General features: G+C 72.7%; 52 protein-coding genes and 3 pseudogenes (2 of these 55 running past the window's edge). 29 read left to right on the forward strand and 26 right to left on the reverse strand.

Features of this window, described 5'->3' with window-relative positions; translation table 11 throughout:
* Positions 1-288, reverse strand: the beginning of a protein-coding gene (locus G3I78_RS15040; RefSeq protein WP_164424522.1) for an NAD(P)H-dependent oxidoreductase. Its footprint begins 306 nt before the window's first position; only the first 288 of its 594 coding nucleotides appear in the window; its start codon is at positions 286-288; its stop codon lies beyond the left edge, outside the window.
* A gap of 113 nt (positions 289-401) precedes the next feature.
* On the opposite strand from G3I78_RS15040, the gene G3I78_RS15045 reads away from it, so the two are divergent.
* Complete coding sequence (locus tag G3I78_RS15045) at positions 402-1238, forward strand: helix-turn-helix transcriptional regulator (protein WP_164424524.1); 837 nt, start codon at positions 402-404, stop codon at positions 1236-1238.
* Positions 1239-1276: 38 nt separating this feature from the next.
* On the opposite strand, the gene G3I78_RS15050 is transcribed toward G3I78_RS15045, so the two are convergent.
* From G3I78_RS15050 to G3I78_RS15060, 3 genes are read right to left on the reverse strand one after another with little or no spacing between them, the layout of a single operon-like run.
* Positions 1277-2062 carry an ABC transporter permease gene (locus G3I78_RS15050; RefSeq protein ID WP_164424526.1) on the reverse strand — a complete coding sequence of 262 codons (786 nt, stop codon included), beginning with the start codon at positions 2060-2062 and terminating at the stop codon, positions 1277-1279.
* Positions 2059-3015, reverse strand: coding sequence for an ATP-binding cassette domain-containing protein (locus tag G3I78_RS15055; protein WP_164424528.1), 957 nt, complete (start codon positions 3013-3015; stop codon positions 2059-2061). Before G3I78_RS15055 ends, G3I78_RS15050 begins: the two co-directional genes overlap by 4 nt.
* Before the next feature lie 35 nt (positions 3016-3050).
* Positions 3051-3716: a DUF4097 family beta strand repeat-containing protein gene (locus G3I78_RS15060; RefSeq protein WP_164424530.1), complete on the reverse strand. Its 666-nt coding sequence runs from the start codon at positions 3714-3716 to the stop codon at positions 3051-3053.
* A gap of 227 nt (positions 3717-3943) precedes the next feature.
* Between G3I78_RS15060 and G3I78_RS15065 the strand changes: the two genes are divergently transcribed.
* On the forward strand, positions 3944-4672 hold the full coding sequence (locus G3I78_RS15065) for a helix-turn-helix domain-containing protein (protein ID WP_164424532.1): 729 nt from the start codon (positions 3944-3946) through the stop codon (positions 4670-4672).
* A gap of 15 nt (positions 4673-4687) precedes the next feature.
* Here the strand turns inward: G3I78_RS15065 and G3I78_RS15070 are convergent, their stop codons facing one another.
* Positions 4688-6025 carry a transcriptional regulator gene (locus G3I78_RS15070; protein WP_164424534.1) on the reverse strand — a complete coding sequence of 446 codons (1338 nt, stop codon included), beginning with the start codon at positions 6023-6025 and terminating at the stop codon, positions 4688-4690.
* A gap of 187 nt (positions 6026-6212) precedes the next feature.
* Here G3I78_RS15070 and G3I78_RS15075 point away from each other — a divergent pair, with 187 nt between their 5' ends.
* Together G3I78_RS15075 and G3I78_RS15080 are read left to right on the forward strand one after the other, a co-directional pair.
* Positions 6213-6932: a DUF4232 domain-containing protein gene (locus tag G3I78_RS15075; protein WP_164424536.1), complete on the forward strand. Its 720-nt coding sequence runs from the start codon at positions 6213-6215 to the stop codon at positions 6930-6932.
* A gap of 86 nt (positions 6933-7018) precedes the next feature.
* Positions 7019-8386, forward strand: a complete 1368-nt coding sequence (locus G3I78_RS15080; protein WP_164424538.1) for a phosphatase PAP2 family protein — start codon at positions 7019-7021, stop codon at positions 8384-8386.
* Between the two features lie 43 nt (positions 8387-8429).
* Here G3I78_RS15080 and G3I78_RS15085 read toward each other — a convergent pair whose 3' ends face one another.
* The 8 genes from G3I78_RS15085 to G3I78_RS15120 all read right to left on the reverse strand — a co-directional run bounded on the left by G3I78_RS15085 (position 8430) and on the right by G3I78_RS15120 (position 16024).
* Positions 8430-9653: a beta-ketoacyl-[acyl-carrier-protein] synthase family protein gene (locus G3I78_RS15085; RefSeq protein WP_164424540.1), complete on the reverse strand. Its 1224-nt coding sequence runs from the start codon at positions 9651-9653 to the stop codon at positions 8430-8432.
* Positions 9650-9799, reverse strand: a complete 150-nt coding sequence (locus tag G3I78_RS15090; protein ID WP_164424542.1) for a hypothetical protein — start codon at positions 9797-9799, stop codon at positions 9650-9652. The genes G3I78_RS15085 and G3I78_RS15090 overlap by 4 nt, the downstream gene beginning before the upstream one ends.
* Positions 9796-10065 carry an acyl carrier protein gene (locus tag G3I78_RS15095; RefSeq protein ID WP_164424544.1) on the reverse strand — a complete coding sequence of 90 codons (270 nt, stop codon included), beginning with the start codon at positions 10063-10065 and terminating at the stop codon, positions 9796-9798. The genes G3I78_RS15090 and G3I78_RS15095 overlap by 4 nt, the downstream gene beginning before the upstream one ends.
* Positions 10038-11150 (reverse strand): beta-ketoacyl-ACP synthase III, encoded by a 1113-nt coding sequence (locus G3I78_RS15100; protein WP_343243759.1) that lies wholly within the window; start codon positions 11148-11150, stop codon positions 10038-10040. The genes G3I78_RS15095 and G3I78_RS15100 overlap by 28 nt, the downstream gene beginning before the upstream one ends.
* An 8-nt stretch (positions 11151-11158) precedes the next feature.
* Complete coding sequence (locus tag G3I78_RS15105) at positions 11159-12025, reverse strand: SDR family NAD(P)-dependent oxidoreductase (RefSeq protein ID WP_164424548.1); 867 nt, start codon at positions 12023-12025, stop codon at positions 11159-11161.
* Positions 12022-13077, reverse strand: a complete 1056-nt coding sequence (locus tag G3I78_RS15110) for a ketoacyl-ACP synthase III (protein WP_164424550.1) — start codon at positions 13075-13077, stop codon at positions 12022-12024. The genes G3I78_RS15105 and G3I78_RS15110 overlap by 4 nt, the downstream gene beginning before the upstream one ends.
* Positions 13074-14846, reverse strand: a complete 1773-nt coding sequence (locus G3I78_RS15115) for an acyl-CoA dehydrogenase (RefSeq protein WP_164424552.1) — start codon at positions 14844-14846, stop codon at positions 13074-13076. Before G3I78_RS15115 ends, G3I78_RS15110 begins: the two co-directional genes overlap by 4 nt.
* A gap of 197 nt (positions 14847-15043) precedes the next feature.
* Complete coding sequence (locus G3I78_RS15120) at positions 15044-16024, reverse strand: acyltransferase domain-containing protein (protein ID WP_164424555.1); 981 nt, start codon at positions 16022-16024, stop codon at positions 15044-15046.
* Between the two features lie 221 nt (positions 16025-16245).
* Here G3I78_RS15120 and G3I78_RS15125 point away from each other — a divergent pair, with 221 nt between their 5' ends.
* Together G3I78_RS15125 and G3I78_RS15130 are read left to right on the forward strand one after the other, a co-directional pair.
* On the forward strand, positions 16246-17598 hold the full coding sequence (locus G3I78_RS15125) for a hypothetical protein (protein WP_164424557.1): 1353 nt from the start codon (positions 16246-16248) through the stop codon (positions 17596-17598).
* A gap of 134 nt (positions 17599-17732) precedes the next feature.
* Entirely contained in the window at positions 17733-19088 is a 1356-nt protein-coding gene (locus G3I78_RS15130; protein ID WP_164424559.1) for a 4-hydroxy-3-methylbut-2-enyl diphosphate reductase, read from the forward strand.
* Positions 19089-19112: 24 nt separating this feature from the next.
* On the opposite strand, the gene G3I78_RS15135 is transcribed toward G3I78_RS15130, so the two are convergent.
* Positions 19113-20171 carry a helix-turn-helix domain-containing protein gene (locus G3I78_RS15135; RefSeq protein ID WP_164424561.1) on the reverse strand — a complete coding sequence of 353 codons (1059 nt, stop codon included), beginning with the start codon at positions 20169-20171 and terminating at the stop codon, positions 19113-19115.
* 364 nt (positions 20172-20535) lie between these two features.
* Between G3I78_RS15135 and G3I78_RS15140 the strand changes: the two genes are divergently transcribed.
* The gene (locus tag G3I78_RS15140; RefSeq protein WP_164424563.1) at positions 20536-21045 is read left to right on the forward strand and encodes a hypothetical protein; all 510 of its coding nucleotides are present in this window, start codon (positions 20536-20538) and stop codon (positions 21043-21045) included.
* A 54-nt stretch (positions 21046-21099) separates the two neighbouring features.
* A complete protein-coding gene (locus tag G3I78_RS15145; RefSeq protein ID WP_164424565.1) occupies positions 21100-22626 on the forward strand; it encodes a flotillin family protein in 1527 nt (508 codons plus the stop codon).
* A gap of 48 nt (positions 22627-22674) precedes the next feature.
* Here G3I78_RS15145 and G3I78_RS15150 read toward each other — a convergent pair whose 3' ends face one another.
* A complete protein-coding gene (locus G3I78_RS15150; RefSeq protein ID WP_164424567.1) occupies positions 22675-23439 on the reverse strand; it encodes a polysaccharide deacetylase family protein in 765 nt (254 codons plus the stop codon).
* Positions 23440-23731: 292 nt separating this feature from the next.
* Here G3I78_RS15150 and G3I78_RS15155 point away from each other — a divergent pair, with 292 nt between their 5' ends.
* Positions 23732-25792, forward strand: coding sequence for a glycoside hydrolase (locus G3I78_RS15155; protein WP_164424569.1), 2061 nt, complete (start codon positions 23732-23734; stop codon positions 25790-25792).
* 297 nt (positions 25793-26089) lie between these two features.
* On the opposite strand, the gene G3I78_RS15160 is transcribed toward G3I78_RS15155, so the two are convergent.
* Positions 26090-26752: a TetR/AcrR family transcriptional regulator gene (locus G3I78_RS15160; RefSeq protein WP_164424571.1), complete on the reverse strand. Its 663-nt coding sequence runs from the start codon at positions 26750-26752 to the stop codon at positions 26090-26092.
* A gap of 103 nt (positions 26753-26855) precedes the next feature.
* Between G3I78_RS15160 and G3I78_RS15165 the strand changes: the two genes are divergently transcribed.
* Positions 26856-27887 carry a medium chain dehydrogenase/reductase family protein gene (locus G3I78_RS15165; protein ID WP_164424573.1) on the forward strand — a complete coding sequence of 344 codons (1032 nt, stop codon included), beginning with the start codon at positions 26856-26858 and terminating at the stop codon, positions 27885-27887.
* Positions 27888-28023: 136 nt separating this feature from the next.
* The gene (locus G3I78_RS15170) at positions 28024-28821 is read left to right on the forward strand and encodes an SGNH/GDSL hydrolase family protein (protein ID WP_164424575.1); all 798 of its coding nucleotides are present in this window, start codon (positions 28024-28026) and stop codon (positions 28819-28821) included.
* A gap of 51 nt (positions 28822-28872) precedes the next feature.
* Here G3I78_RS15170 and G3I78_RS15175 read toward each other — a convergent pair whose 3' ends face one another.
* Positions 28873-32058: an alpha-L-rhamnosidase gene (locus G3I78_RS15175; protein WP_343243760.1), complete on the reverse strand. Its 3186-nt coding sequence runs from the start codon at positions 32056-32058 to the stop codon at positions 28873-28875.
* Positions 32059-32282: 224 nt separating this feature from the next.
* Between G3I78_RS15175 and G3I78_RS15180 the strand changes: the two genes are divergently transcribed.
* From G3I78_RS15180 to G3I78_RS15210, 7 genes are all read left to right on the forward strand, one after another.
* Entirely contained in the window at positions 32283-33464 is a 1182-nt protein-coding gene (locus G3I78_RS15180; RefSeq protein WP_343243761.1) for a hypothetical protein, read from the forward strand.
* A 39-nt stretch (positions 33465-33503) separates the two neighbouring features.
* Complete coding sequence (locus tag G3I78_RS15185; protein WP_164424577.1) at positions 33504-34796, forward strand: alpha/beta hydrolase-fold protein; 1293 nt, start codon at positions 33504-33506, stop codon at positions 34794-34796.
* A 1068-nt stretch (positions 34797-35864) separates the two neighbouring features.
* The gene (locus G3I78_RS15190; RefSeq protein ID WP_164424579.1) at positions 35865-37178 is read left to right on the forward strand and encodes an FAD-dependent oxidoreductase; all 1314 of its coding nucleotides are present in this window, start codon (positions 35865-35867) and stop codon (positions 37176-37178) included.
* On the forward strand, positions 37175-37906 hold the full coding sequence (locus tag G3I78_RS15195; protein ID WP_164424581.1) for a DUF1365 domain-containing protein: 732 nt from the start codon (positions 37175-37177) through the stop codon (positions 37904-37906). Before G3I78_RS15190 ends, G3I78_RS15195 begins: the two co-directional genes overlap by 4 nt.
* Positions 37903-39180 carry a class I SAM-dependent methyltransferase gene (locus G3I78_RS15200; protein WP_164424583.1) on the forward strand — a complete coding sequence of 426 codons (1278 nt, stop codon included), beginning with the start codon at positions 37903-37905 and terminating at the stop codon, positions 39178-39180. The genes G3I78_RS15195 and G3I78_RS15200 overlap by 4 nt, the downstream gene beginning before the upstream one ends.
* Positions 39177-39986 (forward strand): DUF1295 domain-containing protein, encoded by an 810-nt coding sequence (locus G3I78_RS15205; RefSeq protein ID WP_164424585.1) that lies wholly within the window; start codon positions 39177-39179, stop codon positions 39984-39986. Before G3I78_RS15200 ends, G3I78_RS15205 begins: the two co-directional genes overlap by 4 nt.
* 118 nt (positions 39987-40104) lie before the next feature.
* A complete protein-coding gene (locus G3I78_RS15210; RefSeq protein ID WP_164425272.1) occupies positions 40105-40773 on the forward strand; it encodes an alpha/beta fold hydrolase in 669 nt (222 codons plus the stop codon).
* A gap of 219 nt (positions 40774-40992) precedes the next feature.
* Here the strand turns inward: G3I78_RS15210 and G3I78_RS15215 are convergent.
* The 3 genes and pseudogenes from G3I78_RS15215 to sigK all read right to left on the reverse strand — a co-directional run.
* Positions 40993-41541 (reverse strand): annotated as a pseudogene (locus tag G3I78_RS15215) (anti-sigma factor); the annotation flags it as partial.
* A gap of 282 nt (positions 41542-41823) precedes the next feature.
* A pseudogene (locus G3I78_RS15220) lies at positions 41824-42060 on the reverse strand (zf-HC2 domain-containing protein); the annotation flags it as partial.
* A complete protein-coding gene (gene sigK / locus G3I78_RS15225) occupies positions 42057-42641 on the reverse strand; it encodes an ECF RNA polymerase sigma factor SigK (protein ID WP_164424587.1) in 585 nt (194 codons plus the stop codon). The gene sigK and the pseudogene G3I78_RS15220, both read right to left, overlap by 4 nt.
* 273 nt (positions 42642-42914) lie before the next feature.
* Between sigK and G3I78_RS15230 the strand changes: the two genes are divergently transcribed.
* The 7 genes from G3I78_RS15230 (at position 42915) to G3I78_RS15255 (ending at position 47694) form a co-directional block, all read left to right on the forward strand.
* On the forward strand, positions 42915-43238 hold the full coding sequence (locus G3I78_RS15230) for a hypothetical protein (protein ID WP_164424589.1): 324 nt from the start codon (positions 42915-42917) through the stop codon (positions 43236-43238).
* A 3-nt stretch (positions 43239-43241) separates the two neighbouring features.
* The gene (locus G3I78_RS15235; RefSeq protein ID WP_164424600.1) at positions 43242-44528 is read left to right on the forward strand and encodes a putative T7SS-secreted protein; all 1287 of its coding nucleotides are present in this window, start codon (positions 43242-43244) and stop codon (positions 44526-44528) included.
* A complete protein-coding gene (locus G3I78_RS15240; protein WP_164424603.1) occupies positions 44525-45205 on the forward strand; it encodes a hypothetical protein in 681 nt (226 codons plus the stop codon). Before G3I78_RS15235 ends, G3I78_RS15240 begins: the two co-directional genes overlap by 4 nt.
* Entirely contained in the window at positions 45202-45825 is a 624-nt protein-coding gene (locus tag G3I78_RS15245; RefSeq protein WP_164424605.1) for a hypothetical protein, read from the forward strand. Before G3I78_RS15240 ends, G3I78_RS15245 begins: the two co-directional genes overlap by 4 nt.
* 52 nt (positions 45826-45877) lie before the next feature.
* Positions 45878-46012, forward strand: coding sequence for a hypothetical protein (locus tag G3I78_RS52835; RefSeq protein ID WP_275424819.1), 135 nt, complete (start codon positions 45878-45880; stop codon positions 46010-46012).
* 69 nt (positions 46013-46081) lie between these two features.
* Positions 46082-46768, forward strand: a complete 687-nt coding sequence (locus tag G3I78_RS15250; RefSeq protein WP_343243762.1) for an RNA polymerase sigma factor — start codon at positions 46082-46084, stop codon at positions 46766-46768.
* Positions 46765-47694: a CU044_5270 family protein gene (locus tag G3I78_RS15255; protein ID WP_164424607.1), complete on the forward strand. Its 930-nt coding sequence runs from the start codon at positions 46765-46767 to the stop codon at positions 47692-47694. The genes G3I78_RS15250 and G3I78_RS15255 overlap by 4 nt, the downstream gene beginning before the upstream one ends.
* Before the next feature lie 94 nt (positions 47695-47788).
* On the opposite strand, the gene G3I78_RS15260 is transcribed toward G3I78_RS15255, so the two are convergent.
* The 4 genes from G3I78_RS15260 to G3I78_RS15275 form a co-directional block, all read right to left on the reverse strand.
* Positions 47789-48811 (reverse strand): hypothetical protein, encoded by a 1023-nt coding sequence (locus G3I78_RS15260; protein WP_164424609.1) that lies wholly within the window; start codon positions 48809-48811, stop codon positions 47789-47791.
* Positions 48812-48870: 59 nt separating this feature from the next.
* Positions 48871-49530 (reverse strand): hypothetical protein, encoded by a 660-nt coding sequence (locus tag G3I78_RS15265; protein ID WP_164424611.1) that lies wholly within the window; start codon positions 49528-49530, stop codon positions 48871-48873.
* Positions 49531-49666: 136 nt separating this feature from the next.
* Positions 49667-50413 (reverse strand): hypothetical protein, encoded by a 747-nt coding sequence (locus tag G3I78_RS15270; RefSeq protein WP_164424613.1) that lies wholly within the window; start codon positions 50411-50413, stop codon positions 49667-49669.
* Positions 50414-50441: 28 nt separating this feature from the next.
* Entirely contained in the window at positions 50442-50987 is a 546-nt protein-coding gene (locus tag G3I78_RS15275) for an RNA polymerase sigma factor (RefSeq protein ID WP_164424615.1), read from the reverse strand.
* 97 nt (positions 50988-51084) lie between these two features.
* Here G3I78_RS15275 and G3I78_RS15280 point away from each other — a divergent pair, with 97 nt between their 5' ends.
* A complete protein-coding gene (locus tag G3I78_RS15280) occupies positions 51085-51993 on the forward strand; it encodes a serine/threonine-protein kinase (RefSeq protein WP_164424617.1) in 909 nt (302 codons plus the stop codon).
* Positions 51994-52131: 138 nt separating this feature from the next.
* The gene (locus tag G3I78_RS15285) at positions 52132-52983 is read left to right on the forward strand and encodes a PhzF family phenazine biosynthesis protein (protein WP_203614999.1); all 852 of its coding nucleotides are present in this window, start codon (positions 52132-52134) and stop codon (positions 52981-52983) included.
* 20 nt (positions 52984-53003) lie between these two features.
* Here the strand turns inward: G3I78_RS15285 and G3I78_RS15290 are convergent, their stop codons facing one another.
* On the reverse strand, positions 53004-54077 hold the full coding sequence (locus G3I78_RS15290; protein ID WP_164424619.1) for an alpha/beta hydrolase: 1074 nt from the start codon (positions 54075-54077) through the stop codon (positions 53004-53006).
* 252 nt (positions 54078-54329) lie between these two features.
* On the opposite strand from G3I78_RS15290, the gene G3I78_RS15295 reads away from it, so the two are divergent.
* Positions 54330-55031, forward strand: a complete 702-nt coding sequence (locus G3I78_RS15295; RefSeq protein WP_164424621.1) for an SDR family oxidoreductase — start codon at positions 54330-54332, stop codon at positions 55029-55031.
* A gap of 17 nt (positions 55032-55048) precedes the next feature.
* Positions 55049-55459: a DUF1330 domain-containing protein gene (locus G3I78_RS15300; RefSeq protein WP_203615000.1), complete on the forward strand. Its 411-nt coding sequence runs from the start codon at positions 55049-55051 to the stop codon at positions 55457-55459.
* An 89-nt stretch (positions 55460-55548) separates the two neighbouring features.
* Here the strand turns inward: G3I78_RS15300 and G3I78_RS51190 are convergent.
* Positions 55549-55738: pseudogene (locus tag G3I78_RS51190) on the reverse strand (4Fe-4S binding protein) (its annotated part continues 215 nt past the right edge of the window); the annotation flags it as partial.

The raw sequence follows: 55738 nt of genomic DNA on the forward strand, positions 1-55738 counted from the left end.
CGGGTAGCTGTGGTTGTACTCCGGTGTGACGAGGACGAACGCGTCGGCGCTCTCCAGCGCCGAGGTGAGCGGCGCCATCCCGGCCGGCCGCGGATAGGTGTCGGTGCCCTTCGGGGACGTGCCCGGCAGGGCCAACGGCAGCTCCACGTCGGCCAGATCGACGACCTGCACCTCGAACGCGCCGTGCGCGGCGGCCTGTTCGGCGACCCACGAGGCCACGACCGGACCGAACCGACCCTCCCGGACGCTGCCGACGACGACCACCAGCTTGCTCTTGTCGTTTTCCATGCCCACCACGGTCGAGCCGCCCCGGGGCCGCAGCCAGACCGCGCTCAGGCTGGCCCCCGCAGGGCCACCCTGAGCCCTCCGTGGGCGACCGTCCCCGCCCTATGCTCGACACCATGGGGACGCCACTCGGGGACTTCGTCCGGGCCAAGCGGGACAGCATCCAGCCGCACTCGCTGGGACTGCCGGACCACGGCCGCCGCCGCTCACCGGGCCTGCGCCGCTCGGACCTCGCGACCCGGGCCGGCGTCAGCGTCGAGTACCTGACCCGGATCGAGCAGGGCCGCGACCGCAACCCCTCCATCGCGGTCGTCAACGCCCTCGCCGACGCCCTCAGCCTCGACCCCTCCGAGCGCGCCCATCTGCGCTACCTCGCGAAGATCACCGGCGGCGAGTGCACCGCGCACCTCCGGCCCGCCCCGCCGCCCCGCCGGGTGCGCCCGGACGTCCTGCGCACCCTGCGCCTCCTCGAACCCGGCATCGCCATGGTGACCAACCGGCTCGGCGACGTCCTCGCCCGCACCGCCGCGTTCGAGGCGGTCACCGGCGGCACCGGACTGCTCGACGCCGACGCCCCGAACCTCACCCGGTACGTCTTCACCGACCCGCGCGCCCGGGAGTTCTTCGCCGACTGGGACGTGGTGGCGGACGAGCAGGCCTTCGACCTCTGGCTCGGCCCGTCCATCGAGAGCTCCGAGTGGCTGGCCACGGACCTCGCCTCCGCCGCAGGCCCCGAACTCACCCGGCGCCTGAACCGGCACGTCGTCCCACAGCGCGGCCCCCTGCGCCTCCGCCACCCCTCCGGCGGCGAACTCCGCCTGCTCCGCGAGACCCTCGAACTCGCCGCCGACAGCCAGCAGTTGATCGTGTTCCTGCCCGCCGACGAGGCCACGGCGGAGGCCGTCGACCGGCTCTGCCGTCCGGCCCGGGGCGGGCTCCGGGCGATCTCGTAAGCACGAGAGGGCGGCGCACTCCGACCAGCTGCTCGGCCCTACTTCGGGTCGGTGTTGAACTTGGTGGTCGCCCAGCGGTAGCCGAGCGCGGTCAGGGCCAGGCACCAGGCGACGGCGAGCCAGCCGTTGTGGCCGATCTCAGTGCCGAGGAGGAGGCCGCGGAGGGTTTCGATGGCCGGGGTGAAGGGCTGGTACTCGGCGACCGGCTGGAACCAGCCCGGCATCGCGTCGACCGGGACGAACGCGCTGGAGACCAGCGGCAGGAAGATCAGCGGCATCGCGTTGTTGCTGGCCGCCTCGGCGTTCGGGCTGACCAGGCCCATGCCGACGGCGATCCAGGTGAGCGCGGTGGCGAACAGGACCAGCAGTCCGAAGGCCGCCAGCCACTCCAGGAGCGAGGCGCCGGTGGAACGGAAACCGATGGCCACCCCGACCGCCCCGACCAGGACCACACTCGCCACCGACTGGAGCACGCTGCCGATGACGTGCCCCACGAGCACCGAGCCGCGGTGGATGGCCATCGTGCGGAAGCGGGCCATGATGCCCTCGCTCATGTCCGTCGACACCGACACGGCCGTGCCGATGGTGGTGCTGCCGATGGTCATCAGGAGCAGGCCGGGGACGAGGTAGGCGATGTAGTCGGAACGGTCGCCCCCGCCGATGCCCGCGCTCATGGTGTCGCCGAAGACGTAGACGAACAGCAGCAACAGCATGATCGGCGTCAGCAGCAGGTTCAGGGTGAGGGAGGGGTAGCGGCGGGCGTGCAGCAGGTTGCGCCGCAGCATCGTGGACGAGTCACGGAGGGCGAGGGACAGGGAACTCATCGGACGGTCTCCTTCAGGGGGTCGGTGCTGTCGGTGTTGTCGGTCAGGGCGAAGAACACGTCGTCCAAGTCCGGGGTGTGCACGGTCAGTTCGTCGGCCTCGATACCGGCCGCGTCCAGCCAGTCCAACAGGGCCCGCAGTTCGCGCTGGCTGCCGTCGCTGGGCAGCCGCAACACCAGGGCCTCGTCGTCGCGGGACGCCTCGCCCAGCGCACCGGCCGCGGTGCGGTAGGCATCCGGGTCGGTGAAGCGCAGGCGCAGATGGCCGCCGGGGATCAGCCGCTTGAGCTGTTCGGCGGTGCCCTCGGCGGCGATCCTGCCCTGGTGCAGGACCGCGATCCGGTCGGCGAGTTCGTCGGCCTCCTCCAGGTACTGCGTGGTCAGCAGCACCGTGACCCCGCCGGTCACCAGCTCCCGGATGATCTGCCACATCGTGTGCCGCGAACGCGGGTCAAGACCGGTGGTGGGCTCGTCCAGGAAGATGATCCGCGGATCACCCACCAGGGTCATCGCGATGTCCAGGCGCCGCTTCATGCCCCCGGAGTAGGCCGAGGCGGGCTTGCCCGCCGCCGCCGTCAGATCGAACCGCTCCAGCAACTCGGCCACCACCCGCCGCCCCTGCGACCGGGGCAGGTGATGCAGGTCGGCCATCAGCAGCATGTTCTCCTCACCCGTGATCAGCCCGTCCACCGCGGAGAACTGACCCGTCACCCCGATCACCGATCGCACCGCCTGCGGGGCGATGGCCAGGTCGTGCCCGCCCACCCGGGCCTCACCCCCGTCAGCGGAGACCAGCGTGGACAGGATCTTCACCGCGGTCGTCTTGCCCGCACCGTTCGGCCCCAGCAGCGCGAACACCGAACCCGACGGGACACGGATGTCGACACCGTCCAGAACAGTCTTGTCACCGAAGGACTTGCGCAACCCGACGGCGGAGATGGCCAGTTCGGTCATGGGAGTGCTCCTGTTCCGTTTCCGGGTCCGTGGGATCAGAGGCTGCGGGCGGTGATGTCGCCGTGGGCCGTGGTGGCGTGGATGGTGAGGTCGGCGGTGCCGCTGTTCTGGAGCGAGTTGCTGACGCGGCCGTAGCCGGTGCCGGCGTCCAGGGCGGCGGAGACCCCGCGGGCGGCGGCGACGGAGATCTCGCCCTGCTCGGTGCGCAGGGTGATCTCGCCGCGTACGGCCTCGGCGATCCGGATGTCGCCCCGCTGGGTGCTGATCCGGGCGGCGCCGCTCAGCCGGCCGACCGCGATGTCGCCGTCGAGGACGGTGAGGCGGGTCTCCGCGGCCTCGTCGATCTTGACCGGGCCCTGCGCGACCTCGAAGGTGACGTCGCCGAGGCGTCCGACGCCCCGGAGTTCACCGGCGGCCGCCTTGCCCTCGACGCGGGAGCCGGCCGGCAGCTGGACCGTCACCTCGACGGAACCGGAGGGGCCGAAGTACTGGTTCTTCGCGGCCGGGGCCGCGATCCGCAGGACGCCGTTGTCGTAGCCGACCTCGATCTGCTCGGCCGCCTTCACGTCACGGCTCCTGGCGGAGTCCGAGGGAAGGACGTCGACGGTGGTGTCGGCGCGGTCGGCGGCGATGAACCGGATGTGCCCGGCCGGGATGTCGACGACGGCGGCGACGGGGGCGGGGGTGTCGAACTTCCGCATGATGCTCTCCTGTGTGCTCGTTGACGTTTCCGATATTGGAAAAGCTACGTTGCGTTCATGGATTGGGCAACATGCATGTTGCACTTGAAGAGAATCAGTGCAGCTAGATGCAGGTATTTCATTGCAATGGTTTGGGATTTAACGCAACGTCAGCCATCATTGCGTTGCAATGGATGGAGAATGAACGCTATTCTGGCGACGTCAGAGACGTACGAAGGGAGACCGCGGTGCCGGGAGGCAGGCTCAGTCAGCAGGAACGTCAGCAGATCGCGCTGGGACTGGCCGACGGCCTCGCCTACGCGGAGATCGCCAGGCGCCTGGACCGTCCCACCTCGACGGTCACCCGCGAGGTGATGCGCAACGGCGGCCCCACCGCCTACCGCGCCGACCTCGCCCACCGCGCCACCGAGCACCGGGCCCACCGGCGCCGGCAGTCCGTGCCCCGGGGAGCGGAGGCGCCCCCGCAGGCCGACGGACGCGACGCCGAGGCCGTACGCGAGTACGAGGAGGCGTGGACCACCCTGCTCATGCAGCAGGGGCTGCCCAAGATGATGTCCCGGGTGCTGACCTGCCTGTACACCACGGACGCGGGCAGCCTCACCGCGTCCGAACTCGTCCAGCGGCTCCAGGTCAGCCCGGCGTCCGTGTCCAAGGCGATCACGTTCCTCGCGGGACAGGGGCTCATCCGGCGGGAGCGGGACGAGCGGCGCCGGGAGCGCTATGTCGTCGACAACGACGTCTGGTACCAGGGCATGATCGCCAGCGCCCGCTCCACCGCCCAGCTCGCCGAGACCGCGCGCCAGGGCGTCGGCGTCCTCGGCCCCGACACCCCGGCCGCCGTCCGCCTGGAGAACATCGCCCGCTTCGTCGACTTCGTGGCCGAGAGCATGATCCGCGCGGCGGAACAGGCCCGCGAGGTGCTCTACACCGACGGGCCCCAGAGCATGGACGGCTGACCGGCGGGTGGCCGCTCAGCCCACCCGGTCGATCCACTCGTTGCCGCCCAGCGGGTAGTCGTACCCCGGGCGGCCGACGTCGGCACTGGTGCGGAACGGCGTACCCGCGTTGTCGATGTGGACGGTGCCCCGGCGGCCGCCGCTCGACCAGTTCAGCGTGAGGTCCCAGCGGACGTCGTGGGCCGTGGTGTGGGCGTCGACGTAGAAGACCTCGGGGTCGGACTCGCTGACCTTGTACGGGAAGCCGCGCTGGCCGTTCTTCACGGTGACCGTGGGGCTGCCGCTGTCCAGGGCGACGTCGAACGACTTGGTGCCCACGCCCCCGCCGCAGCCGACGCCCATCGAGTAGTCGTTCCAGGCCAGCGGCGCGGCCTTGGAGAGGACGCGGACATGCAGGGATTCCAGTACGACGGTCTCGGCGCCGGTGCCCTGGACGGTGAGCGCGACGCGCTGCTCGCCGGAGGAGACCGCGCCGTACGCGGCGGCCCAGCGCGGGGCGTTCTCCTCGGTCGCGGGCGGGCCGACCTGCTCGGGTTCGCTGTCGACGAGGAAGTGCTGGCTGCACGGGTCCTCGTAGACGTAGGGGCGGGTGCCGACGGTGAGCGGGACGCCGGTGCCGACGGGCCGGTCCGCGCTCTGTCCACCGCCCCCTGCCGTCCCGGAACCGGCCGTCCGGGCGGGGGAGGCGGAGGCCGGCGCGGACGTCTCGTGCCCGCTCCGGGCCGGGGACGGGGTGGTGGACGACGTGCCGGTGGCGCCGGTGTCCGCGGTGCCGGTGGGCCCCACGTCCAAGGTGCCGGTGATGGGCTCCGTGGTGTCCCCGGCCGCCACCGGATGCAGCGCGAACGCCACGGCCCCCAGCGTGGTGGCCACCGCGACGGCGACGATCAGCGCGGTACGGCGCCGGTGGAGCCAGGAGTTCCGGGCCGCCGGGACGGTCGCGGCGGCCGTCTCGACGAGAGGCGGCTCGTCGTCACCCGGTGCGTCACCGAGGCCGTCGGTCGGCTGTACGACGCTCCCCGCGCCGCTTCCGTCCCGCGCGGGACCGTCCGCATCCGCCCCCGGGGGCGCCGGTGCCTGTTCCGTCCTGCGTCCCCGTGCCGCGTCCGCCAGAATCCAGCGGCGGTGCAGTTCCACCAGCTCCTGCGGGGTCGCCCGGCAGACCCGGGCGAGGCGCTCCACCGGGGCGTACTCGACCGGTACCGCGGTGCCGTTGCAGTAGCGGTGCAGCGTGGACGTACTCATGTGCAGGCGCTTGGCGAGCACCCCGTAGCTGAGTCCCGAGCGGTCCTTGAGTTCCCGCAGCCGGCGCGCGAACGCCTCCGTCTCCTCGGCCTCCATCGCCCCTGACACCTGTTCCCCTTCACCCCCGTGTCCCATTCGCGCGTTCCAGGGGAACCGTGTTCGCCCTGGTCACCGCACGTTTCGGCGTTCCAGCGTCCCCAACTGCCCGCCAGGCGTGGCGGTCGGGACGGATCGCCTCACAAGCTTCGGTCATCCAATCAGCACGGCCACCCGAACACCGAAGGGGCACAGCCACATGTCCAGCTTCCGCACCGCCCGCACCCGTCTCGCCGGCACCGCCGCGACCGCCGTACTCGCCGCGCTCTCGCTGACCGCGTGCAGCGACGGGACGGGCACCCACGACGAGGGGGCGGCGCTCACCGGTTCTGTGTCGGGGTCCACCTCGGGCTCCGCCTCGGGGTCCCCCTCCGGTTCCACCGGCTCCGGCGCCGCCGCGGACAGTGCCGGCTCCGAGGCAGCGGTCACCTCCAAGGCGCCCGCCACTGCCAAAGCGCCCGCCACCTCCAAGGTGCCCGCCTCCTCCGCCAAGCCGGTCACCTGTGAGGGGTCCAACACCAGGACCGTCGCCGCCCCGCTGAACCGCCCGGTCAACCACATGCTGCTGACCGTGACCAACACGGGCAGCAGGACCTGCTTCCTGTACGGCTACCCGAGCGTCCGGTTCACCGACGCCCAGTCCGAGCCGCCGGTCATCGAGGACTCGCAGCCGCAGGCGGTCGTCACGCTCCAGCCGGGCGAGTCGGGGTACGCCTCGGTGAACCTGTCCGCCACCGACGGCAGCGGCTCGAACGGCTACACCGCGGACTCCCTGACCGTCTATTTCTACGGCCGCTCCATGAGCGGGAGCGTCGGCGCCGCCGCCCGTCCGTCGCTGCCCGCGAAGGGCGTCTACATCGACGACTCGATCAAGGTCACCTACTGGCAGCAGTCGATGGACGACGCCGTCAGCTGGTGAGGGAACCCTGTCAGTACTCTTTTCATCTTTCCTCCCTGGGAAGAAGCTTTGAACGGCATATGGAGAACTGACGGAAATTGCGACAGATGAGACCCCAGGCGAGACTCTGGGCCGTGGCGGGCGTCGTGGGGCTCGGATTCCTCGTCGCCCTGGAGATCGCCGCGCGCCGCTACGGCCTGCCCGGCCCGATCACCACCCAGACGCGCGAGCTGTGGTGCCCGCCCAAGTCGGGCCTCCTGCTCTACGCCGGCATGGCGCTGATGACGATGGTCCTCACCTGGCGGCAGCGCTTCGTCGCGTTCGGTTCGGCGATAGCCGTCGACGTGGCCTTCTTCGTGGTCCGGACGGCCTGTGGCGTGACGGTGACGGAGGGCCAGCCCTTCGGCAACGGCGCGCTGTGGGTGCTGCTGGCCCACGGGGTCGTCGCCGTCACCCGGCGTACCGGCCGGGAACGCGTCCTGCTGCTGAAGGGCGTGGGCCTCGGCCTGCTGCTGGTGGCGGGCCGCAAGACCGGTGACACCTGGCTGGTCATCACCTCGAAGACCCGGCCGACCGTGCTCGACCAGTACGTGGCGACCGCCGACCACGCGCTCGGCAACCCGTCCTGGGCGATGGGACGGCTCGTCACGGCCACCGGGCCGTTCGGCTTCAACTTCCTGGACTTCGTGTACGGCCAGCTCGCGGTCGCCGCGGTCGTCGTCGTGCTGTGGCAGCTGCGGCACGTGGCGGCCGAGCGCCGGTTCCCGCGCCACCACCTGGTGCGCAGCTTCCTGGTCATCGGCCTCCTCGGGCCCGCGGTCTACATGATCTACCCGGTGGTCGGACCGGTCTTCGCCTACGGCACCGGGACCGAGCACTGGGCCTCGATCGCCCTGTGGGCACCGCAGGGCCCGCCCAGCGCGCAGTGGGCGGTGGCCGACCTGTGGCCGCGGACCGTACCGGCGATCCAGGCCCCGCGGCCCATGGGCTTCGACGCGTTCACCCCGCGCAACTGCATGCCCAGCCTGCACACGGCATGGGCGACGGCGATCTTCATCCACTCCCGCAAGGGCCCGCGCCCGCTGCGGATCGCGGGCGCGGCCTGGCTGGTCGCCACGCTCTGCGCCACGCTGGGCTTCGGCTACCACTACGGCGTCGACCTCATCGCCGGTGTGGTGTTCACGCTCACCGTCGAGGCGGCCCTGCGCACCCTGGACCGCGACTGGGACCGCACCGGCCTCAGGCTCACCGCCTACGGCGCGGCCGTCTTCGCCGTACTCCTGACGTCGTACCGCTGGCTGCCGTTGCAGATGGCCGAGCACCGCTGGCTGGCCGGCCCGCTCCTCCTGCTGGCCATGGGCTCGATGATCTACGCCTATGTGCGGACCGTGCGGCGATGGGAGGCGGAGACCGTCGCGGAGGCCGGGCTGCCGCGGCCGCGGCTCGAACCGGTGGAGGCCGAGCGGGCCTGCTGAGGGCCTGCCCGGCCGCCATCCGCCCGCCGCCCGCCCGGCCGGTTCACGTGGCGGTGAAGGCCAGGACCGTGTTGTGGCCGCCGAAGCCCAGGGAGTGGCTGAGGGCCAGGCGGACGGGGTGGGTGCGGCCGGGCCCGGTGACGATGTCGAGGCCGGTCGTGGAGTCGTCGGGGGCGTGGAAGTTGGCGGTGGGCGGCACGGTCCGGTGGGTGATGCTCAGTACGGTCAGGGCGGCCTCGATGGCGCCGGCCGCTCCCATGGTGTGGCCCAGGACCCCTTTCGCCGACGTCACCGCAGGAGGCCTGCGGGGGTAGAGCGCGCGGATCGCGGTGGCCTCCACACGGTCGTTGAGCGGGGTGCTGGTGCCGTGCGCGTTGACGTGGTCGACGTCGTCAGGACCGGCGCCCGCCTGGTCGAGGGCGTTCAGGGTGGCCGCCCGCAGTCCCGCTCCCTCCGGGTGCGGGGCGGTGGGGTGGTGGGCGTCGCTGGTGCTGCCGTGGCCCGCGAGCCGGGCCAGCGGACGGGCGCCGCGGGCGGCTGCGTGCCGGCCGCGCTCCAGGACCAGCACCCCGCAGCCCTCGCCGAGGACGAAGCCGTCCCGGTCCCGGTCGAAGGGGCGTGAGGCGCGTCCGGGGTCGTGCTCGCGCCGGGACAGCGCGCCCATCTTGGCGAACGCGGCGGCGCACAGCGGGGTGACCATCGCGTCGGTGCCGCCCGCCACGGCGATGTCACAGGCCCCCGACCGCAGCAGCAGACAGGCCGTGACGATCGCCGTCGCCCCCGAGGCGCAGGCCGTGGAGGTCTGCAGGGAGGGCCCGGTCACCCCCAGGTCGAGGGCGAGGTGGCCCGCCGCCATGTTGGGCAGGAAGGCCGTCATGGTGAGCGGGGACAGCGCCCCGGGACCGGCGGCGAGGAGCTTGTGATGCTGGGCTTCCAGGGTGTCGATGCCGCCCGCCGCCGTGCCGACCACCACGGCCACCCGGGCCGGGTCCCACTCCGCCGGGTCCAGGCCCGCCGAGCCGAGCGCCTCCCGGGCCGCCGTCAGCAGGAACCGCGTGCTCCGGTCGAAGCGCCACAGCCGCCCCCGGCCCGACGGCAGGTCCGGCACCCGGCACGACATCCGCACCGGCGCCTCGGCCAGGGCGGGGTCGGCACGCGCGGTGGACGAGGCCGCGCACACGGCCTCCCAGGTGGCTGGGGCGCCGGTTCCGCCCGGGGTCACGAGGCCGATGCCGGTGACGGTGATGTCGTCGGGTGCCGGGTTCACTGGGCGGCCTTGGGCTTGGGTGCCGGGTCGGCGGTGGTGGGGAGTGTGGTCGCGCACGCCGTCTCCGAGGTGGCTGGGGCTCCGATTCCGCCCGGGGTCACGAGGCCGATGCCGGTGACGGTGATGTCGTCGGGCGCCGGGTTCACTGGGCGGCCTCGCGCCTGGGCGCCGGGTCGGCCGTGCCGAGCAGTGCGGTCACCGCGCGCGCCACGTCGGTGACGGTGACGTCGGCGGAGGCCGCGGAGTCGTCGAGCGGTACCCGCCACTCCTCCTGGAGGGTGACGTACAGCTCCACCACGGCCAGCGAGTCCAGGTCCAGCTCGCCGAGGGTGGCGGTGGCCCGGATGCGGTCGGGGTCGACCTCGAACTTGTCGGCGAGCAGGGTCACGAGGTGGTCGTAGACGCGGTCCATGGCTGGCTCCCTGTGGGGTCGGGGGTGTCCGGGGCGGTGCGGTCGGTCGGTGGTGCCTCGGCGCGCGGGACCGCGTCCGGCCAGCGCAGGGCGGCCGAGGCCCAGGTGAGTCCGCCGCCGAAGGCGGTCAGCAGGGTGCGTTCGCCGGGGGCGACGGACCGGTGGACGCCGGGGTCGGCGAGGACGAGGGGGATGGAGGCGGCCGCGGTGTTGCCCAGCTCGCGGATGTTGCCGTGGCGGTGGGCGGGCGGGATGCCGAGGCGGTCGGCGACGGAGTCCAGGATGCGCTGGTTGGCCTGGTGGCCGACGAAGGCCCCCACCGACTCGGGCGCCCACTCGGCCTGCCGCAGCACGGCGTCCGCCGAACGGGTCATCCGCCGTACGGCGTGGGCGTAGACCTCCCGCCCGCGCATCCGGAAGTGCCGGTCCCGGGGGTCGGACGGCGGCCGGTCGCGCGGGTGCCGGGAGCCGCCGTACGGGACGGTGATGAGGTCGCCGCCGCTGCCGTCGGCGCCGAGGTCGGTGGCGATCACGGCGCCGGGTTCGCCGGCGGTCCCCAGGCGCAGCAGGACGGCTCCGGCGCCGTCGCCGAAGATCGGCGCGGTCTCGCGGTCGGCCGGGTCGACGATGGTCGTGTAGGTGTCGGCGCCGATCACCAGGACCGTGGCGCAGGCGGCGCCGCGGATCAGGGCCGTCGCCGTGGCCAGCCCGTACAGGAAGCCCGAGCAGACGGCGGCGAGGTCGAAGGCCGGGATGGTGCCGAGGCCGAGCCGGTGCGCGACGGCGGGCGCGGTGGCCGGGCAGGGGTGGTCCGGGGTGCTGGTGGCCAGGAGCAGCAGGTCGGGCCGGGGGCGCCCGGCGGACGCGAGCGCCGCCCGCCCGGCACCGACGGCCAGGTCGCCGGTGCTGGTGCCGGGCCCGGCGTGCCGGCGGCGGGCGATCCCGGTGCGCTCCCGGATCCAGGTGTCGTCCGTGCGCAGCGCTCCGCGGGCCACGACCGTGTCGTTGTCGACGACCCGGTCCGGGAGACAGGCGCCGATGCCCGTGACGACCGCGGTGACCTCGGGGGAGTCCGGTGGGCGCACGACGGTCCTCATGCCGGGGCGAGGGGCGGGGCGAGGGGCGGGGCGAACGGTGAGGCGGGCTTGGGGTGACCGGCCAGGCCGCCGTCCGGGACCGAGAGGCCGCCGTCCACGACGAGCGCGTGCCCGGTGACGAAGGAGGAGGCCGGGGAGGCGAGGAAGAGCGTGGCGCCGACGACCTCCTCCACCGCGGCCCAGCGCCCCAGCGGGACATGGCTGGTGAGCCAGTCCGAGAGGGGGCCCGCGGTGCTGGCGAACTCCGTCATGTCGGTGCGGGTCCAGCCGGGGCACAGGGCGTTGACGCGGATGCCCTGCCGGGCCCAGCCGACCGCGAGACTGCGGGACAGGGAGAGCTGCGCGGCCTTCGTGGCGGCGTACGCCTCCATCATGGGCGTGCCGACGAGACCGGCCACCGACGACATCAGGACCAGACTGGCGCGCTCCGAGGCGGCCAGATGAGGGTGGGCGGCCCGGCACAGGGCGGCCGTGGCGTTGAGGTTGACGGTGACGACGCTGTCCCAGTCCGGCTGCTCGGCGAGTTGCAGCGGCAGCAGTAGGGGGCTGCCGTCCTCGGCCGTCGGGAGGGTGCCCGCGTTGTGCACCACGACGTCCAGGCCGCCGAGCGCTGCCGCCGCCGCGTCGGCGAGACCGGCCGCGACACCGGGTTCCGCGAGGTCGCCGGCGAGGGCCACGGCCTTGCGGCCCCGGTCCTCCACCGCCCCCACGGTCGCGTCGAGGGCGGCCCGTGTCCGCGCGGTGACCGCCACGTCGCAGCCCGCGTCGGCCAGCGCCTCGGCGACGGCCCTGCCGATGCCCCGGGAGGCGCCGGTCACCAGGGCGCGGGCGCCGTCGAGACGGAACAGATCCAGGACGTTCACCGGAGGACTCCTTCTGGTGCGGAGGGGTGGGTGGGGGTGTGCGGCAGGGCGGGTGCCCCGCTCCAGGTCAGCAGGGCGCTGCCCCAGGTCATCCCGGCGCCGAAGACGGCGACGAGGACCCGGTCGCCGGTCCGCAGCCGCCGGCCGGCGGCGGCGCGGGCGAGGGCGTACGGGGCGCTGGCGGCGCCGATGTTGCCGACCTCGTCGCCGACGACGGCCGCCCGGCCGGCGGGGATGCCGAGGTCGGCGCCGATGCGCCGCAGCAGGACGGGGTTGGGCTGGTGGGCGATGACGCAGTCGACGTCGTCGAGGCTCAGGCCGCCCTGTTCGAGGGCGTCGGTGACCAGCCGGGGGAAGACGTCGGTGATGAACCGGCCGATGGTCCGGCCGTCCATGTGGACCCGGTGGCCGCCGTCGGCGAGCGTCGCCGCGCTGGCCGGCCTGCGGCTGCCCCCGGCCGGGATCAGCACCCGGTCGGCGAGGGCGCCGTCGGAGCCGAGGCTGAACCGGGTGAACCCCTCGGCGGCGGGCACCGGGCCCAGTACGGAGGCGGCGGCCCCGTCGGCGAACAGCACCGCCGTGCCCCGGTCGGCCGGGTCGAGGAACCGGGAGTACACCTCGACGCCGACCACGGCCGCGTACCGCACCTCGCCGGAGACGCGCAGCCAGTCGTGCGCCACCTTGGCCGCGAACAGCCAGCCCGAACAGGCGGCGCTGACGTCGAGGGCCACGGCGTTCCGGGCGCCCAGCACGGCCTGCACCCGGCACGCGGTGGAGGGGCCCAGCTCGTCGGGCGTCGAGGTCGCGCACACCAGTAGCCCGATGTCGGCGACGTCGATCCCGGCGGCCTCGGCGGCGGCCCGGACCGCGTGCGCGGCCAGGTCGGAGGCGGCCTCGTCCGGCCCGGCCACATGCCGGCTGAGCACTCCGGTGCGCTCGCCTATCCACTCCGCCGTCACCCCGGCGCCGCGCGCCACCTCGGCGTTGGTGCGGACCGTCGGCGGCAGATAGCTGCCCATGCCGAGGACTCCGATACGGCGCTCCCCGCTCATGCCGTGCCCCCGCGGGTCCAGGTGGGGTCGGCGGCGAGGTCCTTCGGGAAGGCGAACGCCTCGGTCAGCAAAGGGAGTCGGGGCAGCAGCGCGTCGCACAGCTCGTCGGCGGCACCGGGCAGTTCCCGGACGTCCGCGGGCCGGAGCGTGCCGTGGGCCAGCAGCGAACCGGCGAGGCGCCGGGCGGCCACGACCCCGTGCAGGGCGGCCAGCGGACGCAGCGCCTCGGCCAGCGACTGGTCCTGTACGGCGTCCAGCGCGCGGACCGTGTCCCCGGCCAGGAGCGCGGTCGCGTGGACCTCGCCGAGCAGACCGGCGTCCTCCAGCAGCGGGTTCCACACCTCGAAGGGCGTGCGGTCGCCCGTGGCGCGCGAGCGGTGCGCCAACTCCCGTGCCAACGTGGCCTCATGACGGCGTACGACGGCGGTCCACCAGCCCGGTGCGAGAGGCGAGGGCAGTGCCGTGACGGGTGCCTCGGGTCCGTCGGCCTCGCGCGCCTCGTCGGCCAGGGCGCGGCCGATGTCGTAGAGGATGAGCTGGCTGTCGCCGCCCGCGGTGTCGAAGGCGTCGTGGAAACCGCCGTACGCGGCAAGGCGGTTGGCGTCCAGATGGCCGGAGAAGCCGCAGCGCCGGCGGCACTCGGCGATCAGTTGGGCGGCGAGCCGGACCGTGACGGCCTTGTAGGCGGCGAGCGGGCGGCTGACGGCGGCCCAGGGCGTGAAGCCCATCGCCGTGCCGGTGCCGGGCGGTTGTGCGCGGCCCGCGAGGGACTCCTCCCACACCCGGCGCGCCCCGTGCGCGGCGCAGGTCAGGGCGAACGCGTCGGCCAGCGCGCCCAGTACCGCGCGCTGCTGGGTCCGGTAGCTGAGGAGGGGGGCGCCGGGGGACAGCCGGGCCTGGGTGGGGCGGCCGCGGGCGTAGTCGACGGCCTGTACGGCGGACTGGCGGGCGGTGGCGGCGGCGACCGCGGGCATGGTCGCCCACAGGCCCTGGCCGACGCGCAGGGTGCGTTCCAGGCGGCGTTCGGGGGAGCCCGCGGGGTCGTGGAAGGTGCCGTCGGACTCGCGGGCCGCGCCGTCCGCGAGCCACTGCCCGTACGGCACGCGGACGTGGTCGAAGCGGACCTGGACGTAGTCGAGGGGCAGCGCGCCCAGGCCGAGCGGGGAGGACACCTCGATGCCGGGCAGGAGTCCTTCGGCGCCGGACAGGTCGACCACGAATCCGAAGACCCCGCGGTCGGTGCCGTCGGTGACCAGCCGGGCCAGCACCACCGCGGTCTGCGGCACGTCCAGGGTGCCCGCGCTGCCGAACTTCGCGGCGCCGGGGTCCGGGGTGTGCAGGACGAACTCGCCGGATTCCGGGTCGAGTTCGGCGACGGTACGGGTCGCGAGGTGGCTGTTCGCCCGCCCGGCCTCGGTGATCAGGTAGACGCCCTTGGCCCGTCCTGAGCGCAGTGCCTCCATGCGCCCGGCCAAGTGGGTTGATCCGTCGCCCAGTCGGGCCATCGAGCCGAGGCAGAGCAGGTGGTGGACCAGTGCCGCGAGACACAGGGACGGGTCGGTCACGGCCGTCCACGCGTGGAGGGCGGTCAGCCGCGCGGGGTCCTCGAAGAGCCGGTCCGCGGGCGGGAGGGTGGCGCCCAGGGCTCCCAGGCGGTGCAGGAGTTGGGGGTCGTCGGTGGCGAGGGCCTTGTGGAGTTCGGTGAGGAAGGCGGGGTCGCAGGGGCCGTGGACGAGGCGGTGCAGCTCTTCCTGGGCGGTGGGGGGCATCGCTGGGGCTCCGGGGTCGGGGGAGGGGAGGGGAGGTGCGGACTCGGAGGCGCTGTTCGATGTGGGGGTCGCCGGGTGGGGTGGGCTTCTGGGGGGGGGCGCCGGATGGGGTCGGTCTCTGCGCGGGTCGTGCGGGTCGTGCGGATCGCCAGGTGAGGTCGGTGTCCGTGTCGGTGTGTCCGTGTTCGACGTGCGGATCACCAGGCGAAGTCGGGTTCCGTCAGCGGGGCGTGGACGGGGAGCGCGTCTGCGGCAAGCACTCTGCGGGCACTTGCCGCCAGCGCGCTGCCCGTGCCCGCCTCGAAGGCGACGTCCGGGCGGTGTTCGGCCACCTGGTGCAGCACCGTGGGCACCACGGCGGGCAGGGTCAGGCAGTCCGCCAGGCGGCGGGGCAGGTCGTCGTCGGGGCCGTAACGGCGGCCCGCCACGGCCGAGTACACCGGCAAGCGCGCCGGAGCGAAGGCGTAGGCCCGCAGTGACGCGGCGAACTTCTCGGACTGGGCGGTGAGTTCGGGGTGGTGGGAGGAGAACGGCAGCCGTAGTCGCGCGGCCGGTACCGACTGGTCCGCGGCCGTCTTCTCGACCCGGGCCAGGTCGGACACCGGGCCGGCGAGCACCACCGAGCGGTCGTCGTTGACGACGGCGACCACCGTGTCGGTCGCCCCGGCCCGTTCCAGCAGGCGCCGCGCGGACGGTTCCGGGCAGGACAGCAGGGTCAGTCCGCCCGGACAGCCGGCGAGGACGAGGGCCAGGTCGTGGGCGGCCCGGGCGCCGTCGGGGACGGTGAGGACCCCGGCCGAGGCCAGCGCGGCGATCTCGCCGAAGCTCACCCCGACGACCGCAGACGGCTCGCCCCAGGAGGCGCACAGGGCCCGGTGCACCGTCAACGAGGCACCGTAGAGCGCGAGTTGGGCGAGTCCGGGACCGGCGTGCGCCAACTCCCGGCCGCTGGGCGGTCTCTGGCCGAGGAGCCAGGGCCCGAGCCGGGGCAGTCCGCGCTCGGCCGTGACCTGGTCGACCTCCTCGAAGACCTGGCGGGCGGCCGTCGCGAGACCGGTGCCGGGGCGGACGGCGCCTGCCAGGGCGGCGACGGAGAAGTCGCCCTGGCCCGGGAACAGATGGACGCTGGAGGGTCGGCGGGACGGACGGTCCGGCCGTTGTGCGGAGCTGATGCGCATCTCAACCCTTCCGTCGGAGCAGGTCAGCGGTGCACAGGGGGCGTACGGCGGCCGTGGGTGCGCCTTCGGTGCGCACTGTGCACGGTCATGAGGAGCGCCGCACCCTGAGCCTGCCTGATCGGCATCGCTTGCAGCGCCTGTGCGAGAGGCGAACGTGTTGAACACACACGGGTGTTGAACCGCCGTACTCACGACCGGCGGAGCGGGACAGGAAGAGGAGCGTGCGATCGCCGCGTACACCGAACCAGTCGCTGCGCATCCTCCTGGCCGAGGCCGGGTGGAGCGGCGCCCAACTGGCGCGCCGGATCAACGCGCTCGCCGCCGCCCAGGGCACGGCACTGCGCTACGACCGCACCTCCGTCGCCCACTGGCTGGCCGGCAGCCGCCCCCGGCCGCCCGTGCCCGACCTCGTCGCGGAGGCCTTCACCCGGAGTCTCGGCAGACCGGTCCGGGCACAGGACACTGGACTGCTGAACCCCGGGCAGCCGCGCCGCGCCGACGGAGCGCCACCCGGTGAAGGGAGCGCCGTGGCACGCCTGGAACGGATACTCGGCGACACCGACCGCCGCGGCCTGGCCCGCCTCGGCGCCTACTCGCTGGCGGCGCTCGCGATCCCGCCCGGGGTGTCCGAGGCCGCCCGTATCCCGGCCGCCGAACCGTCCGCGCGGGTCGACGCCTCCCAGGTCCGGCTCGCCCGGGAGATGCTCACCGTCTTCTCCCGGGGCGACGCGGCCTTCGGGGCGGGCTCGATCCGCGAACCGCTGCGGCAGTTCCTCTCGACGGCGCTGCTGCCCTGGCTGCGGCGGGACATGAAGCCGGCGGTGCGGCGCGAGCTGTTCACGGTGGCCGCGCAGCTCGTGTACCTCTGCGCGTTCACCCACTTCGACATGAACCATCAGGCCGCCGCGCAACGCCTCTATCTGACCAGCGTCGAACTCGCCCGGGAGGCGGGCGACCCGGTCGGCACGGCGCTCGGGCTGCGCGGCCTGAGCGTCCAGGCCCACACCCTGGGCCACTTCACCGAGGCGCATCGGCTGGCCGAACACGCCGTGCGCACCGGGGTACGGCATGTGCCGCCGCACCAGCAGGCCTTTCTCCAGGGCCAGTTGGCGGTCACCCAGGCCGCGCTCGGCGACAGCCGCGCCCTGCGCCTGCTCGCCGACGCCGAGCGCCGACTGGAGGGCACGGCGAGCGGCTCGTCACCGGTCGGCGCCTTCCACCAGGGGTCGCTCGCGCTCCAGCACGCGGCCGTGGCCAGGAGCAGGGGCGATCACCGTACGGCCGTACGGGCGCTCGATCTCTCGCTGCGCAGGCGTCCCGCCGACGAACGCAGGTCGCGGGCGCTCAGCCTCGCCGAACTGGCCGAACTCCAGTTGGCGGCCGGGCACTTGGAGCAGGCGTGCCGGACCGGGCACGAGTTCCTCGACGTCCTGCCGCACATCCACAGTGCCCGTGCCGAGGTGCGGCTGCGCGCGCTGACCGCGGGGCTGCGTCCGCACGCCACGAACACGGTCGCGGCGGCGCTGCTCGCGCGGGCCCGTCCTCGGGGCGGTGCGGGCCGACCAACAGGGTGAAAAGCGCTGTTCGGGGGAGAAACGGAGTGATCGCTACCGGTTGGATGGCGTGTTGACCGACCTCACCCGACCGAGCGTCGACCGACCGACCTCACCCGAGCGTCGGCCGGCCGAGCCAGGAAGCCGTCAGGGAATTGAACAGAAGCGTCCTGTCCGAAGCACTCCACCGCACCGTGCCGTCCCTCGCGCCCGGCACCGTCGTGGTGGCCCGATCGTTCCACCACCCCGTCCGCGGCCCGGTCGACTGCCCGGCCCACCAGCTGCTCGCCGCGCACGTCCGGCGGGCGGGGTTCGCCGCCGACGGCCGCCGCTTACCCGATCCGCGCGCCGCCCTCGACGGGACTCCGGCGACCGTCTTCACCGTGTCCTACGAACACCCGGAAGGCGGCCATCGCGGCCTCGCCCTCGCGGCCCGCGACGACGACCCGGCCGCGCTCGCCTTCGCCCGGCGCCAACTCGACTCCTGGCGAGCCGTCCTGCGCACCCGGCGGGTCCTGTACGTGGGCGCGCCGCAGCCCGCCCAGGCGCCCGGCGCACGGGTGCCGGCCCAGACCTCCGACGCCGCCCGCGGCCCCTGGCAGCCGTGCGGCTGCCCCACCCGCACCGGCTGCCCCGCGACACGAGACGCGGAACGCGCCCTGCGCCGCTTCCTGGACCGCGGCGACGAGGTGGTCGTGATCGGCACGCCGGCCTCCGGCACCTGGCCGCCGCAGCACCTGCTCGGACCGGCTCTGCTGTCGTCCTCGGCTCAGGCGGAGGGTTCGATCGTGGGGCTCCCGGATCGTGGTGATGAGGTGTCGGCGATCGGCGCGCCGCCCTCCGGCACCTGGCCGTCACCGCCCCCGCGCGGACCGGCTCCGCTGTCGCCCCCGGATCAGCCGGAGCACTCGACCGTGAGCCGCCCGGACCGTGGCGACGAGGTGGTCGTGATCGGCGTGCCGGCCTCCGGCACCTGGCCGTCACCGCCCCCGCGCGGACCGGCCCGGGTCGCCACCCCGGAGCAGGCGGAACAGCTCACCGTGACGGACCCGGACCGTCTCGCCTTCGTGGTCGCCCCCGGCACCCCTGTCTCCGAGGCCTCGGCCGTCCTCGCCGTCCTGCGCCGACGCCACCCCCGGCTGCGCGGCCAGCACCCCCAGGAGTGGTGCTACACGATGGATGACCTGCACACGGCGCTCGACTCGGCGCTGCCCCAGTCCGACCGGCTCCTGATCACGACCGGCGCGCAGTCCCCCGACCCCTTCGCCGGAACGGCCCTCGCCCGGCCCGCCCGCCTCGCCCTGCCCACCCGCGACGTGACCGCCCTCCACGACCTGCGCCCCACCGACGTCGACGGCGCCACCCTCACCGTCCTGGACACCACCGCCGACCGCAGCGCCACCCGCGCCCTGGCCCGAGCCCTCGACGGCCTGGGTCCCACGAGCCACATCCGCCGCGAAACCCGCTCCCGTGCCGAACACCCGCACGCTGCCGCGCACCAGCGGTCGTGATCCGGGACTCTCCGCGGGCCCCGGTCACAGCTCCTGGTCCGGCCACCCCAGCAGCCGGGCGCCGATGACCGCCGTCTGGAGCATGTACCGGTGCGCCGGGTCGGCCGGGTCGGCGCCCGTGAGCTGGTGGATGCGTTCCAGACGGTAGGTCAGGGCGCGGACGCTCAGCGAGAGGCGGCGGGCCGTGACGGCGCCGACGCAGCCGGAGTCGAAGTAGACGGTGAGGGTGTCCAGGAGGGGCCGGGCGCCGCCGCGGGCCGTGGTGAGGGGGCCGAGGGCCTGGCGGACGAGGTCGGCCATGGCCTGGCGGTCCCGGGCCAGGACGGGGTAGACCAGCAGGTCGGCGGCGCGCAGGACGGGCTCGTCGAGGCCGAGCCGCTCGGCCATCTCCAGGGCGTTCAGGGCCTCTTCGTACGACTGGACGACCCCGCCGGGTCCGGGCTGGGCCCGCCCGATGGCGACCTGGCCGCCGCCGGTGGCGGTGTGGGCCTGCTCGGCGAAGTAGGGCAGGATCTCCTCCTCGTGGCCCGGTGCGACGCACAGCATCCGGCCGTCCTTGGTGGTGAGCAGGACGTCACGGTGGCCGAACCGGGCCAGCAGCGCCCGCTCCACCCGCCGGGGCACCGGATCGCCCTCCTCGTACGCGGCCGGACCGCGCGCGACGGCGACCGCGTGGGCCTGGGAGAGCCTGAGCCCGAACCGCTCGGCCCGCTCGGCGAGCCGCCCCAGGTCGCTGCGGCCGTAGAGCAGGTCGTCGATGAACTCCCGCCGTACGGCCTCCTCCTGACGCACCGCCAGCCGCTGCGCGCGCTCGTACCCCTCCGCGAACGCGTCCACCACCTGCTGTACGACGGCCAGCGCGCCGTCGGCCGAACCGGCCGGGCCGGGCCACGCCTCGCGGGCCGCGGACAGGTGGGCGCCGACCAGGGTCCGCAGACTGTGCCCCGCCTCCGCGGCCTGTTCCCCGAGCGCGCGCCGCGACTCGATCTCGGCGCGGGTCAGCCGCCGTCCGAGGGCCGCGACCTCGGTGAGGATCTCGGCGTACCCCTCCAGGAAGCGTTCAGTTACCACCCGATCCGCCATGCCACCCCCGTTTTCCCGGAATCCTAACGCTGCGTTGACTGCACTCCGTCAGTAGCCCGGCACCCGGACCCCCGCGAAGGCTGCCGGGAACCGGCAATGCGCGGGACCGGTCAGGGCGGGCACCATGGGTCGCGGGGAGCACCACGGAAAGGTCCCGGTGCCGGACACCGAGAGGTGCCGGCGCCGGGACCCACGGTGGGCCCGTGCCCGCGGTGTATCGCCGTCGGGGCGCGGTTCCGTCCGTGTCCGGCATAAAAGGCGTGTGAAGACTGCCGGAACACGGCAATGAAGCGGCCGCCCTCCCCATGTCAGGGTTCCGTCAAGCCGGGGATCGGCGACAGGGTGGGAAAGGGGGACGGCACGCATGGCCTGGTTTCTCGGAATCGGCATCACGGGGGTCGTGCTGCTCGCCCTGTCGCTGGTCCTCGACGGTGTGCTGGACGGGGCACTGGACGGCGCGCTCGGGGGAGCGCTGGACGGGTGGCTGTCGTTGCCGGTCGTCGCCGGGTTCCTGGCGATGACCGGCTTCGGCGGGGCGATCGCCCTGGGCACCACGGGCGCCGGACCCACGGTGGCGGCCGGCGCCGGTGCCGTCGCGGGACTCGGCACGGCCTGGCTGACGTACCGCTTCGGGCGGCTGCTGGCGCACGACCCGACGGCGTCCGCCCCCACCGGGGACGATCTGGTGGGCACGGCCGGCAGCGTGGTCACGGCCATCCCGGCGGACGGGTACGGCGAGGTGCTGCTGCGGCTCGCCGGGCAGCCGGTGAAGCTCGCCGCCCGCAGCGCGCGCCCGGTGGCCCGGGGGGCCGAGGTGTGGGTGGAGTCCGCGCCGACCGCCACCTCGGTGCTGGTCCGCCCGGTGGACCGCTGAACCCCCCCTGTTTCCGGCGCTCTTCACCCACTCAACCGATTCGGGGGCACAGTCATGAGTTCTGTCGTAGCCGTCGCCGTGCTGGGGGTCGTGGTTCTCCTCGTCCTCCTGGCGCTGGTCGTGGTCACCCGCTACAAGGTGGCCGGGCCCAGCGAGGCGTTCATCGTCACCGGGCGGCGCGGGAAGAAGTCCACGGACCCGGAGACCGGCCGGGTCTTCACCGACAACAGCGGGCAGAAGGTCGTGGTCGGCGGCGGGGTGTTCGTCGTGCCGTTCGTCCAGCAGAAGTTCAGCCTCGACCTGTCCTCCCGGCACATCCCCGTCGCGGTGCGCGGCGCGGTCACCCTGCGCGGGGTCAAGGCCAACCTGGACGGTGTCGCCATCGTCAAGGTCGGCGGCACCGAGGACTCCATCCGGGCCGCGGCCCAGCGGTTCCTGATGCAGCAGGACGGCATCGTCGGCTTCACCCAGGAGGTGCTCTCGGGCGCGCTGCGGGCGATCGTCGGCCGGATGTCCGTGGAGGACGTCATCCGGGACCGCGCGGCCTTCGCGGGCCAGGTCGCGGAGGAGGCGGAGGCGAGCCTGTCCGGGCAGGGCCTGGTCCTGGACGCCTTCCAGATCCAGGACATCACCACCGAGGGCTCCTATCTGGAGGACCTCGGCCGGCCGGAGGCGGCCCGGGCCCGGCAGGAGGCCGACATCGCCGAGGCCATCGCCCGGCGTGCGGCCGAACAGGCCCGGCTGAAGGCCGAGGAGGAGATCGCGGTCGCCCAGCGGACGTTCGCGCTGCGCCAGGCCGAGATCAAGGCCGAGACCGACGAGGCCTCGGCCCGGGCGGCGGCGGCCGGTCCGCTCGCCGAGGCGGCCCGGCAGCAGGAGATCCTCGGGCAGCAGGAGAAGGTCGCCGAACGGCAGGCCGCGCTGACCGACCGTCAGCTCGACACCCAGGTCCGCAAGCCCGCCGACGCCCAGCGGTACGCCGCCGAGCAGGACGCCGAGGCCAAGCGGGTGGCCCGGGTCAAGCAGGCCGAGGCGGAGAAGGCGGCGGGCATCGCGGCCGCGCAGGCGGAAGCCGAGCGGGCCCGGCTGACCGGTGAGGGCGAGAAGCAGCGCCGGAGCGCGCTGGCCGAGGCGGAGGCCGTGGAGGGCCTGAAGCGGGGTGAGGCGGAGCGGTCCCGGCGCGCGGCGATCGCGGAGGCGGTCCGGCTGGAGGGCGAGGCCGACGCGGCGGCGATCGGGGCCAAGGGGGCGGCCGAGGCGGAGGCGATGCGCAAGAAGGCGGACGCGTTCGGGCAGTACGGCGACGCGGCGATCCTTCAGATGCTGGTCGAGGTGCTTCCCCAGGTCGTCGCCAAGGCGTCCGAGCCGCTCAGCGCCGTGGACAAGATGACGGTGATCTCCACCGACGGCGCGGGCCGCATCCCGCGCGCGGTCGCCGACAACGTCGCCCAGGGCCTCGAACTCCTCGGCTCCACCACGGGCGTCGACCTCGCCGAACTCCTCAAGGGCGTCACCCGCCGCACCCCGGAGCCCAAGGACCAGCCGGCCCGGTCCAACGGCAAGGTCGAGATCACCGGTTGACGGTTCCGGCGGCAGGGGTTCACCCCCGGGAACACCTGCCGTCGAGGCCTACCGCACAGGGAACCCGAACGAGTACCCCTGCTGCTTCAGCCACGGCAGGACCTCGCGCAGCGCCTCGACCGTCTGGGCGCGGTCGCCGCCGGCGTCGTGGAAGAGCAGCGTGGGGCCGTTGGGGAGTTCGCGCTGGACCGTGGCCACGATGGCGGCCGTGCCCGGGCGTTCGAAGTCCTTGGTGTCGACGTTCCAGCCCAGCGGGCGCATGCCGCGGGAGGCGGCCAGCTTGCGGCTGTACGGGGTGAACGCGCCGCCGGGAGCCCGGTAGTACATCGGCCGGACACCCCCGGACGCCTCGGTGATCATGCGCTCGGCGTCGAGGATCTGCTGCGACTGGTAGGCCTCGGACTTCTTGTCCATCGTGGTGTCGTGGGACACCGAGTGGTCGCACAGCCGGTGCCCGGCGGCCACGACCCGCTTCACCAGATCGGGGTGGGCCTGCGCCTGCGTGCCGACCATGCAGAACGTCGCCTTCACCCCGTACTCCCGCAGCACGTCCAGGACTTGGGGCGTCCAGGTCGGGTCCGGGCCGTCGTCGATGGTGATGTTGACGCCCCGCGCCCCCTTGTCCGAGGCGTGCGCGATGCTCACGTCGACGGGCTTGACGGCGGCGGCCGGCGAGGCGGACGCCTTCGGCGCGGCACCGCCCACGGCACCGGCCTGCGCGGTCCACACCGAGGCACCGGCGGCGAGCAACGTCACCCCGAGCGCTGCCCCGAGCACCTTGCCGTACCAGCCCCGCCCGCCGTGCCGTGCCATGTCCGCCCCGCTTCCGCGTAGTTCCTCGCCGGTCCTCGATCACCTCGCGACCACCTGGCAGGACGAGAGAAGTCGCCCCCGGGATGCGTCCGTTACCGATCACGGACAATCCCGGGGGAGTTCGGGGACAACTCGCGCCCCGCAACTTTCGGTCCCGGCGACTCCTTGACCGCCGCGACGCGCACAGGGTAGACACAGCGCCAACAGATGTTTACGTAAACATTGCCTTCGACGTCCACATCTCTGTGTCCCGCCGGGACGCGCGCCGCACGGAAGAGCTGGAGTACGAGACATGGCACACCCCACCCGCCGGAGACGGCTTCTGGGCCTCGGCGTCACGGCCCTCGCGACCGGGACCGTTCTTGCGGCCACCGCGCTGCCGGCCGCGCACGCCGAGGTGACCGCGACCGCGGCGGTCACCGTCCGCCCCGACCCCTCCTACCAGCAGGAGAAGTTCGAGGGCTGGGGCACCAGCCTGGTCTGGTTCGCCAACGCCACCGGCGACTACCCGCCCGCCGTCCGCGAGAAGCTGGCCAAGCTGCTGTTCGGCGACGACGGTCTCGCGCTGAACATCGCCCGCTACAACATCGGCGGCGGCAACGCCCCGGACGTCAAGGACTACCTGCGCCCGGGCGGCGCCGTCGAGGGCTGGTGGAAGGCCCCGGCGGGCACCACCCGCGAGGACGTCGACTGGTGGGACGCCGACGACCCCAAGGACTGGAACAACAAGGCCGACAAGACGCAGCGCTGGTGGGTCGACCGCATCAAGAAGGACATCACGCACTGGGAGGCGTTCAGCAACTCCCCGCCGTGGTTCATGACCGAGAGCGGCTACGTCTCCGGCAACTTCGACGCGGGCAAGGACCAGTTGAAGACGGAGTCCGTGGACGACTTCGCCAAGTACCTGGTGGGCGCCACCGAACGCCTGGAGAAGGCGCACCACATCAAGGTCGACACCCTCGACCCGTTCAACGAGCCGAACACCAACTACTGGGGGACCACGCTCGGCGCGGACGGACAGCCGGTCGGCGGCCGGCAGGAGGGCGCCCACATCGGCCCCGAGCTCCAGCAGAAGGTGATCCGCGCGCTGGCCCCGACCCTGGCGAAGTCCCGGACGGACGCGGAGATCTCCGCGATGGACGAGACCAACCCCGGGACCTTCGCCACCAACTGGAACTCCTACCCCCAGGACGTCCGCGACCTGGTCGGCCAGATGAACGTCCACACCTACGGCACCAGCCAGCGCACCACCGTGCGCGACCTGGCCAAGGCCGCGGACAAGCCGCTGTGGATGAGCGAGGTCGAGGGCGACTGGGGCGACGGGCAGAGCTTCACGGACATGCGTCCGGGCCTGGGCCTGGCCCAGCGCATGGTCGACGACCTGCGTGAACTGGAGCCCCGCGCCTGGGTGTTCTGGCAGCCCGTCGAGGACTACGACAACATGAAGCCGGGCGGCGAGTCCGCGAAGGGCGGCAACTGGGGCGAGATCCAGCTCTCCTTCGGCTGCACCGCGAAGGACACCCTCAAGTCCTGCCCGATCTACACCAACACGAAGTTCGACACCGCCCGCAACTTCACGCACTACATCAAGCCCGGCGACCGGCTGATCCGCACGAACGACACCTCCAGCACCGCGGCGATCGCCAAGAAGGGCGACGCGGCCACGGTCGTCCACGTCAACAGCACCACCGAGGCGCGGGACGTCACGATCGACCTGTCGAAGTTCGGCCGGGTCTCCGCCAAGGCCACCGTCACCCCGGTGGTGACCAGCGCCGACGGCAAGCTGGTGAAGCGGAAGCCCGTCCGGGTCAGCGGCAAGCAGGCCACGATCGCCGTGCCCGCCCAGTCGGTGACGTCCTTCCTCGTCAAGGGAGTCTCCGGCGTCGCCAAGGACGCGGCCGAACTGCGCAAGGGCCACACCTACGAACTGACCGGCGTCCAGAGCGGCAAGGACCTCACCATCGCCGCGAACGGCACGGGCCTGGTGATCAGGAACGCCGACAGCGCCGACCGGAGCGGCCGGCAGTGGCAGGTCAAGCAGATCACCGGCAGCGACAACCGCAAGCGGTACGTCCTCACCGAGGCCACCGCGGGCAAGCGGCTGGCCGTCCGGGCCGGTGCCCTGGTCGCCGAGCCCGACGAGGGCCGCCGTGACAGCGCCGCCCAGTGGATCATGTCGACGACCGGCGACGGCACCTGGACCCTCGTCAACGCGGCCACCGGCCAACTCGCCGACGTCGGCGGTCAGTCGACCAGCGACGGCGCCGCCGTGGGCCTGTGGACCCCGAACTCCGGCACCAACCAGCGCTGGAAGGTGACCGAGGTGAAGCCCGCGGCCACGCGGACCGAGTAGCCCCGCCCCCACCCCCACCTGCGACGCCCTCGCCGGTCACCGCCTTCGGTGACCGGGCCGGGGGCGTCGTGCGTTTCCGGCGTCGTACGGCAGGGTGCCGGCGCGGCGCACGGGCCCGGCGTCAGCCCGCCGCGTCGGGGCGACCCGTCAGCCCGGCCAGTTCCGCGTCGTAGTAGCCCCCGCCCCACCCCCACCTGCGACGCCCCCGCCGGTTACCGCCTTCGGTGACCGGGCCGGGGGCGTCGTGCGTTTCCGGCGTCGTACGGCAGGGTGCCGGCGCGGCGCACGGGCCCCGCGTCAGCCCGCCGCGTCCGGGCGACCCGCCAGCCCGGCCGCTTCCGCGTCGTACAGCAGGGCCGGGTCGAGGCCCATCCCCGTGAAGTGGCCCGCGAGTTCGAGGGACAGGACGCCGTGCAGCCGGGTCCAGACGGTCAGGGCGCGGTCGAGGACCTCGGGCGGGGCGGGGTGGCCGGCGGCCCAGTCCCGGTGGGTTTCGAGGTGGACGGCGAACGGCGTCGGCGGGCCGCTCGGGGGCAGCGCGGCGCACGCGTCCAGGAGGATCGCCATGATCTCCGCCGCGATCGCGGTGGTGTCGGCGGGCGCCTGGTAGCCGGGGACGGGCGTGCCGTAGACGAGGAAGTACCGCTGGGGGTCCGCCAGGGCCCACTCCCGCAGCGCCCGCGCCAGCGCGGTGAGGTCGGCGCCGGTGCCCGCGGCCGCGTGGAAGGTGTCGGCGAGGCTGCGGTAGGCGTCCCTGACCAGCTCGGTGATCAGCTCGTCGCGGCCCGCGAAGTACCGGTAGAGCGCGGGTCCGCTCATCCCCATCCGCTTGGCGATCGCGTTCAGCGAGAGCGCGGAGGCGCCCGCCTCGGCGATCTGCTCCCAGGCCCGCTCCTTGACCTCCGTACGCACCTGGGCGCGGTAGCGCTCGCGCGGAGTCTTCGCTTCCGAGTTCACCATGGTTAGAGGCTATCACTGAAGTTATTGACACTCTCGATCCTGTGCTGTTATAACTTCTAACGAAAGCGAAGTCGAGTAACGAACCGCTGCCGTGGAGGCCGTCATGAACACCCAGGAACTCGTCGAGGTCGTCCTGCCGGGCACGGTCGAGCCCAAAGGACTCCAGGTCAGGCAGGGAACCGTGCCCACCGCAGGCCCCGGCCAGGTGGTGATCCGCATGGAGGCGACCGGCGTCTCCTTCGCCGAACAGCAGATGCGGCGCGGCCGCTACTACGACCAGCCGCCGTTCCCGTTCGTGCCGGGCTACGACCTCGTCGGCACCGTGCTCGCGACCGGCGAGGGCGTCTCGCCCGGCCTGGCCGGCACCCGGGTCGCCGCGCTGGTGAAGGTCGGCGGCTGGGCCAGCCACGTCCTCGTCGACGCGGCCGACGTGGTGCCGGTGCCCGACGGGATCGGCGCGGCGGAGGCGGAGACCCTCGTCCTCAACGGCATCACCGCCTGGCAGATGCTGCACCGCAAGGCCCGCGTCCGCGCCGGGCACACCGTCGTGGTGTACGGCGCCAACGGCGGCGTCGGCTCGGTCCTGGTCCAGCTCGCCCGGGCCGCCGGCGCCCGGGTGATCGGCACGGCGTCCGAGCGCCACCACGACGCGCTGCGGGAGAGCGGGGTCGAGCCCGTCGACTACCGCGCCCCCGATGTCGCGGCCCGCGTCCGCGCCCTCGCGCCGCGCGGGGTGGACGCCGTCTTCGACCACGTCGGCGGCCCGGGCATCGTCGACTCCTGGCGCCTGCTCGCCCCCGGCGGCACGCTCGTCTCCTACGGCAGCGCCGCCACCCGGGACGCCCAGGGCTCCAAGCAGCTGCCCGTCCTCAAGCTGCTGGGCCGGGTGTGGCTGTGGAACGCGCTGCCCAACCGCCGCAGCGCCTACTTCTACAACGTGTGGGCCGGGCGGGCCCTGTCGAAGAACCGGTTCCGCACCCGGCTCCACACCGACCTCACCCAGGTCTTCGCCGCCCTCGGCCGCGGCGAGGTCACCGCCCGGATCGCCGCCGAGCTGCCCCTCGCCCAGATCGCCGACGCCGTACGCCTGGCCGAGTCCGGCACGATCGCCGGGAAGGTCGTCCTCAAGCCTTAGCGGAGCCCCCCGAAGCCGACAACGCATAGACAACTTCCTTGCAACAAAGCGGAGTTGTGCGACGAACGGCTCGCTGTACGATCCCGTTCCGCACCAAGGTCATCGAGTTGGACTCCGCGCCCCAGTTAAGGAACCCATGCGTAAATTGACGTCGATCGCCGCCAGTGCCCTGCTCGCGTTCGCCGGACTCACGGCCGCCGCGGGCGCCCCCGCCCAGGCCGCCGGAGACCTGGAGTACGTGGCTCTCGGGGACTCGTACGCCTCCGGAGTCGGAGCCGGCCACTACGACACCGCGAGCGGCGACTGCAAGCGCAGTGCCGTCGGCTACCCGGGCCTCTCGGCGGCCGCGCACGGCGACTACACGCTGAAGGACGTCTCGTGCAGTGGGGCGACCATCGCGGACGTACGGGCGAACCAGCTGCCGGCGGTGACCAGCGGCACCGACCTCGTCACCCTCACGGTCGGCGGCAACGACGCCCAGTTCACGTCGGTGGTGCAGGCCTGTCTCACCCAGAGCGACAGCTACTGCGAGACCGCCACCCGGTGGATGTCGTCGTACGCCACGCACCAGATGGTGACCGAACTGGCCGGGCTGTACAAGGAGATCGAGGACCGGGCGCCGCAGGCGAGGATCATCGTCCTCGGCTACCCGCAGGCCCTCTCCACGACCGGCACCTGCCCGGTGATCGACCTCAGCGCCGCCAAGCGCGCCGACATGAACGCCTTCGCCGACGCGCTGGCCGAGGGCACCCGGGCCGCGGCCGCCCAGGCGTCGGTGACGTTCGTCGACATGCGCGAGCCGTTCGAGGGCCACGGGGCGTGCGGCTCCGACCCGTGGATCAACGATCTCAGCAACGCCTCCGAGGTCTTCCACCCCAACCTGGCGGGCTATCTGGCCGGTTACTCGGACCAGTTGAACAAGGCCTGGGGCTGATCCGCCGGTTGCCCGGGACGGTGACCGTCCCGGGCAGCCGTACGCCGTCGGTCAGGTGGTGAAGCGATGGGTGCCGGAGCCGACCCGGTACACCGCGCAGCCGTCCTCCTCGCGCAGGAACGTCCCGTGCGTACGGCTCACCGCGTCCGCGCGGGCGGCGGGGACCCACACCTCGGCGGTCGTGTTCGGCGGCACCTCGCACGTCAGCGTGAACCGGCCGTCCCGCAACCGCCATCGCGTCGAGACCGGACCGTGGACCGAGGTGAACCTGGCCCGCGCGCTGGTGACTTGGCCACCGGGCCGGGGCCGGACGACGATCTCGCGATAGCCCGGCCGGCCCGGCGAGATACCGGCGATGTTCGCGTACATCCATTCGCCCACCGAGCCGTAGGCGTAGTGGTTGAAGGAGTTCATCCCCGGGTCCTGGAAACTGCCGTCGGGCCGGATGGAGTCCCAGCGCTCCCACATCGTGGTGGAGCCCCGGTCGATCGGATATCCCCAGCTGGGGAAGGTGCGTTGGAGCAGCAGCCGGTAGGCGACGTCGGTGTGGCCCGTGTCGGTCAGGACCGGCAGCAGCCGGGGCGTGCCGAGGAAGCCCGTCGACAGATGCCAGTCCCTGGCCTCGATCAGCGCGACCAGCCGGTCGGCGGCGGCCTCGCGCGCCGCATCCGGCAGCAGGTCCATCGAGAGCGCGAGGACGTAGGCGGTCTGGGTGTCTCCCTTGATACGGCCGTCCGCGCCGACGTAGGCGTTCTGGAAGGCCGCGCGTATCCGCTCGAAGAGCGCGCGGTACGGCCCGGCGTCCTCGCCCAACTCCCCGGCGATACGGGCCGCGAGGTCGGCCACGTGCGCGAAGTAGGCGGTGGCGATGACGTCCTTGGGGGTCTCGTCGTCGACGTTCAGCCAGTCGCCGTACCCCTGCGCGGGCCGCAGCAGCCCGGTGCTGTTCCGCTCCAGATACGTCAGCCAGGCCCGCACCGACGGCCAGGCGTCCGCGAGGACCTGTCGGTCGCCGTACGCCCGGTAGAGCGCCCAGGGGACGGTGACCCCCGCGTCGCCCCACCCGGCGGTGCCGCTGCCGAGGGTGCCGACGACCGGCGCCACGTCGGTGAACGCGCCCTCCGAGGTGCGTGAATCCCGCAGGTCCACCAGCCACTTGGACAGGAAGCGGGCCGACTCCATGGTGTAGGCGGCCGTCGGCGCGAAGACGTTGATGTCACCGGTCCAGCCGAGCCGCTCGTCCCGCGCGGGTGTGTCCGTGGGCACCGAGAGGAAGTTGCCGCGCTGACCCCAAGTGATGTTGTGGTGCAGCTGGTTGAGCATCGGTACGTCGGTCTCGAAGTCCAGGGTGAAGGGCGCGGAGGTGTGCATCACCCGCCCGGTGACGGCCTTCGCCGTCGGAGTGCCGGGGAACCCGGTCACCTCGACGTAGCGGAACCCGTGGAAGGTGAACCGGGGTTCGTGGACCTCCTCCTTCCCGCCGCCCTTCAGGGTGTACGTGTCGGTCGCCGCCGCGCTGCGCAGGTTCGCGGTGTAGAGGGTGCCGTCGGGGTTGAGCACCTCGGCGTGTCGGAGTCGTACGGTCGTCCCGGCCGCCCCCGACACCCGCAGCCGCACCGAGCCGACCATGTTCTGCCCGAGGTCGAACACATAGGCACCGGGCCGGGGTTGCGTGACGCTCTTCGGCATCAGCTCTCGCTCCACCCGCACCGGGCCGTCCACCTGCGCGACGATCAGGTCCGGTCCGACGTCCCCCTCGTCGCGGACGGGCAGCCAGCCGGTCTCGTCGAAGCCGGGTCCGGTCCAGCCCGGGGTCTCCTTGCGGGCGTCGTACGTCTCGCCGCCCAGGAGGTCGGCCGCGACGATCGGTCCGGCGGCGGCCCGCCAGTCCTCGCCCGAGGCGATGCGCTCGCTCGTCCCGTCCGCGTACTCGACCTCCAACTGGGCGCGCAGTGCCGGGCGTTGACCGTACTGTCCGGGCCCGAACATGCCCACGTTGCCCGCGTACCAGCCGGGTGCCAGGCAGACGCCGAGCGCGTTGGCGCCGGGCCGCAGCAACTCCGTGACGTCGTACGTCTGGTACTGGACCCGGGTGCGGTAGTCGGTCCAGCCGGGCGCGAGTTCGTCGCGGCCCACGCGGCTGCCGTTCAGGTGGGCCTCGTAGAGCCCGAGCGCCGTGGCGTACAGCCTGGCCCGGGCCACCGCGCGGCGCGGCAGCCGGAACTCGTGCCGGAGCTGGGTGACGGCGTACGACACCGGGACGACCCGCCCCCACGGCCCGGCACCCCACGCGGCGGCGACCCTGGCCGCCGGCCAGCCCCGGTCGTCGTACCCGAACTCCCGCCATCCTTCGGCGGGTTGCTGGTCCGTCGCCTTCCAGGAGCCGTCGGTGAACACCTTCCGCTCACCGGAGGCGGTACGCACGACGAGGACGGCGACGAGTCCCGCCGGGCCGACGGAGGCGTTGGTCGCGGAGACGGCGATAACGTTGTCACCGGAGCGCACCCGGTCCAGTACGTCGATCACGGCGGGCCTGCGCCAGGTCTCGTTGTCGGTGTCGAGGTCGGTGTGGGCCACCTCGACGCCGTTCACGGCGACGGCGTACACGTTGTCCGCGGTGATGGCGAGCGTCGCGGCCGTGATCCCGGCGGGCAGTTGAGCGGTGCCGCGGAACCAACGGGTCGCGGCCGGGACGCTGTTGGCCGGGTCGCCCTCGTCGAACCAGATCCAGGACGCCCCCTCGAAGGACGGCGTGCCCGTCGGGGCCGAGATCCAGCGCGCGGTCCACTGCCCGGCCCCCATCAGCCCGGTCTCCCACCACGAGGGCGCGCTCCACTCCGAGACCCGCCCTTCGGCGTCCCACACCCGCACGGACCAGTGGTAACGCGTCCTGGGCCGGAGTGCGGGGCCGTCGTAGGGCACGAGGGCGGACTCGGCGGACCTGACCTTCCCGCTGTTCCAGACGTCGGGTCGGGACAGCCGGGCCGCGGTCGTGGCCACCCGCACCTGGTACGCGCTCTGCCGCACACCGGGCCGGTCCGAGACCAGCGGCCAGCTCAGGCGGGGGCGTGGGGTGTCGAGGCCGAGCGGTTGCCGGACGTATTCCACTGTGGGCGAGGTGACTTGCGGGGCGCCGCCGGCGGGTCTTGTGGTCGCCGCGGTCGCCGGTACGCCGTCCACGGTCACCGCCGCGACCGTCGCGACGGCGGTCGCGAGCATGTTCCTCCTGCTGATCACTACGACTCCTCACTCATATGGGCTGGACGCACATGGGTTGGGTGAATCGATTCAAAACGGGGAGGTGTGGGTAACGTAGAGCCGCGTGGGGCCCGGGTCAATCGTCCTGCGACGGTTTTCCTGTGCCGCGTCCGGGAGTTGAACGGTTTCAATCGCGGAACCGGGTCAACCTGTCCCGCCTTCCGGTCATCTCAGTGAGGGGTGAGCACCGGAAGGGAGGGACTGTGTCGGCCGTCAGCCAGCGGGTGCACCTCGTGCTGCTCACCGCCTGGACGATCCTGTGGTTCGCGGTGGTCCAGCCGCACGGCGGCTTCTCCTGGCACTACCTGCGCACCGGCGGCGAACTGCTCTACGCGGGCCCGGCCCGGCCAGACGGCGGACTGAACCTGTACGCCCACCACCCCGAACTCCAGATGGGCCCCGTCAGCTTCCTGGCGGCCGGACTGTTCAACCCCTTTCCCGAGCAGGTCGGGCAGTTCCTGGCCGCCGCGCTCATGTCCCTGCTCGGCCTGGTCATCCTGGTGGTGGCCGGACGCAGCGCCGCCTGGCACTTCCTGGGCACCGGCACCAACCACCAGCGGCTGCGGCAGCGGGTGCTGATCGCGGGCCTCGCCTTCATCCCGATGTGGATCGAGGTCGCCGTCCGCTTCGGCCACCTCGACGACGTGCTGGCCCTCTTCTTCACGGCCCTGGCCGTCCGCGCCCTCACCCGGGGCAACCCCGCCGCGACCGGTGCCTTCCTGGCCCTGGCCATGGACTCCAAGCCGACCGCGCTGGCCTTCCTGCCGCTGCTGCTCGCGCTGCCGAGGGCGCAGTGGGCGCGCGCGGGACTGTGGTGCGCCGCGCTGGTCGCACTGGTGTGGGCGCCGTTCCTCCTCGGTGCCCCGCACTCCTTCGCCGCGGCCGAGTTCACCATCCCCAACCAGCCCGCGTCCGCGCTGCGCTGGCTCGGCGTCGACGATCCGCGCACCCCGAGCTGGGACCGGCCCGCGCAGGCCGCGGCCGGGCTGGCGCTGGGCTGTGTCGCGGTCCTGCGCGGCCGCTGGCCCGCCGTCGTGCTGCTCGGCGCCAACGCCCGGATCGTCCTGGACCCCAGCGTCTACACCTACTACACCGCCTCCGTGCTGCTCGGCACGCTCCTGTGGGACGTGATCGGCCAGCGCCGGCTGGTGCCCTGGTGGAGCTGGATCGCGCTGCTCACCCTGTACGGCGCGGTCTTCGTCGTACCCGACGACGCGGCCCGCGGTCTGATCCGGCTCGGCTTCGTCGCCGTGTCCACCGCGTACGTGCTGTTCTGGCCGGTACGGGACCGCCGTCGCCCGCGTGGCGGAAGACGAGCACCGGTTGCTGTCCCTTTTGCGTTCTTTGGGGAACGCGATGGCCTTCAAAGCCCTCCTTCTTCGTGAAGGAAACCGAACGGGCAGGGAAACCGGGGATCGATGGGTATGGGTCTGACCAGCGAGACGACCGTTGACGTGATGGCGGTACTCGCCGTCGTCTGTGTGGCACTGCTGGTCTGGCTGTGGCCGCGGTTCGCCCGGCAGGGGGTGCGGCAGGTGCTCGGGCGGCTGGTGGCCATCGGGACGACCCAGGTGGTGATCGTCGCGGCGTTCGCGTGCTGGCTGAACTCGTCGTACCAGTTCTTCGGTTCGTGGGGCGAGCTCTTCGGCAAGGTCGAGACGGCGCCGGTCGGCGTCACCCAGGCGGACGCCCGCGGCGGCGGCTCGGTGTCCGACATCGCCGTGAGGGGGGCGCTGGTGCAGCCCGCCACCGACGAGCAGCTCAAGCGGGTCACCGGGCTGCCGAGCGGTCCGGCGGAGGTGACCGGGCGGGTGGAGTCGGTGAAGGTGATCGGCCGCCGTACGGGCGTGGTCGACCCGGCGTTCGTCTACCTTCCGCCGCAGTACTTCCAGAAGGCGTACCGGTGGCAGCGCTTCCCGGTGGTCGTGGCGCTCAGCGGTTACCCGGGCAGCATCTTCAACCTCGCGCAGCATCTGCGGGTGCCGCAGACCGCCGCCGAGCTCCAGAGGACCGGGCGGATGCAGCCGACGGTCGTGGTCATGATCCGGCCCACGATCGCGCCGCCGCGCGACACCGAGTGCGTGGACGTGCCGGGTGGTCCGCAGACCGAGACCTTCCTGGCCAAGGATCTGCCCGACGCCCTGAAGTCCGCCTACCGGGTGGGTCACGACGCCAGCGCGTGGGGTGTCATGGGCTACTCCTCGGGCGGCACCTGCGCCCTCCAGCTGACCATGCGCGATCCGCACGTCTACACCACGGCCGCCGCGCTCTCGCCGGACTACCGGATCAAGGACGACCCGACCACCGGCAACCTCTTCGGCAACGGCCCCGACCGCGCCGAGCGCAAGAACAGCCACGACCTGATGTGGCGGCTCAAGCACCTGCCCGCGCCGCAGGTCTCCGTCCTGGTCGCCGAGAGCAAGCACGGCGAACGGGGCTACCCCCAGACCCAGGCCTTCATCAAGGCCGTCAAGCCCCCCATGCGGGTCGCCTCGATCCTCCCCGACCAGGGCAGCCACAACTTCCCGACCTGGGTACGCGAGATGCCCCCCGCCCTGACCTGGATGAACCAGCAACTCACCTTCCCCCAGGACGTCGTCCCCCAACTCCAGCGCAAGCCCAAGGGCAAGGCGACGGACACCCGCCCCGAACAGAACCACGGCACCCTGAGGGCCGACGGCACAGAACCGACACCTACGGCGCCTACGCGTCGGTGAGATGGTCTGCGGGGTGACTCGGGGGCGATGAGCGGCGGTTCGGGGGCTCGCTTGTTGTCGGTGATGCCGGGTTGTTCGGCGGGTCGGAGGGAGGCGTCGGGTCAGGACGTGACCGGCTTGCACACACCGGGTCCGGCGGCCATCGGCTCGGGTGTCCCGGACCCGGCCGCCATCCGCTCGTTCGACTTGAGCCCGGCCGTCCTCTGACCCGGGCTTGCGCATACCGGGTTCGGTGGTGATTGGCTCGGGCGATCCGGACCTGGCTGCCACCGCCCGGCCGACCCCCGGCTCGCCTGACGCCCTTGCCCACGAGGCGATCCGCCCCGGGCCGATCCGCGGCTCGCGCTGCTGCGAGGTGCGGCGATGCCGTCTTCTCCGCCGGGCGACCTCTCCCCGGCCGTCCCCCACCAAGTTGTCGCCCGCCTGGTCAGGCTTCAACCGGTGTCACCCTCTCTTCAGGGTGGCCCCCCTCAGCGAAGTGCCCCCGGCCGATCCACCACCCGTCCCGCTCCGGATCATGCCGGTGCTACGCCGGCCGGCCCCCTTTCAGGCCAGTCCGCCGCGCTCTCCACCAGGTGATCCGCCTCCCGGTCCGCTGCTCCTCCACCTGGTGTCCGCCCCCCGCCGAGCGGCTCACCCGTCCCGCTCCGGACTGCGCCGGTGCTGCCTCCGCGGTCGGATGACCCCCTCCGGCCGACCCACCGCCCCTTCCACCAGTGGGCCGTCCTTGGCGAGCGGCTCACCCGTCCGGCTCCGGATCACGCCGGTGTTGCCTCCGCTGCCGGACGATTCCCCTCCAGCCGACCGCCGTCCCTTCCGCCAGGTGTCCGCCCCCGCCGAGCGGCTCACCCGTTCCGCTCCGGACCACACCGACACCGCCGCCTCCGCTGCCGGACGATCCCCCTCCGACCGACCCCCGCCCCCTCGACCAGCCGCCCCACGTCGACCCCAGCCCGGCCCACCCCGAAGCCCCTCCCCACCACTCACCCCACGCCCCCGGCCAATCCACCCCCCGCCCCGCTCCGGATTACGCCCGGACCGAGGTACGCGAACGACGGAGGAGCGGTGATGGAGTACAGGTCGATGGAGGGACGGCGCAGGTCGGGGGAGGTGGGGCGGTGCGGGGTGCGGACGGCTGTCGTGGGGGGCGGGGTCGCCGGGCTGAGTGCTGCTTATCTGCTGGGGCGGACCGGGCACGTCACGTTGTACGAGGCCGATGACCGGCTCGGTGGGCATGCGCACACGCATGAGGTGACGTCGGCGTACGACGGCAGGGTGCACCGGGTGGACTCCGGGTTCATCGTGCACAACCGCCGTACGTATCCGAACCTGCTGCGGCTCTTCGACGAACTCGGCGTGGCCACCCGGGAGTCGGAGATGAGCATGTCGGTGCGGTGCGAGGGGTGCGGGCTGGAGTACGCCGGGGCCCGCGGTCCGGGGGGACTGTTCGCCCAGCGGGGCAATCTCGTGCGGGGGCCTTATCTGCGGCTGCTCACGGAGGTGCCGGCCTTTCATCGGGCCGCCCGGCGGCTGCTGGCCGGCCACGGCGACGACACCCTCACCCTCGGCGACTTCCTGGACCGGGAGGGCTTCTCCGCCTACTTCCGCGCCCACTTCATGACCCCGGTGGTCTCCGCCGTGTGGTCCTGTGACGCCGTCACCGCCCAACTCCACCCGGCCGCCCACCTGTTCCGGTTCCTGGAGCACCACGGGATGCTGTCGGTGGGCGGCTCACCGACGTGGCGCACGGTGAGCGGCGGTTCCCGCAGCTACGTCGACCGTGTCGCCAAGCACATCGGCGAGATCCGCACCGGCACCCCCGTCCGGTCCGTACGGCGGCACGCCGACACCGACGGCGTCACCGCCGCCGACGGCACCACCGAGTCGTACGACGCCGTGGTGATCGCGGTCCATCCCGACCAGGCGCTGCGCCTGCTGGCCGATCCGACCGCGCGGGAAAGGGAGTTGCTGGGCGCCTTCCGCTACTCCCGCAACACCACGCTCCTGCACACCGACACCCGGCTGCTGCCCCGCGCCCCCGGCGCCCGCGCCTCCTGGAACTACCTGATGCCGGCCTGCGCGGCCGGTGCCGAGAACGTGCGGGTCAGCTACGACATGAACCGGCTCCAACGCCTCGACGCCACCGACACGTTCGTCGTGACGCTGGGCGGCGAGGACCGCGTCGACCCCGGCCGGGTCCTGGCCCGCATGGTCTACGAACACCCCGTCTTCACCCCGGAGTCGGTCGCGGCCCAGCGAAGAATGCCCGAACTCGCCTCCCCCGTCTGCGTGTTCGCCGGTGCCTACCAGGGCTGGGGTTTCCACGAGGACGGCTGCCGCTCCGGCGTCGAGGCCGCCGCCGCGCTGGGAGCGCGCTGGTGAACGCCGTACCCGCCCTCTACCCCTGCACGATCGCCCACGTGCGGACCGCGCCCCGCCGCCGCACCCTGCGCCACCGCACCTATCTGTGGCTCCTCGACCCCGACCGGCCGCCCCGACTGCCCTTCCCGCTCAGGCCGTTGGCCCGCTTCGACCCCCGGGACCACTTCACCGGCGAGCACCCCTCGATCCGGGCAGGGCTCGACGCGTTCCTGGCCGGGCACGGGGTGCGGCTGGACGGCGGCCGGGTCCTGATGCTGACCCACGCGCGTGTGCTGGGGTACGTGTTCAACCCGCTCACCCTGTACTGGTGCCACGGCCCCGCGGGCGACCTGCGCTGCGTGGTCGCCGAGGTGCACAACACCTACGGCGGCCGCCACTCCTACCTCCTGCACCCGGACCCGACCGGCACCGCGCGCGCCGCGAAACGGTTCTACGTCTCGCCGTTCCTCCCGGTCGACGGCCACTACCGGATGCGGCTCCCGGAACCGGCAGAACGCCTCGACCTGACCGTGCACCTGGACCGCGAGCACGGCAGGGCCTTCACCGCGACCGTACGCGGCACCCGGCGCACCGCGAGCCCAACAACCCTGCTGCGCCTGGCACTTCGCCACCCCTGGTCCACCCTCGCCGTCGCGACCGCGATCCGCGTCCACGGCGTACGCCTGTTCCTGCGGGGCCTGCCGGTCCAGCCCCGCCCCGACCACCGCACCCCGGAGAAAGCCACATGACGACAGCGGAAACCCGCGGCACCGCGCCGTCGGCCGTCGACCCCGCCCGCTGGCCCGACGTCTCCCGCGTCCCCGCCGCCTCCCGCCCGCGTACGGCCCTCACCGCGGCGCTCGTCCGCAGGGCCCTCGGCGGGCTGCCCCTGCGGGTCCGGTACGCCGGGGCCGGGGACCTCGGCGGGGGCGGGCCGCTGATGGAGGTGCGGGACCCGGCAGCGTTCCACGCGCGGGTGGGGACCCACGGCCTGGTCGGCTTCGGCGAGTCCTACATGGCGGGCGAGTGGGACGCCCCCGACCTGGTCGCCGTACTCACCGTGCTCGCCGGACACGCAGCCGAGCTGATCCCCGCCCCGCTGCAACGGCTGCGCGGCCTGTGGGCCCCGCGCCACCCGAGCGCGGAGCGCAACACCCCCGACGGCTCCCGCACCAACATCGGCCGCCACTACGACCTCTCCAACGACCTCTTCGCCCTCTTCCTCGACGACACCCTCACCTACTCCGCCGCCGTCTTCCGGGGCTTCCCCGCGAGCCGGGACCTGCTCGCGGCGGCCCAGCACCGCAAGATCGACCGGCTGCTCGACCTCGCCGGAGTGGGCGAGGGCACCCGGCTCCTGGAGATCGGCACCGGCTGGGGCGAACTGGCCCTGCGGGCCGCCGCCAGGGGCGCCCGCGTCACCTCGCTCACCCTCTCGGCACGGCAACAGGAGCTCGCGACGGAACGGGCGCGCGCGGCGGGGCTCGGCGAACGGGTCCGCGTCGACCTGTGCGACTACCGCGAGGCACGCGGCGAGTACGACGCCGTGGTCAGCGTCGAGATGATCGAGGCGGTCGGCGCCGAGTTCTGGCCCGTCTACTTCCGCGCCCTGGACGCCCGGCTGGCCCCCGGCGGCCGGGTGGCGCTCCAGGCCATCACCATGCCGCACGCGCGGATGCTCGCGACCCGGGAGACCTTCACCTGGATCCACAAGTACGTCTTCCCCGGCGGCCTCATCCCCTCCACCGAGGCGATCGAGCACACCGCCCGCGACCGCACCGCGCTGCGCCTCACCCGCCGCGACGCCTTCGGCGCCCACTACGCCGAGACCCTGCGGCTGTGGCGCGAACGGTTCACCGAACGCGCCGACGAAGTCACCGCCCTCGGCTTCGACGACGTTTTCCACCGCCTGTGGACGTTCTACCTGGCCTACTCCGAGGCCGGCTTCCGCTCGGGCTACCTCGACGTCCAGCAGTACCTGTTCGTCAAGGACGCCCCCGGCCGCACCGAGGAGCGACCGTGAACGGCTTCCCCTGGAGCGCGTTCGCGCTCAACCTCGCCTGGTCCGCCGCCGCGGCCCTCACCGTCATGCTCGTCACCTTCGCCGTCGGGGTACGCGCGGGCGTGCACCGGGTTGTCGACGTCGCCTGGGGCCTCGCCTTCACGGCGGTGGCCACGGTGACCCTCGCCGCCTCCAGCGGGGAGGGCGATCCCGTACGACGGCTGCTGGCGACCTCGCTGACGGCGATCTGGGGGCTGCGCCTGGCGGTGCACATCGCCCGCCGGGCCCGGGGTCACGGCGAGGACCCGCGCTACGACGCGATGCTGGCCAAGGCACCCGGCAGCCGCGACGCGTACGCCCTGCGCAAGGTCTACCTCCTCCAGGGCGCGCTCGTCTGGCTGGTGTCCCTGCCCGTGCAGACCGCGCAGTACGCGCCCGGCCCGCCGACCGCCCTCACCTGGGCCGGAGCCGCGCTGTGGGCGGTGGGGATCTGCTTCGAGGCGGTGGGGGACGCCCAGCTGGCCCGGTTCCGGGCCGACCCCGCGAACCGGGGCCGGATCATGGACCGCGGCCTGTGGGCGTGGACGAGACACCCCAACTACTTCGGGGACTTCTGCGTGTGGTGGGGCCTGTTCCTGCTCGCCTGCGCCTCCTGGCCGACGGCCGCCCTGACCGTCGTATCGCCGCTGGTCATGACCCTGCTGCTGACACAGGGCAGCGGGAAACGGCTGCTGGAACGCCACATGGCCGACCGGCCGGGATACGCCGAGTACCGCTCGCGCACGAGCGGCTTCGTGCCGCGTCCACCCCGCCCGGGGCGGAGGTGACGGGCGGGATCCGGGAGGATGGGCCCGCGGGAGGGTGCGTGCGCGCGCGGAACACGAGGAGCGTCTTATCGAGCCACACGAGCCACACGAGCCACAGGACGACACTGTACGGACGGCGCTGACCCTGCGCCGGCCGCGACCGCCGCACCCGAGGGCGGCCGTCCTGCTGCTGCACGGTGGACAGGAGACGAGCGAACGGGCCGCCCGCCCCTGGCAGTTGGCCGCGCTGCGGCTGGACCCCGTGGCCCGCGCGGTCGCCGCCGCCCTGCCCCACCCGGACGTCCTGGTGGGCCGGGTCCGCTACCGCCTGCGCGGCTGGAACGGCGAGCGCGCCGACCCGGTCCTGGACACCCTGCGCGCCCTGGACACCCTCGCCGAACTCGCCGGGCCCGTGCCCACCGTGCTGGTGGGCCACTCCATGGGCGGCCGAGCCGCACTGCGCGCCGCCGGCCACCCCCTGGTGCGCGGCCTGGTCGCCCTCGCGCCCTGGTGGCCACCGGGAGAACCCGTGACCCAGACGGCGGGCCGCCACGTCATCGCCCTGCACGGGGCCCGCGACCGCGTCACCTCGGCCACCGAGACGGCCGCCTGCGTACGCCGGGCGAGCGCCGGCGCGGCCAGCGCGGGCATGGCGTTCCTCGCCGACACCGACCACGCGATGCTGCACCGCGCCACGTTCTGGCACCGCACCACGGGCGCCCTGGTCGCCCACCTGCTCGCCCCGACGACCACGCCTGAGCCGCTGCCTGAGGAGTGCTACGGGGGTGGGGACTTTCCGGTGCTCTGAGGGGCGGGGGTGGGTGGCTCTTGCCGGGGGCGGTCTCGGTCACCTTGGGGAGGGCGGACGGCGACGGGGGGATGAGGCTCTCGCCGGGGGCAGCTTCGGCTACTCGGGGAGGAGTGGCGATCGGGGCGGGAGGGGCTCCGGCCGGGTCGGTCTCGATCACGTGGGGAGGGGCGGGACGGCGATCGGGGCGGACGTGGCTCCGGCCAGGGGCGGCCTCGGTCACCCGGGGAAGGCCAGCACAGCGACCGGAGTGGACGTCGGCCGTCCCGATCCGCCCTCCGGTTCGAGCGTGATCCCCATGCCCGACGCCCCGTCGACGGCGCCCCGCAGCAGCACGGCCTGGTCGGCGCGGCCGGGGTCCATCAGGCCGGCCGGTCGCATGGTCCCGTCCTCGTCGAACCACAGCTGGTAGACCTTGCCGCCCGGCGGACGGCCCATCCCGGTGACGAGGAGTACGGCCCGGTCCAGTTTCCGGGAGACGACGACGCTGCCGGTGGCGCCGCCGGCCAGGCCGGTGGCCCGGGTCCTGGCGTCCGGCGCGGCCAGTACGGCGGCGATCGCGTCCACCGCCCGCACCGCGCCGCGTGCCCGGTCGCGGGCGTCCTCGGCCCTCTGGTGCTGCCACACCGCGCCCCCACCGGAGACCACGGCCACCGCGAGGCAGGCGGCGAGCGCCCAACGGGACAGCACGGGGGCCCGCGGGCCACTGCGGGGCTGGGACATCGCGTCCGTGCGCTTCTGTCGGGCCCTGGCGACCCGGCTCAGCATCGGGGCTCGCGGGCCGTCGTGACGCTGCTCGATCGGGTCCCCGCGCTTCTGTCGGGCCCCGGTGATCCGGCTGAGCACCGGAGCCCATCGGGTGTCACGGCGCTGCTGCTGCTTGATCGGGCGGGGACGCGCCTGACGTACCCCGGTGATCCGACCCCGCATCGGAGCCCATCGGCTGTCGCGGCGCTGCTGCTGCTCGATCGGGCCGGGACGCGCCTGACGTACCCCGGTGATCCGACCCCGCACCGGAGCCCACCAGCCACCCCCGCACCGCTCGATCGGGCCCGGGCGCACCTGACGTATCCCAGAGATCCGGTCCAGCACCCGTTCCCGCAGCCCCGGTGAGGGCGCGGTGGACACGGCGAGCCCCAGTCGCGCGGCCGTCGCGGTGAACTCGGCGGTCTCCCGTGCGCACTCCTCGCAGCCCGTCAGGTGCCGCTCGAACGCGCCGTTCTCCGCGTCGGACAGGGCGTGCAGGGCGTACGCGCCGGTCAGCCGGTGTGGGTCCACGGCCGTCACACGCTCACCCCCAGGCAGTCACGCAGCCGGATGAGCCCGTCGCGCAGCCGGGTCTTCACGGTCCCCAGCGGAAGCGCCAGCGCCTCGGCCACCTCGCGGTAGGTCAGCCCCCGGTAGTAGGCCAGGGTGACGGACTGCCGCTGGAGCTCGGTCAGCGTGCGCAGACAACGCCGTACCTGCTCCCGTTCCAGCCGGGCCTCGACGCGCTCGGCGACCTCGTCGTACTCGGGAAGGCGTGCCAGCAGCGCGGCCCGGTGGTCCCGGGCGGCCGCCGCGTCCACCGAGCGCACCCGGTCCACGGCCCGGCGATGCGCCAGGGTGAGGATCCAGTTGACGGCCGTCCCCCGGTCCCGCCGGTAACGGGGAGCCGTCCGCCACACCTCCACCAGCACCTCCTGCGTCACCTCCTCCGACTGCGCCCGGTCCCGCAGCACGGCCCGCACGACCCCCAGCACCGACCCCGCCACCACGTCGTACACCCCCGCGAACGCCTCCTCGTCCCCGAGCGCCACCCGCCCCACCAGCTCCTCCAGATCGGGCCCGGCGGACGGACCTCCACCGATGTGCACTGCTTCTCTCACCGAGGGCCTCCGCGGTCCGGTACCTGTCCGTGCGTACCGGGTTCCGGGCGGGGGAGGGGAACGGATGCGCCGGCGGGGACTGGATGCGGAGGCCGGAAGGCCCGTCCGTCACGGTTCGGTACGGACTCCGTGGACGAGTTGGAAGAACATCGAGAAGCAGATGTGCACGCGAACCCGCAGGTGGGCGCAATGGCGTCTTTGCCCGTACTTTAGTGTTGCTCTTCGCACGGCCTGTACCGCTCGCTCGTAATCGCACCATCAGGGGGTCGCCGTATGGCGGATGAATTCAAGGTCGATCTGGGTCAATTGGGATCGTTCGGACGCGTTCTGAAGCAGTCCGTCACGGACCTGGAGGAGGCACGCTCGGCGCTTTCCTCGGTCAGCGCCGAACAGATCGGCACCCCGCGGCTGGACGAGGCGTGCGAGACCTTCCAGAACAAGTGGAAGTACGGCACCGGCCAGTTGAAGGACATGATCAAAGCGGTGGACGAGGGCGTGGAGAAGACCGCGCTGAGCTACCAGCAGTTCGAGGACAACCTCTCGAAGGCCCTCAAGAAGATGGAAGAGACGAACGCCGCGAATACCGGGGGAAAGTAATCCGTGGCCAACAACCCTTATCCCAGCCTCGGTTGGAATCCGGTACCCGGAATCCCCGAGCAGGTCACCGGGCTCTACGGCAAGGTGAAGTCCGCCGCCGACACGCTCAACAACTGCCACCGCCAGATCGAGTATCTGCTCGGGGCGAGCTCCAGCTGGCACGGTGACGCGGCGAGCGCGTTCCGGGACACCCTGGACGGCGACCTCAAGACCGCGATGAAGAACGCCGCGCAGTCGCTCGACAAGGCCGCCGGGGCGCTGAGCAAGTGGGAGGGCGACCTGACCTCCCACCGCGACCTGGCGAAGAAGTACGACGACGCCGCGCGTGAGAACAAGGCCGACGCCACCAAGGCCCAGACCCGCTACGACCAGGCCAAGGGCAACCCCGACCTCAAGCTCGGCGGCAAGGAGTACCCCAGCCAGGCGGAGGCGGACGCCGCGACGGAGCGCCTGCGTACCGCCGAGCGCGAGCTCAACGAGGCCACCACCCACCTCAACAACGCCAACAACGCCTACAACGCCGTCATCACGAAGGCGAAGGAGCTTGAGGGCACCCACACCGACGCTGCCGAGACCGTCGCCCGCAGCCTCGACGAGGCCGACGACAACCTGGCCCCCAAGGAGCCGGGCTGGTTCAGCAAGGCCCTCAGCGCCATCGGCGAGGGCCTCAAGGCGGTCGGCGAGTTCCTCGTGGAGCACGCCGGAACCATCGGAGCGATCGCTGGCCTGCTGGCCCTGCTGCCGACTCCGCTGGCGCCGGTCTTCGCCGGCATCGCGGTCGCGGCGAGTGCGGTGTCCATGGCCAAGAACCTGGCGAGTGAGGACTTCAGGGACTCCGTGATGGGCAAGTACGGCGCGAAGGAGAGCGCGTTCGCCATCGCCTCGCTGGTCGGTGACACCCTCGGCATGGTGCCCGGCGTCGGAGCCCTCGCCAAGGCCGGCAGTGAGGCAGGCCTCGTGGCGGCGGTAGCCCGGGAAGGGGGCGAGGCCATGTCGCTCGGCTCGAAGCTGGGCGCGTTCGGCAAGGAAATCGTGCCTGCCTTCAGCTACAAGGCCCTCGATGTCGCGACCTCTCCCGCCACCGGAGCGCTCCAGTACAGCATCAATGGCGTCAACGTGGCGGCGAACATGGCGTCGTCCCTGGAAAGCATGGGCGTGCTCCCGAAGAACGGCCCCGGACACGATGCGTCCGAGATCACGAAGGGCGCGGCCGCCGCGACCGGCCTCAAGGGTGGAACGGTGGAAGTCCTGGAAGGCATCGGCGAATTGATGAGGGGTGTTCGCCTGTGAATGCGTTCCTTGACACCGTGGAGGCCCGGCCGAAGCCGGAATTCTGGTACGGACTGCCCTACGGATACCTACAGCTGGACCTCCATCCGTCGGCCGAGGGCATCCAGGAGGTGGCCCGGCAGCTCAGCGCGCTTCCCGATGACGTTCGGGACCGCGCCGACCAGGTGTTTCGGCTGTACGCCATCGTCCTGACGATGCTGCGGAGCCAGGAGGTCATGGGCTGCGCCCTCGGTATGCACCCGGATGAACACGGCGGGACCTCGCTGTCCGTCCTCACGGTCTCCACCGTTCCCACCTCGGGGGCCAATCCCGACGCGGTCCTCCTCCAGATGCTGGGGACCGGGGTCGACAACGGCATCGTGCCCGTGGAACTGCCCGTGGGCACCGGCTACGTCCTGGAGACGGAGCGCACCACCATCGCGCCGACCGCTCCCCCCGAGGGCCAGGACGACCCCGCGCAGGGAACCGTCTGGCAGGGCACGGTGGCCATCCCGGTCGCCCGCACCGCGTCGATCATCACCGTGCAGCTGGTCACCCCGGCGGTGGAGCTCGCCGACGACTACCGTGGCGTACTGCTCGGCGTCGCCCGTACGGTGACGTTCGACGACCCGGCGGCGCCGGACCCCGCTGAACCGGCCAACGACTCAGGGGGAGACGAAAGGAGCCCGTTCGGATGACGGTGCCAGAAGAATGGAAGCACGGCCTGGAGTCGGACACTCCGCCGGCGCCGTACGCGACCGACGGGTCGGATTTCCGGGGGGCGGTGCGGTACTACTACGGCGTCGTGCTGAAGAAGTTCCTCAAGGTCTTCCCGGTGTTCCTGCTGCTCTGGATCCAGCTGTACGTTTTTCAGCTCGACTACCTGTTGCCGCTGGGGATCATCGGAATCATCGGCGCCGCGTTCACGCTGCTGCTTCTCGCCGACCGCCTGAACCTGGTCCGGAAGTGCTCGAAGGTGTTCCGGACCTACCCGCTGGAATTCCGCAGCCCGGTCGAGAAGTACAGCATGGAGTCGACCCACACGCTCTTCCTGCGCTTCGGAGGCCAGGCCGGCACCCCCTTCACGCTGCGTGCGAAGGACGCCTTGCGAGGTCGGTGGCCCGTCGGCATCGTGGAAGGCGTCTGGTTCGCGGGTGACGAGCCCTTCGGTGGCGCGTTCATCGTGCCGGGGAGCGGTGAAATGCTCTTCCTTCAGCCCAAGGACTGGAACGAGGCGGAGGAGTACCGCAAGGACGCCGGCTCGGAGCGGATCGAGAAGGCCAGGCAGGCGGGCATCAAGCGTCCTGGCCGCTTCTAGCGGTGCCGCGCGGCCGGGCGTCGGTCGACCCCGGCCGTCTCCCGCCCGGCAAGTGCCCGGCAACCTCCCGGTGGTGGACCACGCGCCGCCCGCCGACCTCGGCGACCTCGGTGACGTTCCCGGCAATGCCTCGGCGTCGACGAAGCCGACCCGCCCCGCCCGGCCACGCAGGACCGTCCGGCGGTGAGACCTCCCATGGCATGCAGGTGTGAGTGCCGTCACAGAGACGAGGTTCGTCGGGCGGACAGGGCTGATCGTGAGACTTTCCCTGCGTGAGCGGATACGGGCCGGTGACCCGGAAGCCTTCGCCGAGTTGTTCGGTGCGCATGCCCGCGCTGTGTACGGTCATGCCGCCCGGCTGACCGGGGACGTGGGCACCGCAGAGGACGTGGTGTCCCTGACGTTCCTGGAGGCCTGGCGGCTGCGGGAGAAGCTGCGCCCCGAGGAGGACCTTCCGCCGCCCGGGGGCGAGAGCCTGCGGGCCTGGCTCTTCGGCATCGCCACCAACGTCCTGCGCAACACCCGCAGGGCCGCCCGCCGCCACGGCGCCGCCCTCGCCCGGCTCCCGCAGCGCCCGGCGGACCACGACACCGTGCCCGACTTCGCGGACGCGCTCGTCGGCCGGATGGAGAACGCCGAACGACTGGCCGCCGCCCGCGCCGCCCTCGGCCGGCTCCGCGCGCCCGAACGCGAGGTGTTCGCCCTGTGCGTGTGGTCGGGCCTGAGCTACGAGGCCGCGGGCGAGGCGCTGGGCGTACCGGCCAGCACCGTACGGTCCCGGCTCGCCCGTGCCAGACAGCGTCTGCGGCGCCTGGCGGAGGCGGAGTTGACGGCTCGACGGACCTCGGGCGGAGCGGAGGGACCGGGACTCGGACCGTGCACCGGACAGGTACCGAGTGTCCGCCCCGAAACGGCCCGGTCGACACAGGAGAAGAACCGATGAACCCCGAAGAGCGCGAGACGCTGTCCCGACTGCTTCCGAGCCCTGGTGAACCGGTCCTGACGGACGACCGTCACGACCGGCTCCAGGACCACCTCCTACGCGAACTCACCACCCCGGCACCGGTCCGCCGGCCGCGCCGCCGGTTCACCCTGATCACCGTCCCCGTGGCGACCGCCGCGATCATCGCCGGCGCGCTCGTGGCCACCCGCACCGAACGCCCCGAGCCCGACCCGCAGGCGGTGGCCTTCCTGAACCGCGCCGCCGCGGTCGCCGCCACGAGGAAGACCGTCCCCGTCCGCGACGACCAGTACGTCTACGTCCGCACCCAGGGCTTCATGAAGTTCTCCGACGACGACATCCGAACCCTGCGCGAGGCCAGCTGGACCGCGGTGGACGGCGAGCACACGGGCCTGCGCCGCATCACGGTCCTGAACGGCCCCCCGTCCCACGCCCGGGACCCCTTCGCCTCGTACTCCAAGGGCACCCACGACCTCCGCCTGAACCCCGACCCGAACATCCCCGCACTCCGGGACCTGGAAGAACTCCCCACCGACCCGGACAAGCTGCTCCGCGAGATCCGCGCCGAGAACTCGTCCGACCCGGCCCAGACCCTGGAGACCATCGGCGACATGCTCCCCGACGCCGCCCTCCTCCCCGCCCTGAACGCCGCCCTCTACCGAGCCGCGGCGAAGATCCCGGGCGTCTCGCTCGTCCCCCGCGCCGAGGACTACGCCGGCCGCACCGGCGTGGGCCTGACCTTCAAGTCCCGCGGGGACCGCACGACATGGGTCTTCGACGCCAAATCCCTCGACTACCTGGGCTCGGCGACGGAAGCACTGCTCGACGTGGGAGTGACGGACAAGCCTGGCGAGGCACCGGCCACGGAAGGGGGTGGCTCGGTAACGGAGCCAGACCGTCAACGGTGAGCCGGAGTGCCCGTCGCCGCACCTTCACCCAGGCTCATCCGATCCAAGGAGCCGGACGCCCCCCCCGGGCCCCCCTCGCCCCCCCGGGCCCGCCTCACCCCACCCCGCCATCGAGCCGCTCATGCAGACAGGCCAGCAGCACACCCATCGGCGCCAGCGCCAACGGCAGCAGCACGAGGGCCACCGCGACCGGGGTGATGAGGACGAGGACGCCGGTGACCCACACGTTGTCGTCGGTGGTGGCCAGCATGAGCAGTCCCGCCCAGTGCGCCACATACGTCCCGAGCCACTTCAGCACCAGGTAGGCGACGGCGACCGCGGCCGCGCCCAGCAGGAAGTTCCCGGTGGTGCGCAGGCGTGCCGTACGGGTCAGTCGCCAGGAGCGGCGCATCGCCGCCGTCGCCGAGGAGTTGTCCGCCACGCGTACGGCGGTGGCCGGTGCGAAGCGGGCCAGGAGGACGAACCCGAGCGCCCAGATCACGACGGGCAGGATCCGGCCCACCAGGACGAACTGCACGGTCGCCGGATCGTGGTACGTCGGCCACACCACCCCGGGCACCATCTCCAGTTCGATGAGGACCAGGACGAGCAGGCCCGCCAGCGCCGGGACGGAAACACACACCAGGGTCAGCGACTGGACGCGGAGAGCGGCCCCCAGATGCGGACGGGAGCGACGCCACAGCGCGCGGAGGGTGAGCGCACCGGGGTCCGTCCCGGTGTCCGTGGCCGCCCTCGCGCGCTCCCGCGCGTGCCCCGCGACGACGGCCTGGGTGGTGAACAGCCAGGCCGTCAGGGCCACGGCGACGAGGAGCAGCAGCGGGTACACGACGTACGCGACCTTGACGAGGCTGTCCCACTGGTCGGCGTACGCGACGTAGGAGTCCTCGCTCTCGATGGAGTACTCGGCGTCTCTCCGGGCCGCGAGGAAGAGTCCCCACGACACGGCGAACCCGGCCGCCACGATCCCCCCTCCGACCAGCAGCGCCGCCGTACAGGCCACCAGCGCGGAGCCGAGCACGGGGCGCCGTTCACGGCCGACGACGCGCAGCGCCTCGGCGGCGACGGGAGCCTCGTCCCGGCGGTCGCCCCGGTGGTCGTCCGAGTCGATCACACTCATGCCCGCGCCCCTTCCCGCCACCCGGCGCGGGAAACGGCGCGGGAAACGGCGCGGGCGGATCAGCCGGCCAGCCGGTTGACGGCGGCGGCGGCGATGCCCGCCATGTAGCCGGCGTCGTCGCTGGGCTGACCGGTGAGTTCGACGATGCCGACCCGGTGACCGCTGTGGATCACCGCGACACCGCCGGCGACCTCGCCGTCGCCGTTGTAGGACGGGTACCAACTGCCCTGGCCGGCCTTGACGTCGATCGCGTGCGCCTTGCCGTAGTACCAGTGACCCGCCGGCTCGTCCTGGCAGCCGCGCACCAGCTGGTTGAGCTGCTTCTCGTACGAGGCCGCAGACGTGCCGCTGGAACCCTCGGCGAGGGACTCGGTCAGCGAGGTGTCCTTGGTGTCGAAGGACCAGGTCACCTCGGCGTAGGCGGCGGCCTTCCCCTTGGTCAGGGTGCGCATCGTGGCCTCGCCGGAGCACGCCGAGAGAGCGTGCTTCCCGCTCAGGCCCACGGTCGCGCCGACCGGGGCGAGGCCCTGCTGGAAGAAGTCCTCGCTCTGGATCAGGCTGCCGGAGCCGAGGCCGGGCCCGGCGGCGGTGACGGTGGCGGCGGCGGTCTGCGTACCGACGACGATCGCGATCAGGGCGGCGGCGCCGGCACAGGCAGCCGCTCCCGCCGTACGACCGCGACGCGAGACCTTCTTGCCGGCTGCTCGGTGGTGGAACATCTCATCTCCTGTCTGTGGCGACGCGGTGCGCGTCGGCGTACACCAGGGAGATGCCGCGGGTCCGCGAGATGTTGGATGGAGACCGGCGGAGATTGATGTGATCCAGCTCACTTTGGCGGGCGGGTCCGGGACGGACTCAGAGCCGCGTCACGGCCGTACGGACGATCCGTGTCATCGCGGCCGTGCCCAGGCAGGTGTCGACCTCCAGGACGCCGTAGTGGGAGCCGTTCCGGAGTACGGCGATGCCGCCGCACGGCTCCTTGCCCCGGGGCGCGGTCCCCGTGCTGTTCAGGTCGCCGTCGTAGGTGCCCATCCAGCTCGCGGTGATGTCCGCGGCGACGTCGACCGTGTGCGTCGGCCCGTAGACCCAGTGGGTGGGCACCGCGCTCTGGCACGGCACCTCCTCCAGCAGCAGGCGCTGCGCGTAGTTCCGGGCCAGTGCCCGGCTTCCGGCGTCGTCGGCGACTTCGCGGGCGATCCCGGGGCCGGTGTTCGCCGCCGTACCGGAGCCGTCGTCGCCCGGGTCCGCAGGCGTCTCCAGCTCGCGGAAGTGCGCGTCGTACGACCCCAGGGTCTCGCCGAGGGTCTTCTCGCCGGAGCAGACCGCGTTGGCGTAGTTGCCGTCTCCGACACGGTCCCGCACCTGGATGCGCTGTGTGACGCCGGCCTTCCTGAAATCGGCGCCCGTCACCAAGTGCCGGTTCGTCACGGGGCCGCTGGAGGGCTTCGGCGCCGAGGAGCGGGCGCCCGGCGAGGACGCGGCGGCGACCGGCGTCGGCGACGAGCCGGCCGGAGCGGAGCGAGCCGGCAGCACGAACCGGCCCGTCAGCAGGCCGAGTCCGATGGCCGCCGTCAGGATGACGGCGATGGTCCGAGTGCGCACGAAAGCACCGATCGAGAGCCGGGACGCCTCAGCAGGCACCGCCGAGACGGTCCCGCATGAAGCGTCGAGCCTGATGGATACGGTCCTTGACCGTGCCCAGGGGAGCGGCGGTGATCTCGGCGACCTGAACGTAGGTCAGGTCTCCCAGATCGCGCAGCACGAACGATTCCACCAGGCCCGGGTGCCGTTCCTCCAGCGCGGCCAGCGAGTCCATCAGGTCCAGGCGGGTCCCCGCGATGACGCTCGTCGTCCGCGGGTCGGCGCCCTCGGGAAGGAACGCGTGGCTGTCCTCGGCGCGCCGGCGCATCGAGCGGTAGGTGGACCGGGCGGCGTTCGAGGCGATCACCGTCACCCACCCGAGGAACGAGCCCCGCCCGCTGTACTCGTGCAGATGCGTGCTGATGGACAGCAGCGCGTCCTGCGCGGCCTCTTCGGCGTCGGCGTGGTGCGGAAGGAACCTGGAGCAGCGGCGCATCACCGTGGGGCGAAGCCTGACGAGAAGGCGGTCGAGCGCCACCCGGTCACCCGCCTGGGCCGACACCACGAGCCGCGCCAGCTCACCGTCGTCGATCATCCTGCCGTCCCCCCGCTTCCCGTACGACCGTGGACTGGGACTCCCACCGACCGCCCCGTGGTTCCCGGCCCCGTCGCCTCGGGCAGAATCTCGCCCCATGCGGAAGCTGGGGCGTTACGTCCTCGAGGACAGACTGGGAGCCGGTTCGTTCGCGACCGTCTGGAGAGCGTTCGATCCGGAACTCGACACGGACGTCGCGGTCAAGGTGCTGGCCGACAACTGGGCGGCGAACGCCGATGTACGACAACGGTTCCTCACGGAGGCGAGGCTGCTCCGCAGAATCTCCGACCCACGTGTCGTACGCGTCCACGACGTCGGCGTCCAGGACGACCGCCCCTACTTCGTCATGGACTACGTCCGAGGCGGCACGCTGGCCGAGAAGGTGGGCCACTGCCACCCCGAGGAGGCCCTCCGGCTGGCGGCCGAGGCGGCGTACGCCGTCCAGGTGCTCCATGACGCGGGCGTGGTCCACCGTGACATCAAGCCGTCGAACCTCCTCCTCGACACCGGCCGCACCCCCACCGCCGTACTCGTCGCGGACCTCGGCAGCGCGAAGCAGCTGGCCGACGCGTCGGGCCTGACCGTGACCACGGGCACCCCCGCGTACATGGCGCCCGAACAGGCCCTCCAGACCGGCGGGTTCGACGGCCGGGCCGACGTCTACGCCCTCGGGGTCGTCACCTACGAACTGCTGACCGGCCACAAGCCCTTCGGCTCGGGCGGCCGCACGACCCTCGCGACGGCCCGGACCCCACCACCGTCCTCACCGACGCTGCCCAGCGAGCTGGAGGTCCCGCACACCATCGACACCCTCCTGCGCGCCGCGCTGTCCGTGGACCCCGGGAGCCGACCGCCCACCGCACAGGCCTTCGCGGACGCGCTACTGTCCCGAGACGGAGCGGAACCGGCCCCGACCAGGTCCTCGGGGCCGACGCCCCTGGTGGTCGGGCTCGCGGCGGTCGCCGTGTTCCTGGTGACGGCGCTGGTGACCTGGTTGGCGCGCTGAACTCGGACGACGACCACCTGCTCGCGGTCCACTTTGTTGTGACTGGCTCTGTCCTCGCCGCGCGGCCCCCGTTGTGATGGACCCGCTGCCACCGTCACCGCTGCTGCCCCCGCCCCCGCCACCGCCACCGAAAGGCCGATGACCATGCCTCGTGCACGCTCGTTCATGCAGGTCGACGTGTTCTCCACGCTCCCTTTCCGCGGCAACCCGGTCGCGGTCGTCCTCGACGGAACGGACCTGGCCGACGAGGACATGCAGGGTCTGGCGCGTTGGACGAACCTGTCCGAGACCACGTTCGTCCTGCCCCCAACGGCCGAGGGGGCGGACTACCGGCTGCGGATCTTCACGCCCCAGGGTGAGCTGCCGTTCGCCGGGCACCCGACCCTCGGCTCCGCGCGCGCCTGGCTGGACGGCGGTGGCGAGGCGCGGCACGCCGACCGGATCGTGCAGGAGTGCGCGGCCGGCCTGGTCACCGTGCGCCGGAGCGAGGAGGACACCCTGTCCTTCGCCGCCCCGCCGCGGGTCCGTGACGGCGCCCTCGACGACGTGTACCTGGAGCAGATCGTGGCCGCGTTCGGGATCACGCGTGAGCGGGTCCTGGCCCACCAGTGGGTGGACAACGGGCCCGGCTGGGCCGTGGTCCAGCTGGCCACCGCCGAGGAGGTCCTCGCCCTCGAACCCGACCTGTCCCTCATCCCGACCGCGATGGTCGGCGCGATCGGGGCCCACCCCGAGGGATCCGAGCACCGCTTCGAGATGCGCACCTTCGCCCCCGGCGCCGGCGTGCCCGAGGACCCCGCGTGCGGCAGCATGAACGCCGGCGTCGGCCAGTGGCTCACCGCCACCGGCGCGGCACCCTCCACCTACCGGGTCTCCCAGGGCGCCCGGCTCGGACGGGCCGCGACCATCGGGATCGACGCCGATCCGGACGGCACGGTCTGGGTCAGCGGCGCCGCCACCGTCCGTATCCGCGGCCGTATCACCCTCTGACCGCCGCACCTCACTCGCCGTCAGGTGAGGTTCTCGGTGAAGAACTCGTCGAGCCTGTCGAAGGGGATGAGGTTCCCCCGGTCGTACAGGTCGACGTGGTCCGCGCCCGGGACGACCACGAGGTTCACGGCGTCCGGGGCCATCTTCTGGACGTCCTCGGAGTAGTAGAGGGAGTGCGCGTCGGCACCGGCCACCAGGAGGGCCTTGCGGGGGGCCAGGAGGTCGATGTTCGTCATCTGCCGGAAGGCGAAGAACGACATCGGGGTGGTCGCGGTCCAGGCGGTGGTGGAGTTGATAGAGCGCGGGTGGTAGCCGCGCTCGGTGCGGTAGTAGTCGAAGAAGATCCTCGTGATCGGGTCGGCGTCCGCCGGGAGGGTCCTGGGCAGGACGCGGTCCGAGGGGGCGACGTCGCCGTTCGCGTCGAAGGGGATCTCGTGTGATCCCCGAGCGAAGGCGCCCTTCTCGGCGTCGGTCCAGCGCTGCCGGCTGAGGTGGTCCACGACCTTCTGGCGCTGCTCCCGCGTGTAGGAGTCCTGGTAGCCGCGGGACATGGCGCGCGACATGTCGTACATCGCGGAGGTGGCGACCGCCTTGATACGGCTGTCCGCGGCCGCCGCGGTGAGCGCCATACCGCTCAGGCCGCAGATGCCCTGGACGCCGATCCGCTCGCGGTCGACGAGCCTGTGCAGGCCGAGGAAGTCGACGGCGGCGCTGAAGTCCTCGGTGCAGATGTCGGGCGAGGCCACGTCGCGCACCGTGCCGCCGCTCTCCCCGGTGAAGGAGGGGTCGAAAGCGAGGGCGGCGTAGCCGCGGCGGGCGAACTCGTTGGCGTAGAGCCCGGAGGACTGTTCCTTGACCGCGCCGAACGGCCCGCTGACCACCAGGGCGGGCAGCTTGCCCCGGGCGTTCTTCGGCACGTAGAGGTCCGCGGCGACCTGGATGCCGTAGCGGTTCCTGAAGCGCACCGAGGTCCGCCTGACGTTCTTGTCCAGCGCGAAGGTGTAGCCGTCGTCGGCGGTGGCCCTGCTCTGTCCTGTGGCGCCCACGGCGGCGCCGGTGGCGGCGATCAGTCCGAGCGCTTTGCGACGTTGCATGGAGTGGACCTCGTATTCGATCAGTGGGGGAAAGGGCGACGGTCGGTGATCGGTGGTGTCGTGACCGGGCGCGATTCCAGGAAAGCGGTCCTGTGCCAGGCGCGGCAGGTCGGGATTGTGGGGGGTACAAGCTCACCCCCCTTCGGTGGGTGTGGAGATGACGTGGGTGCGCCGGAGCTTGGGCTTGCACCGGAAAACCGATCGGTTTACTCTTCTTGAAACCGATCGGTTTACCGTTCTCTGGAGGTAGTCATGACCGACCTGAAGGGCGCCAACGTCTTTGTCACCGGCGGCAGCCGCGGCATCGGCAAGGCCCTGGTGGAGGAGGCGTACGAGCGCGGCGCGGGCAAGGTCTATGCCACCGCCCGCGACCCGCGCACCGTGACGCACCCCGACGCGGTTCCGGTGGCACTGGAGGTCACCGACCCGGTCTCGGTCGCCGCGGCCGCCGCGCGGGCCGGGGACGTCACCGTGCTGATCAACAACGCCGGCGCCTCGCTCGGCGGCCCCTTCCTCGACTCCCCGGTCGACGACATACGCCGGGACTTCGAGACCAACTTCTACGGCCCCCTCCTCGTCGCCCGTGCCTTCGTGCCGGTCATCGAGCGCAACGGCGGCGGCCACCTCCTCAACGTGCACTCCGTGCTCTCCTGGATCGCGCTCGGCGGCTCCTACAGCGCCTCCAAGGCCGCCCTGTGGTCGCAGACCAACTCCCTGCGCCTGGAACTGCGGCCGCGCGGCATCGCCGTCACCGGACTGCACGTCGGCTACGTCGACACCGACCTGGCGGCAGGAGTCGACGCCCCCAAGTCCGACCCCCGTGACGTGGCCGTACTCGCCCTCGACGGCGTAGAGGCCGGCGCCCACGAGGTCCTCGCCGACGACATCTCGCGGCAGGTCAAGGCGGGCCTGGCCGGCGACCTGGCCGCGCTGTATCCGCAGCTGGCCGAGTAGATCCGAGGGCATTGGCAATGAGTGCGAATTCGCAGCAGCAGCATCAGCAGAAGAAGCAGCCGAAGCAGCAGCAGAAGAAGAAGTTCTACGCCCTGAACATGTTCGACGTGGTCGACCTGGAGAAATACCTCGCGTATTTCAGCCGCCTGCCCGAAGCGGCTCCGCAGTACGGCGGTCGAATGGTGGCGTTCGGCCGTTTCCGGGACAACGTCGCCGGTGAACTCCCTCCACGACAGGTCCTGTTCCTTGTCGAATGGGAGTCCGAAGAGGCTTTCAACAGCTTCCGTGACGATCCGGCCTTGGCCGACCTGCATCCGTTGCGGGAGAGCGGGACGGCGTCCTATGTCTGGCAGACCTTCGACGGCTCCGACATGAGCGACCCGGCCGCCGTTTCGCTCGACGAGGTACTGGCGGTGCTCAAGCCCTAGCCTCGATCGACCTTTCGTGAGGGCCCGCCGAGGAAGTCACGGGCGGCCGTCGGATTCGCCTTGATCCAGCGGGCCGTACGGCTCACCGCCAGGACGTAGAGGGTCTCCTTCTTGTCCTGGAGCGGGCGCAGCACGGTGTCCATGAACGACTTGCGGTCGTCCAGGTAGGGGCCGAGCTCAGGCTCTGCCACATCGAGGCGCTCTCGGAGTCGCTGAGGCGCCGTCCTTGGCGATGGCGCCGACCGGGCACGCGGCGACGCACAACTTGCAGTCGATGCA

This window comes from Streptomyces sp. SID13726 (assembly GCF_010548375.1).
GTDB lineage: Bacteria > Actinomycetota > Actinomycetes > Streptomycetales > Streptomycetaceae > Streptomyces.

What these genes read in the sequence shown, in the direction of transcription:
- G3I78_RS15045 (WP_164424524.1), top strand. Translation starts at nt 402, where the DNA reads ATGGGGACGCCACTCGGGGACTTCGTCCGGGCCAAGCGGGACAGCATC.
- G3I78_RS15050 (WP_164424526.1), bottom strand. Translation starts at nt 2,062, where the DNA reads ATGAGTTCCCTGTCCCTCGCCCTCCGTGACTCGTCCACGATGCTGCGG.
- G3I78_RS15055 (WP_164424528.1), bottom strand. Translation starts at nt 3,015, where the DNA reads ATGACCGAACTGGCCATCTCCGCCGTCGGGTTGCGCAAGTCCTTCGGT.
- G3I78_RS15060 (WP_164424530.1), bottom strand. Translation starts at nt 3,716, where the DNA reads ATGCGGAAGTTCGACACCCCCGCCCCCGTCGCCGCCGTCGTCGACATC.
- G3I78_RS15075 (WP_164424536.1), top strand. Translation starts at nt 6,213, where the DNA reads ATGTCCAGCTTCCGCACCGCCCGCACCCGTCTCGCCGGCACCGCCGCG.
- G3I78_RS15080 (WP_164424538.1), top strand. Translation starts at nt 7,019, where the DNA reads ATGAGACCCCAGGCGAGACTCTGGGCCGTGGCGGGCGTCGTGGGGCTC.
- G3I78_RS15095 (WP_164424544.1), bottom strand. Translation starts at nt 10,065, where the DNA reads ATGGACCGCGTCTACGACCACCTCGTGACCCTGCTCGCCGACAAGTTC.
- G3I78_RS15110 (WP_164424550.1), bottom strand. Translation starts at nt 13,077, where the DNA reads ATGAGCGGGGAGCGCCGTATCGGAGTCCTCGGCATGGGCAGCTATCTG.
- G3I78_RS15115 (WP_164424552.1), bottom strand. Translation starts at nt 14,846, where the DNA reads ATGCCCCCCACCGCCCAGGAAGAGCTGCACCGCCTCGTCCACGGCCCC.
- G3I78_RS15120 (WP_164424555.1), bottom strand. Translation starts at nt 16,024, where the DNA reads ATGCGCATCAGCTCCGCACAACGGCCGGACCGTCCGTCCCGCCGACCC.
- G3I78_RS15135 (WP_164424561.1), bottom strand. Translation starts at nt 20,171, where the DNA reads ATGGCGGATCGGGTGGTAACTGAACGCTTCCTGGAGGGGTACGCCGAG.
- G3I78_RS15140 (WP_164424563.1), top strand. Translation starts at nt 20,536, where the DNA reads ATGGCCTGGTTTCTCGGAATCGGCATCACGGGGGTCGTGCTGCTCGCC.
- G3I78_RS15145 (WP_164424565.1), top strand. Translation starts at nt 21,100, where the DNA reads ATGAGTTCTGTCGTAGCCGTCGCCGTGCTGGGGGTCGTGGTTCTCCTC.
- G3I78_RS15150 (WP_164424567.1), bottom strand. Translation starts at nt 23,439, where the DNA reads ATGGCACGGCACGGCGGGCGGGGCTGGTACGGCAAGGTGCTCGGGGCA.
- G3I78_RS15155 (WP_164424569.1), top strand. Translation starts at nt 23,732, where the DNA reads ATGGCACACCCCACCCGCCGGAGACGGCTTCTGGGCCTCGGCGTCACG.
- G3I78_RS15160 (WP_164424571.1), bottom strand. Translation starts at nt 26,752, where the DNA reads ATGGTGAACTCGGAAGCGAAGACTCCGCGCGAGCGCTACCGCGCCCAG.
- G3I78_RS15165 (WP_164424573.1), top strand. Translation starts at nt 26,856, where the DNA reads ATGAACACCCAGGAACTCGTCGAGGTCGTCCTGCCGGGCACGGTCGAG.
- G3I78_RS15170 (WP_164424575.1), top strand. Translation starts at nt 28,024, where the DNA reads ATGCGTAAATTGACGTCGATCGCCGCCAGTGCCCTGCTCGCGTTCGCC.
- G3I78_RS15185 (WP_164424577.1), top strand. Translation starts at nt 33,504, where the DNA reads ATGGGTCTGACCAGCGAGACGACCGTTGACGTGATGGCGGTACTCGCC.
- G3I78_RS15190 (WP_164424579.1), top strand. Translation starts at nt 35,865, where the DNA reads ATGGAGTACAGGTCGATGGAGGGACGGCGCAGGTCGGGGGAGGTGGGG.
- G3I78_RS15200 (WP_164424583.1), top strand. Translation starts at nt 37,903, where the DNA reads ATGACGACAGCGGAAACCCGCGGCACCGCGCCGTCGGCCGTCGACCCC.
- G3I78_RS15230 (WP_164424589.1), top strand. Translation starts at nt 42,915, where the DNA reads ATGGCGGATGAATTCAAGGTCGATCTGGGTCAATTGGGATCGTTCGGA.
- G3I78_RS15245 (WP_164424605.1), top strand. Translation starts at nt 45,202, where the DNA reads ATGACGGTGCCAGAAGAATGGAAGCACGGCCTGGAGTCGGACACTCCG.
- G3I78_RS15255 (WP_164424607.1), top strand. Translation starts at nt 46,765, where the DNA reads ATGAACCCCGAAGAGCGCGAGACGCTGTCCCGACTGCTTCCGAGCCCT.
- G3I78_RS15260 (WP_164424609.1), bottom strand. Translation starts at nt 48,811, where the DNA reads ATGAGTGTGATCGACTCGGACGACCACCGGGGCGACCGCCGGGACGAG.
- G3I78_RS15265 (WP_164424611.1), bottom strand. Translation starts at nt 49,530, where the DNA reads ATGTTCCACCACCGAGCAGCCGGCAAGAAGGTCTCGCGTCGCGGTCGT.
- G3I78_RS15275 (WP_164424615.1), bottom strand. Translation starts at nt 50,987, where the DNA reads ATGATCGACGACGGTGAGCTGGCGCGGCTCGTGGTGTCGGCCCAGGCG.
- G3I78_RS15280 (WP_164424617.1), top strand. Translation starts at nt 51,085, where the DNA reads ATGCGGAAGCTGGGGCGTTACGTCCTCGAGGACAGACTGGGAGCCGGT.
- G3I78_RS15285 (WP_203614999.1), top strand. Translation starts at nt 52,132, where the DNA reads ATGACCATGCCTCGTGCACGCTCGTTCATGCAGGTCGACGTGTTCTCC.
- G3I78_RS15290 (WP_164424619.1), bottom strand. Translation starts at nt 54,077, where the DNA reads ATGCAACGTCGCAAAGCGCTCGGACTGATCGCCGCCACCGGCGCCGCC.
- G3I78_RS15295 (WP_164424621.1), top strand. Translation starts at nt 54,330, where the DNA reads ATGACCGACCTGAAGGGCGCCAACGTCTTTGTCACCGGCGGCAGCCGC.
- G3I78_RS15300 (WP_203615000.1), top strand. Translation starts at nt 55,049, where the DNA reads ATGAGTGCGAATTCGCAGCAGCAGCATCAGCAGAAGAAGCAGCCGAAG.